Genomic DNA, 57,671 nt, shown 5'->3' with positions numbered 1-57,671 from the left:
ATTACACGCAGCATAAGCGGGGAATCCCCAAAACAAGCGAGCCGCATGCGGCCGCTCCATTTTCGCAAACACATTCGCTTTTAATGCAATCGTTTGTCTTTCATCAATACATGCCTCAATTACCCTGCGCAATCGTTTCCATAAACCACTTTTTTACCAAAAGGCTTCATTACTTTTACACGATCATTTTTAACATAATCAGCGATAATGAATCTGAAGTCTGGAATTACCTTTTTTAAAAAAGGATCCGTTACGATACTGCTTGCCACAGCAACCCTCTTAACGGTTAACGCACAGGTAAAAACTGCCTTGCCGGCTACTGCAAAACCCGCCGCCGATACGCTTACCCTAACCGGTGCAGAAAAGATCAATGCAACAACGGTGAAGATCCGGTTGAGTAACCGGCAGGAATTATTACTGGACTTTTATGGCGAGACGATTTTCCGCATGTTTGCAGATCCTTCGGGAGGACCGCTCCGTGCACCGGAGGCCACGCCTCCCGCATCCATTCTTACAGACAACCCGCGCAAAACGGTTTCAAAGCTGGATGTAAAAGACAATGCAGGACGTATTGTTATTTCCACGAATGCAGTGACCCTTGAGTTCACCAAAGCAACGGCACTGCTTAAAATAACCAATATCAAAAGTAAACAAACCGTACTGCAGACCTTAACGCCGGTATTATTTGATAAAAAAAGTACCAGTCTGAAGCTGAAAGAAAACCCGGCCGAATACTTCTATGGAGGCGGTGTACAAAATGGCCGCTTTTCCCATAAAGGAAAGATCATTGCCATCGAAAACCAGAATAGTTGGACGGATGGCGGTGTAGCCTCCCCCACGCCCTTTTACTGGTCTACCAGCGGATATGGCTTTATGTGGTATACTTTTAAGAAAGGGAAATACGATTTTGGCGCCAAAGAAAAAGGCCTGGTAACCCTTTCCCATGAAACCAATTACCTCGATGTGTTCTTTATGATCGATAAGGAACCCGTAACACTGCTGAATGATTTTTACCAGCTGACGGGCAACCCGGTACTCTTACCCAAGTTTGGTTTTTATGAAGGGCATTTGAATGCTTACAACCGCGACTACTGGAAAGCAGATACGGCCGGTGTGCTTTTTGAAGATGGCCAACGTTATAAAGAAAGCCAGAAAGACAACGGGGGTATTAAAGAATCACTGAACGGCGAAAAGAATAATTACCAGTTTTCAGCCAGGGGCGTCATCGACCGTTATAAGGCATATGATCTGCCGCTGGGCTGGATCCTTCCGAATGACGGATATGGAGCCGGTTACGGACAAACGGGCACACTCGACAGCAATATTCAGAACCTGAAAGCTTTTGGCGATTATGCAAGAAAGAACGGCGTACAGATCGGGCTCTGGACACAATCGGATTTGCATCCCAAAGACAGCATTCCCGCATTGCTGCAACGCGATATTATAAAAGAAGTGGGCATTGCCGGCGTGCGTGTATTAAAAACCGATGTGGCCTGGGTGGGCCCGGGATACTCATTCGGATTGAACGGCGTGTCGGATGTAGGTCATATCATGCCCAAATACGGCAACAATGCCCGGCCCTTTATCATTTCCCTGGATGGATGGGCCGGCACCCAGCGTTATGCCGGTATCTGGAGCGGGGATCAGACCGGTGGCGCGTGGGAATATATCCGCTTTCACATTCCTACCTACCTGGGATCCGGACTTTCCGGTCAGCCCAATATTACTTCAGATATGGATGGCATTTTTGGTGGCAAGAACACCAAAGTAAATACCCGCGACTTTCAATGGAAAACATTCACCCCCATGCAGCTGAATATGGACGGATGGGGCGCCAACGAAAAGTATCCTTATGCACTGGGAGAGCCGGTCACCTCCATAAACCGCACCTATCTCAAACTGAAATCAGAACTGCTCCCCTACACTTACAGTATCGCCAGGCAAGCCGTAAACGGAATGCCCATGATCCGGGCATTGTTCCTGGAGTATCCCAATACCTTTACATATGGGAAAGCTACGCAGTACCAGTATTTATATGGTCCCTGGTTCCTGGTTGCACCTATTTACCAGGAAACAAAGGCCGATGAAAAAGGTAATGATATCCGTAATAATATTTACCTGCCCGCTGGTAGCTGGATCGATTATTTTTCGGGAAATAAATATGAAGGCAACCGGGTGCTGAACAATTTTGAAGCCCCGCTCTGGAAACTGCCGGTATTTGTAAAAGCAGGGGCCATCATCCCCATGACCAACCCGAACAATAACATTACACAAATCGATAAGACCGCCCGGATTTACGAGTTGTATCCTGCCGGCAGTACTTCATTTACAGAGTACGATGACGACGGTTTTACAGAAGCCTACAAATCAGGCGCCGGTGCTACCACGCAGATCCGGTCGATGGTTCAAAACAATACGGCCACCATCACCGTGCTGCCCACCAAAGGCAGCTATGAAGGTTTTGTAAAAAACAAAACAACGGAGTTCCGGATCAATGTAACCCGGAAGCCGGCTAATATTACTGCAAAAACAGGAGCTGTTGCAGTGAAATTAAAAGCGGCCGCTTCCCTGGAAGACTTCCATAAACAGGTAAACGTTTATTACTATGATGCTGCGCCCAATCTGAACCGCTTCTCCACCGCAGGCAGTCCTTTCGCTCAAACGGCGATCACTAAAAATCCGCAGTTGCTGGTGAAGCTGGCTGCCACCGATATTACCACCCATGCCATTACGCTTACAGTAAATGGCTATTCCTTTGCCCCGGAAGAACATTTGCTGAAACTACATGGCCGGCTGACACCGCCTTCGAAAGCACAGGTAATCGATAGCAACCGCCAGGCCTATACCTTAGTGCCCAGCTGGAACAAACAGGCCAATGCCGATTACTATGAGATCGATTTTAATGGCCAGCAATACACCACCATCCGGGATACCAGCCTCCTGTTTGACGGGCTGGCTCCAGAAACCGATTACCAGTTCAGGCTCCGGGCCGTGAATAAAGACGGCCAATCGCCCTGGACCTCCCTTTCGGCAAAAACAAAAGTAAATCCGCTTGAATTTGCGATTAAAGATATCATTGCCACGGGATCGGCCGCCGACCAGGAAGGCAGCGAACTGGCGCAGTTATTTGACTTTGACGAAAGCAATACCTGGCATACCAAATGGGGCACCAAGGCCGTTCCCTTTAACCTGGTATTGGATCTGAGATCGGTAAATCAACTGGACAAGATCCAATACCTGCCACGCACAAGAGGTAACGGTATCTGGCTCAAAGGAAGCATTGCCTATAGTACCAACAAGTCTGACTGGACGGATGCCGGCAGTTTTGAATGGGCAAAGAACGGAGATACCAAAACATTTCCTTTCAGCAATCATCCCACCGCCCGGTATATAAAGATCTCCGTAACAGAAGCCGTGGGCGATTTTGGCTCCGGACGTGAGCTCTATGTATTTAAAGTACCCGGATCGGAAAGTTATATTCCCGGCGACATTAACAACGACCATATTATCGACAACAACGATTTAACCTCCTATATCAACTATACCGGGTTAAGATCCGGTGATGGTGACTTTGAAGGTTATATCAGCAACGGTGATATCAATAAAAACGGGTTGATCGATGCTTACGACATTTCCAACGTAGCCACCCGGCTTGAAGGCGGTGCAGATATGACCACAGCCGATACACTCCGGGGACATATCGAAATGACCACGGCAAAAAAAGCATACAACAAAGATGAAGTGATCGAGATCCTGGTAAAAGGTACCGGTCTGAAAGCGGTAAATGCCCTGAGCTTTGCCCTTCCTTACAATGCCCAGGATTATGAGTTTGCCGGCATTGCGGTGCTAAACATGAAAGCCCTGGAAAACATGACCAATGACCGGTTACACAGCAACGAAAAAAAGGTTTTGTATCCTACTTTCGTAAACATCGGAGACCAACCCACGCTGGAAGGCACACAGGATCTCTTCATCATAAAACTAAAAGCAAAACGCAATTTAAATTTTGATCTGAAGCCTGTTGACGGGATCCTGGTAGGTAAGCACCTGAATACAACAGGCTTTTAAATACGGGCGCCGCACAGCCGCACTTCACTTCTTTCCCGGGTCTTTTATAAGGGCCCGGGATTTTTTTCTTATTATGGAAACGACGCTGCTCTTTCTTTATTACAAAAATAAAGAGCAGCGTCACTCCGGCTATGGCGGAGGAGCCGCTGCAAGATCATGAAGGTTGAAAACATTTCAGCACCTGGCTATAGACCGCATCCCTACGTGTTCCCGGCATTGTGATAAAATAAATTGCAAATCTTCTTTCAGGACCGCGGCTCCTCTGCAACAACCGGCCCTCCCTCCGACAGTTCACTCCCCTGTTTTTTTGATTTAAATACCGGCCAGAGGAACTGTGCATACCACTCTTCCTCCTGGTAGGATTTGATCCCGTAAGTTGCGGGGTATTTTCGGGTAATGATGCCCGTGCCAAAGATCAGGTCCCAGATAAAGAACATATTTCCAAAATTGCCCTTGTAATGACCGATGCCATCGTCCGTGGTATCCGCATGATGCGCATGATGGGTTGCCGGTGTAGAGATCAGCCGCTCCATCACCCAGCCGATGGGATGCAGCCACCGGTTGGTGTAAAAGGGTTTGTCCCATTTAATGCTGCTATGCGCAGAAAGGGTGATCAGTGATTTTACGCCGCCAACAAATAACGCCGGCAACCCCAGCCCAAGATAGTTCAGGATGGCGATCAGGTAAATCTGCGAAAAAAATATGGTATAGATAATATTCTGCCGGCTGGCCATAGACATACCCATATAGGGAGCAGAATGGTGCGTACGGTGAAACCGCCAGAGAAAGGGCACCTGGTGGTGCAACCGGTGATACCAGTACTGGGTAAGATCATCGGCCACCGCAATGATGAGGGCACCCCACCAGAAGGGCACCCATATAAAAAGATCCTTCGCTGCCGGCAATACCAGGGGTAACAATTTCAGGCTAAAGAACGTGAGCACCGGGATAAACAGGAGCTTCGGAGCCACAAAACAAACCAGGTCCAGGATCTTCTCATTGCGCGTCCAGCGCCGGTGTTCATAAAGTCCGGCAATCACCTCGATGATCCCCACCACGATGGCCAGAACGATCAGTCCCCATTTGCGGAGATGGGTAAAGGCTAACTGCAGCCAGGCAGGAATATGTTCCCGCGCAATCTGAAGGTTTTCCGCAGTACTTTGCTGCCAGGGCTTTTCATCCAGTATGTAAAAGTAACCCAATAGCAGCGCCACGGGCAAGAGGTATAACCCAACGCTGACAAGAATATCCCGGATCAGCTTACGGGGGTTTTCAATTTCAGGATTCATATCATTTTGTTTAATGCCTCAGCAATAATTGCAGCAGGTACAAACCACCGGCTATAAAAGCCAGCGGTATAAGTACAATGCCGATACTGATGAGTATTTTCTTTACAAGTATATTCAGGTCATTCATCACCGGTGTGTGTTTATTTTCCGGCCGCCGGCGCTGTTGCTCCGTATACGGCGGGTTTATAATTTTTATGGATCCGTTTTTCATATACATCCTCCCAATCGATCAGGGGATACAGGTTATTTTTCTCCGCCTGCTGATCAAAGAGCTTTTTTAACGCTTCCAGTTTTTCCGGATACTTCTTTGCAAGGTTCACCCGCTCATTAAAATCTTCATCCAGGTTGTACAACTCCCATACATCTTTTTCCCAGCGGTCCGGATCGCCCTTCCAGCCCGAGCCACGCGTCTTTACATAGTCAATGGCATCCGGATGATGTGCGGTAGCCGCTTTCCAGCCATTCGCATAGATGGATCGTGCACCAAAAATGTAATAATGCTGTACCCGGTGCGTTGCTGTTGCACCTGCATCATTCAGGGTTTTAAATAACGAATACCCCTGGATCGTGTCCTGCGGCACATTACGGATCACTTCCGGTGCCTTTATGCCAACCAGGTCAAGGGTCGTAGGCAGGATATCGATCACATGACTATACTGCGTGCGGATACCACCTTGCTCCTTTATACCCCTGGGATAAAAAATGATCAGCGGGTTGTGGGTGCCCCCTTCTGCGTTGGCATCCTGCTTCCACTGCCGGAACGGCGTATTGGTTGCCTGGGCCCAGCCCAGGGGATAGTTGGTATTCTTTCCCTGGGGTAAACCGATATCATCGATGCGGGAAAGATTATACCGGAACTGTTCCTCCTCCGTTTGTTTACCGATCAGGTTGCGGGGTTGCAAGGTTCCCTGGAACGTACCTTCTTTACTGGCACCGTTATCCCCGATCATTACTACAACCACGGTATTATCCAGCAGGTTTGCCTGTTTCAGATAGCTGATCAGCCGGCCTACACAGGCATCCGTATAGGTAAGATAGCCGGCATAGGTTTCCATAAATCGGGCATATAGTTTTTTCTTTTCTGCCGGCAGTTGATCCCAGGCTGGTACATCCGAATTCCGTTCGGGCAGTTGGGCATTCTTTGGCACTACGCCCAGCCGGACCTGGTTGGCCAGTACTTTTTCACGATACCGGTCCCACCCTTCGTCAAATACGCCTTTATACCGGTTGCTGTACTCCGGCGCTACCTGGTGTGGGGCATGCACAGCGCCGGGCGCATAATACAGGAAGAACGGCTTTCCCGGAGCCGCCTGCTGTTGCTTTTGAATGTACCCGATGGCCTTGTCAGTGATCTGATCATTCAGGTGCCGGCCATCCGTTTTTATATGTGCATTGTTTTCTACCAGGTCTGGTTCATACTGATCGGTTTGCGATCCCAGGAAACCAAAGAACTGCTCAAATCCTTTTCCTCCGGGCCAGCGGTCGAAAGGGCCTGCATCGGTAGCTTCTTCATCGGGCGTCAGGCCATATTTTCCTACGGCAAAGGTATTGTAGCCGCCGGATTGCAGGATCTGGGCGATGGTGCCTTTGTCATTGGGGATACGGCCACTCCAGCCGGGGAAGCCTGCCGACATGGCCACATGCGAAAACCCGCCCACGCCTACGTAATGCGAATTGCGGCCCGTGAGCAATGCAGCGCGGGTAGGCGCACAGATGGCAGCCGTATGAAAATTGGTATACCGCAATCCATTGTTGGCCAGTGAATCGAAAGTAGGCGTCTGGATTAGTCCGCCAAAACTGCTGGAAGCGCCATAGCCCACATCATCCAATAAGATCCATACTACATTCGGCGCATGGGCCGGTGGTGTTACCGGATCGGGCCACCACTCTTCGGAACCGGCCAGTGTTTTACCGACCTTGCCCTGAAAGGGTGTTTTCTGCTGACCCGTTGCATAAAGGGTCGTCATGAGCAGCAGTGCAAAACCTGCAATAATTCTGATTTTCATAATTTCATTTTTTATAAACGGTTTATTATTGGGGAAAAATCCGCGGGCTATTTGTTATAGCCGGGGTTTTGAGTAAGCAGATTATTCAGATCAATTTCTATTTGCGGAATGGGGAACCGGTAATTCTTTTCCGATACATTGCCGGCTTTAGCGGAGATCTTTTTTAATTCCTCCACCAGGGTACCCTTCCGCACCAGGTCGAACCATCGGTTCCCTTCCTGTACCAGCTCCTTCCGGCGCTCCAGGAAAACGGCATCTCGGAAGCCTGCCTGATCCAGCCCCGAAAGATCGCGGCTATTATCCGTATAGTTCCCATTCCCTGTATACAAACCATAAGCCCGGGCCCTTACTATATTTAATGCTTTATAGGCTTCTGCCACGGGTCCCTGCAGTTCATTCAGTACTTCTGCATACAACAGCAGGACATCCGCATAGCGCAACACCGGGTAATTGATGCCGCTCTGCGCCTGGTTGGTAATGGGATTCAGGCTGAAGTCAATAAACTTCGCATACCGCGTTACGGGAGAAAAATCCACCTCCTGACCGGTAGCGGGGTTCAGCATCTTTGTAAAAAAGCTGGCGGCTTTACGGGTATCGGTGTCATCAAAGATTTTGGGAAGATTTTCATCCGGCACATCACCGGGAAAAGATTTGGCGTTAAAAGAGTTGAAGTTGGAACTGCTCAGGAAATTCTGCACATTGCGCGCCCCAAGGTTCGATTCATATTGCACAGAAAACAAATGTTCCTTACCATTCTTGGTGGGCTTCTGAAAGGCGTCTTTAAAAACGGGGAACAGATCGTAGCCATAAGTACCCGTTGCAGCGGTAAAAGTACCTGCTGTAAGCACCTTTTCCAACGTGGTTCGTGCCAGCCCCCAGGCCTTTCTTGTAACATAAACTTTTGCCAGTATGCCCCATGCAGCACCGGATGTAGCACGGCCCTTATCTGCCCCGGAATAGGAAGCCGGCAATGCCGTTGCAGCCGTCAGATCGGCAATCACCTGTGTATACACTTCTTCAGCTGCAGTCCGTTTTACTTTTACATCCTCGGTATTGGTAGATGATGGATTGTGCAGTATCAATGGCACATCTCCAAACAAACGTACCAGGTTAAAGTACAGCAGCCCTCTTATGAAACGCGCTTCATTGATAAGCCGGTTCTTTGTAGGTGCATCCATTTCAATACCCGGTATTTTATCAATAGCCACATTTGCCCGGTTGATACCATAGTAATGCTGCTGCCATATTTTCCGCACACGGTCATTTTCGGCAACATAGGTGATCGTTCCTATGGCCCGCACATCAGGATTGGTATTGGAGGGACTAAACACCTGCTCATCCGATCCGTTGCTGATCAGGATGTTCAGGTTACGCCCGTAAATGGGAAAATCGCCGGCGGGGTCTCCGTTAAGACTGCCATATGCGGCATTGACCGCACTTACAGCATCGGTGGTCGTTTTATAATACTGGTCTTCGGTAATCACCGACTCCGGAAGCTCTTTTAATTTATTGCAACTGAAAATAACGATTGCAAAAGTGAGGGAAATATAAAGTGGGATTGATTTCAATATCTTGTTCATAACAGACCGATTGTTTAAATGATTAAATGGTGATGTTTAGCCCAACAAGGATCGTTTTCGTAGAAGGATAGATCCCGTAATCAATGCCCTGTTTGGTATTGTCCACATCATACAGGTTGGCCTCGGGGTCAAGACCGCTGTAAGGCGTTACTGTGATCAGGTTTTGCCCCGTGATGTAGAACCGCAGTTTTGTTATTTTATATTTGGTAAGCAGACTTGCGGGCAGTGTATACCCCAGTGTAATGTTCTTTACCCGCAAAAAAGAGGCATCTTCTATATAACGGTCAATCACCTGTGGCACAGGAGAGTTGGTGGCGCGGGGTTCTTTGCCTTCGGGATGCTCCAGGCTCCACCGGTCCAGCAGCGATGCTGAGGCATTTAGTGATAAGGTGGGAAGCTCCAGCTTTTGCCGGATGAAATTAAATACCTTATTCCCATAATTGCCCTGAAGAAAAACCGAAAGATCAAAACCGTATGCAGTAATGTTATTCGTGAATCCAAACGTGAACTTCGGCTGTGCATTTCCGAGGTTTACTTTATCGGCCGTGGTAATCACACCATCCTGGTTGGCATCTACATATTTCCGGTCGCCCTCCAATTGCGATACACCGGCAAGCTTGGGCACATTCGCAGCAAGATCCGCAGCGGTCAATAACCCATCCGTCCGGTATCCCCAAAACGTAGAAACCGGGAGACCGACCTTTACAATTACCGGTGACACAAATCCTGTGGGTGCTATAGGGTAATAGTAATCGACCCCTTCGCCCAGGTTTAATACCTTGTTCCTGTTTGCCGCAAAAATGACCGAAGATTTCCAGTTAAACCGGCGGCCCCGGATATTATCCGTGTTCAGAGAGAACTCAACACCACTGTTGGAAACGCTTCCGGTATTTTTCAGCACCGTATTGTACCCGGTATATAAAGGGAAGGGAACAAACAGTAACAAGTCGCTGGTTTTTTTCCCATACACATCAGCGGTAATACGGATCCGGTTTTTAAAAAAGCCTGCATCAATACCAGCATTCCACTGGGTAGTAGTCTCCCACTTCAGGTTTTCATTCGCCAGCTGCGCGGGTGCTACTCCCGTCACCAGGGCTCCGTTAAAAAAATAATTGCTGGCAGCCAGTACCGAAAGCGAGCTATAGGGCGGCACCTCCGAATTTCCGGTTTGTCCGTACGACGCCCGCACTTTCAGATTGGATATCCCGCTGCTTTGTTCGAGGAATCGCTCCTTTACAGCATTCCAGGATACACCTACAGAAGGAAAGAAACCCCATTTATTATTTTTACCCAACCGGGAAGAACCGTCCGCACGTTGCGTAAAGGATATTGAATATTTATCATCAAAGGTATAATTGATCCGGCCCAGGAAAGAGTTGAGCGCCGCAGCATGCGCATCCGAAGCGGGCAGCACCGCGGTTCCCCCAAGAGACAGGTTGTTGTATTCGGTAAGATCAGAAGCAAACTTCTGCGCACCGGCCACCGTACTTTCATCCTCCGAATATTGAGTGGTATAACCCAGCAATACATTTAACGCATGCAGGTCGCGGATATTTTTTGAATAGGTTAGCGTGTTTTCATTCAGCCAGGAACTGCCCTGTATATTTCCCACGGCGGCAATACCACCAGCAGCATAACCTGCAGCGGTATAAGAGGGCGCATAATAATTTTGTTTGGTGGTTAACTGATCCATACCAAATGAAGACTTGAGGACCAGCCCTTCAATGATCCGGTATTCAACAAAAGCATTTGCCAGACTGCGACTGATCAGTGTTTCATTTTTGGTGGCCAGGATATCCCGGAGTGCATTCGTGGGAGTGGCGATATACGGGTTCTGATTATTGTAACTCCCATCCTCATTCCAGATCTTTACGATCGGCGGCGTAAGCACCAGAGTAGGAAAAGCCCCGTTAAAACCAATGCCGCCAAAATTGGCGCCTGTTAACTTATCCTGAGCGGCCCGGCTAAGATATATATTGGCGGCCACGGTAAATTTGCTGTTCAGCTCCCGTTCATAGTTCATGCGACCGGAATAGCGCCGGAAACCGGTATTCCGCACCACACCGTCCTGGTCCAGGTAATTTCCGGAGATAAGGAACCGCGATTTTTCATCTCCGCCGGATATAGAGAGCTCATGATTTTGCGTTGCCGCACGCTGTAAAGCGGCATCCTGCCAGTTGGCGCCTTCACCAAATGCCTCGATCTGCGCTGGTGTAAACGTTGCCGGCTGATTATCGCTCTTATTAATATCATTGATCAGGGCCGCCCATTGCGCACCATTCAGCAGCTGATGTGTTTTTGCCGCCTCCTGCTTGCCGAAATACCCGCTGTAATTGAATTCTGTTCGTCCCTTACGGCCCTTCTTGGTTGTAATGATCACCACCCCATTTGCACCCCGGGAACCATAGATTGCAGTAGCCGCGGCATCCTTTAAAATATCGATGGATTCAATATCGGAAGGATTGATCGTAGACAATGCATTAATGCCGCCCCCGCTGGAGGCCCCGGTATTGGTAAGATTGTTATTATTATAAATAATAAATCCATCGATCACGTAGAGCGGATCGTTCCCGAAATTAATCGAGTTGCCTCCCCTGATCCGTATGGTAGCGGTGCTCCCCGGCTGGCCGGATGACTGCGTAACCGCAACACCGGGAACCGATCCCTGAAGCAGGTTATCAAAGGCTATTGCGGGCTGCGATAAGCTGGTTTTAGACACCGAAGCCACAGATCCGGTTATACTACTTCGCTTCTGTGTACCATAGCCTACCACCACCACTTCTCCCAGGTCATTTTTCCGCCGCTCCAAAGGAACCGCAACCACCGGGGCTGTTACATAAATTTCCCGGGTTTCATATCCCACAAAAGATACGATGATGGTAAATGGTAGTGTTTGCCCGGTTCTTAAAATGAAATGCCCCTTCTCATCGGCCCGCGACTGGTTGGTAGTGCCCTTGATCAATACGGTAGCACCGTCAAGCGGGAGCTTCGACAATGAGTCGTATACATGACCCGTAAATTGGGTATTGATAATGGTATGCGGTTCCTGGGAATAAACAGACTTTAATGATAGTGTAAACAATGAGGTTAGCAATAAAAAAACAATAAACCTTTTTTTCATTACATTTGATTTGCATTAAACAATAAGATGGCCTGTATGCCATGGCATACGGGATCTTTTAACAGGGAAACATTTTATGATGCAGCCGGGTATCTGCGCCAACAGGCCCGGCATTTTTATGTTATATCTACGAGTCGTCCATCGCGAAAAAAATCGGTTAAGTAAAAGAAAAGATTAAAAAAGGAAGGGGGCCTTAAAAAAGGCATCGGGCTAATAGTTGCAACAACAGACAAAAAGATCAAACATGCTGCCTTTGTTCCATATCAATGGTTTTTGATTCATCATGTTACTGAAAGCCGGGGAGTTCATAATAAGTTGCAAGATTAACAGTATTTTTTTAGTCCACCAAATTTATAGACTAATTATTTACAACCGGATTCATCTTCTCCCATACTGCAGCTAAATATCAATTTTCTACTAATCTCCCGACCTTTTCATTTCATCCCTCTTTCCTCTTATCGGGCTTTTGTATGACGGTTTGGAGGTCGCATATAGGTCTTGTTTTTTACCCGCGCAGTTCCAATAACAGTAAATAACATTATTGAAGAACAATCGGCAAAACCCGCTATGGCACTCTATTACATGCGAAAACCCGCTGCCAGAGCGGGTTTCACTTTTTTAACCAGAGGTCTCGAGCGGATTCGAACCGCTGTACGAGCTTTTGCAGAGCTCTGCCTAGCCACTCGGCCACGAGACCATTTTTATGCTTCCGGATCACCGGCCTGTCTGGTAATACAACATTTTAGTAACTACCATCCGGCCATTTAATCTTTGAAGGCTGGCAAAAATAGGATATTTTTGGTAAATATTTGCAAAGATTAAAGACCTTTTTTTATGAGCAGGATCGCAGAATCGGAATTGATTATCAATAACAGGGGTGCGGTATACCATCTGGATCTTCGTCCGGAAGAACTTGCCGGTACCGTAGTTACAGTAGGCGACCCCGACCGGGTGGCTGAATTCAGCAAATATTTTGATGTGATAGAGGTCAAACGCCAGCATCGCGAGTTTGTGACCCATACCGGGCTGGTAGGTGGCAAACGGCTTACGGTATTATCTTCAGGGATCGGACCGGACAATATCGATATTGTGATGAATGAACTGGATGCCCTGGTCAACATCGACTTTGAAACCCGGGAGATCCGTCCCAGTCTGCAATCGTTGAACATTATCCGCGTGGGCACATCCGGATCCTTGCAGGCCGATATCCCGGTAGACAGCTTTGTAGCCTCTACACATGGATTGGGGCTGGACAACCTGCTGAACTTTTACCGGCCGGAAGAAACGGATGAAGAAACCCAGCTCATACATTCCTTTGTAACGCATGTACAAATGCAGGGCCTGGGCATGCCGTATATTACCGGCGCCTCCCCTACCCTGTTAAAACATTTTGTGACCGACTTTCACCAGGGCATTACCGTTACCTGTCCGGGGTTTTATGGCCCGCAGGGAAGAGTACTGCGCCTGGGTGTACGGAATCCGCAACTCATCGACCGGCTGACTGATTTCAGTTTCGGTCAGCACCGCATCACCAATTTTGAGATGGAGACCTCCGCTATTTTCGGACTGGGAAAATTGCTGGGGCACCACTGCCTGGCGGTAAATGCCATTGTGGCCAACCGGATCGTAAAGGAATTTACAAAGGATGGAAAGGCTGCGGTAGAACGGTTAATTATTAAATTTCTGGAAACGTTTAAAAATAGTTTTTAACCAGCTGCAGTACAAAGGGCGTCCATCTTGCTACGCTCAGTTTATCGTCCCGGTCATATGGCATCAGCATCTCAATACGCCGCATTCGACCCAAAACGCAGGATCAACAATAAACTATAAACAATGAACATGATATTCTATAAATACCAGGGCACCGGCAACGACTTTATATTGGTGGATAACCGGGAAGGTGCCTATTCCGGACTTACGGAAGAACAAATTAAAAATCTGTGCGACCGGCGTTTTGGCATTGGAGCCGACGGTTTTATGCTGCTCAATGAAAAAGAAGGCTATGATTTTCAAATGGTATATTTCAATGCGGATGGACGCGAAGGCTCGATGTGCGGAAATGGCGGCCGCTGCATTGTACAATTTGCCCATGACCGCGGCATCCGGAAAGCCACTTATCATTTTATTGCCACAGACGGGCCACATGATGCAACCATTGAGGATGGGGAAATTGCCTTAAAAATGAAGGACGTGGAAGGTATACAGGAATACAAAACCGATTCTGTTCTGAATACGGGATCCCCTCATTATGTGCAGCTGGAACCAGATGTAATGCAGCTCGATGTATTTAAAGAAGGTAAAAAAATAAGATACAGTAAGGATTTTGCAGAAGAAGGAATTAACGTAAACTTTGTTCAGGTAAAAGAACCGGATACCCTTATTGTACGTACTTATGAGCGCGGCGTAGAAAATGAAACCTACTCCTGCGGTACCGGCGTTACAGCAGCGGCCCTGGTTTTTCATCATAATGACAATGGATTCAACGTGGTTAATATTGAAACCCTCGGCGGAAAATTAACCGTCCGTTACCGGAGGGAGCCGGATGGAGCCTTTAACAACATCTGGCTGAAAGGCCCTGCCATAAAAGTTTTTGAAGGTAGCATAAGCACCGGAGCGCTATGATCAAATACTTTAAAAATATCGATCACCACACGGTTGAGATTTCCGATCCGGAAAACGACAGCTGGGTAAACGTAGTGCCTCCGCTGAAACAGGAAGAGTTTGATGAATTATCGGACCAGCTGGAGATCCCGCTCGACTTCCTGACGGACTCACTGGATATCGATGAGCGCAGCCGTTATGATGAAGACGACAATGTAAAACTCATTGTTATCAAAACGCCCACGGAAAATAACTCTTTCAATGAAAGTGATGCCTATTACATTACCATTCCCATCATCGTTATTCTTACCCACAACCATATTGTTACGGTAAACTCTTTTGAGAATCCGGCCATAAAAAAGTTTCTGAACACTTTTCAGAACCGCCAGCCGGATAAGAAGAATATGATGGTGATCAAGATCATCGAAAAGATCGTTCAGAACTTTATGGAGTACCTGAAAGAGATCAATCAAAAGCGGAATGTGATTGAGCAAAAGCTATACGATGCCAATAAAAACGAACACTTACTGGAACTGATGAAGATCCAGAAAAGCCTGGTATATTTTGTAACAGCTCTTCGTTCCAATGAATTACTGCTGGCAAAGATACAACGCACCAAATTCCTGCAATTCACCGAAAGCGAATCCGAACTGCTGGAAGATCTTATGGTAGACAATTCGCAGGCCCTGGAAATGGCCAATATCTATACCAATATCCTTAGCAGCACGATGGATACCTTTGCCAGTATCATTGCCAATAATCAGAACCAGGTATTAAAGCGGTTGGCCATCGCCACCATTGTACTCAGTTTTCCGGTATTGATCGCCAGCATCTTTGGCATGAATGTGCCCAGCGGGTTTGAACACTCGCCCTATGCCTTTTACATTGTAGCCGTACTTTCCCTGCTGCTGGCGGTGGTGTTGGGCGTACTGGCCTTCAGAAAAAAAATACTGGAATGACATTAAAATCGTTTAACATCCGTGTTTATGGTATCCTGGTAAACGATCAGCAACAGGTGCTGGTAAGTGATGAACGGATTTATTTTAATAACCGGGAGGTTACAAAATTTCCAGGTGGCGGACTGGAACTGGGAGAAGGCACGCGGGAATGCATCATCCGGGAATGCAAAGAAGAAATGAATGTGGATGTAGCCGTAGTAGATCATCTTTATACGACCGATTTTTTTCAGCAATCGGCGTTTAATGAGGAACACCAGCTTATCTCCATTTATTATATCGTGCGTCCACTGGAACCGCTGAACTTTCCCGTAAACAACGGCACTCCGGTTTACCCTGCCACCATCACGGAAAACTTCCGTTTTGTTGACTGGGAATATTTTTCGGCGGATGTCATGACCCTGCCAATTGATAAGATTGCAGCCGGTTTATTAAAGGAACGTGACCAAACGGCCACCGGCTAGCAATAGCAGGATGTCCGCCCTTTCCATAGTTCCCGCAAAATCCGTACTTTTAGCCTTAGTTTAATCCCCCGATATGAAACGAGTTATTATCGCAATTGCGCTGATCACGGTCGTGCTGATTACGCCAACCTGTTCCAAAAAAGATGCGCCGTTTATCAACAGTGCCGGTAAAGATGCCGCAGCTTATAACAAACCCGTTGGGGCTTCTTCCAGGGATTTTCTGACAGGCAGTCATTTTACATCGCTTACCGTAGAAATACAATATGTAACGGGCTATGCGCCGGATGCAGCGGCGTTGAATCAGTTACAACAATTTTTAACAAGCCGGCTGAATAAACCCGGAGGCATCACCATCACTACTAAAGCCATCTCCGACCCGGGCGAAACACTGCTTTCCCTGAGCCGGATCCGGGAAATTGAAAATAATAACCGCATGGTTTTTAATACGGGTAGCCAACTGAGTATGTACATTCTTTACAGTAACAGCGATTTTACGGATGCCAGCACTTTAGGTATCGCATACCGGAATACTTCGGCAGCCCTGATGGGCAAAAAGATCCATGAAAATTCCGGAGGCTTTGGCCAGGTAAGCCGCACAAAACTGGAGGCCACCGTTCTGGAACATGAAGTAGGCCATCTGCTGGGATTGGTTGACCTGGGCGCGCCCATGCAATCGGCACATAAAGATGCTACCCATGGCAATCATTGCAGCAATGACCAGTGTTTGATGTATTATGCCTCAGAAACCACAGATGTATTTGGCTTCCTCTCGCGCAACAGCGCACCCTCCCTGGATGCAGGATGCCTGGCAGATCTGAAAGCTAACGGAGGCAAGTAAGCCCCGTTGGTAGCAATCAGCCTTTAAGCCATCAATTATCAGCTGATCCCCTGTTATGTTTCAGGTTTTCTGATTTCACGTTTAAAATCCCAGGCTAAATCCATTTCATCCCTGATGATTGATCCATTTTCACATTCCCACATTTTCAAATTTTCAAATTCCAATCCCTACTCCCCGCTGATCCCCTGGTAATAATTATAAATCTTCACGCGGAGCAGGTACTCATATTTTCCCCCGATCAGATCGATGTTGGCGCGGTCGAGATTGTTTTTTACCGTAAGGTATTCCACCGAATTCCATTGTCCTACGTTAAAACGCGCTTCTGCCGCACGGTAGGATTGCTGCAGGGCATTTACGCGTTCCTGTAATTTTTTATAGCGGTCAAAAGCAGCATTCATATTCACCGCAGCACCCTCGATATTCTGTTGCAATTGCGTTTTCACCGCCTTGTTATTCTGCTCAGCATCTTTCAGGTTCAGTTGGGCCAGTTTTATATTATTGCGAGCCTGCAGGTTATTAAAAATAGGAACCGACAGGGTAAAGCCCAGATTTTTATTGTTATTATTCTTTAACTGATCGATGATGCTTGCGGCTGAGGATTGTGCATAACGGCTGTTCATTCCATATCCGAAATCCAGGGTCGGAAACAGTTTGGAACGGGCTGCTTTCAATCCGTAAGCAGCGCTTTTAACGGAAAAATCGGCCGCTTTAACCTGCGCAAAACGGTCTAAGGCGGTATGATACGCTTCGGTAGCATTGGTGGTGTTTTTTTCCAGGATCTCCGCAACGGCCATTCTTTCAAAAACAATGCTGCTGTCATAAGGTACATTCATTAAAGCGCAGATATTGATCTTCGCCGTTTCCACATCACGCTTCGCATTGATAATGGTGGCCTCATCGTTGGCATACTGCCCCTGCATATCAAAAAGATCCGATGGTGCTACCGCCCCCTTTGCGTCCATATCCTTCAGCCGCTTCACCTGCTTTTCAGAAAGCCCTGCCTGATCCTTTGTTTGCGAAAGGATATCCTGCGCGCTCATCATCTGCAGATAGGCCAGGATCACGTTGAGCGTAATATTATCTTTTTGTTGCTGCCAGTTCATACCGGAAGCTTCGGCGGTCATGGCCGCCTGCCGGGCCGTATTTTGCAGGTTCATTCCCCTGAAAAGCGTTACACCGCCGGAAATATTATAATCACCGGAATAAATATTGTTATCAACAAATGCATTGGTGGTATTGTCAATGCTCCGGCCGAAAGACCAGCCATGGCTGGCGGAGGCATTGAGGTTGGGCCACATATTTAACCGGGCCTGTTTGCGTGCGATGGCATCACGTCCGGCCTGGTTTCCCGCCTGCGTTACCAGCAGGTTACTCTTTAGCGCCGTATCAATACATTGCTCCAGGGTAAAATTTGCCTGCTGCGAAAAAACCGCCAACGGAACCATATAAAAAAAACATCCAATTAAAAAAAACTTCATGAATTGAGATTTGGGAATTTAGATATCAGCTGTCAGTCGTCAATTATCAGCTATCAGTTATCAGTTATCAGTCCTCAGTCGTCAGTTATCAGTTATCAGCTATTAGCTATCAGCAGTCATTACCTATAACCATTGCCTATTGACCATTGCCTATTAACTATTAACTATTCACCATTGCCTATTGCCTATTCCGCTCCACGTGCCCGTCCAGCAGGTGAATGATCCGCGAACCATATTCTGCATTCTTTTCGGAATGTGTTACCTGGATAATGGTTACGCCCTCCTGGTTCAGTTGCCTGAACAATTCCATGATCTCCTCCCCCTGTTTTGAGTTCAGATTACCGGTAGGCTCGTCTGCCAGCAACAGTTTGGGATTCCCGATCAATGCCCTTGCAATACCCACCAGCTGCTGCTGCCCTCCGGAAAGCTGGGTGGGGAACAGGTCTTTCTTTCCCACGATCTGGAAACGGTCCAGCATATCTGCCACCAGTGCCTTCCGTTCAGCGGTTTTGATCCCCTTATACAGGAGCGGTGTTTCTATGTTCTCATATACCGTAAGCTCATCAATCAGGTGATACGCCTGAAATACGAAGCCGATATACTGTTTGTACAAAGCCGTGCGTTGTTTCTCTTTCATCTGTTGTACTGCTTCTCCCATAAAGCGGTATTCGCCCTCATCAAAATCATCCAGCATACCAATTACATTCAGCAGGGTTGATTTTCCCGAACCGGAAGGTCCCATTACCGAAACAAATTCCCCCTCATCAATATCCAGGTTAATGTCCTTGAGCAGGAATGTGCGGTTAATGCCCGTGTTCACCCATTTGTAAATGCCTCTTAACGATAATAACATATGTATAGTTTATGATCTTTGATTATAATTTTATCTTCTATTGCCTATTGCCTATTGACCATTCACCGTCTGCATCCCTCGTCTCCGCTGCAAGCGCCCGCCAGGCAGCAATTGCCCGGCAGGTAAGCTGCGCGGTTCCTTGTTCAATATACATGTACAGTGGTGATGATTGTAGTTTTAATGATCTTTTATTTTAATTCCAAATTCCCGCTATTCATTTCGCAACGCTTTTACCGGATTGGCGATGGCAGCCTTTGCGGTTTGTGCCCCAATCAGCAAAAAGGTTACCACTGCGATGCAAACAACGGCGATCATAAAGATACTTACTGAAAGAGTTATATGATAGGCGTAGTTTTGCAACCAATTACTCATGAGCCAGTACCCCAAAGGTGCAGCCACTAACACGGCTATCAGCAGCACTGCCACAAATTCTTTTGCAAGCAAGGTTACGATATGAGCAGCCGAAGCGCCCAGTACCTTTCGCACGCCTATTTCCTTGATCCGTTTTTGTATGTTTAACGATACCAGGCTGAATATGCCTAATAATACAATAACAAGGGCTAATATACCCGAAACATAAGCCGCCTTCTTTAACTGCACTTCCTTTGCATATAACAACTGCAACTCCTCATCCATAAAACGGTATTCAAAGGCCGTTTCCGGTATCAACGCCGACCATTTTTGTTGTACGGCCTGTAAAGAAGCCTGCGTATTCCCCGGCTTTAACTTGAACGACAGAAAGCGGTAAGTTGGATTAAAATGAATATTGAACATCAGGATCGGCGGGATCTTTCCGGACATCGGCCCAAAATGAAAATCACCGGCAATACCTTTTACCGTAAATACGGTTGGATCTCCGGGTATTTGCAGCTGCCTGCCAATGGCTTCCGCCGCAGTGGTATATCCCAGGGCCCGGGCACCTGTTTCATTCAAAATAACCTGTCCGGAGTCCCTGCGGTACCCGTCAAAAAAGCGGCCGCCTTTTAAAGGAACCTGGTAGGTACTTAAGTATTTTTCGTCAATGGATAAAAGCTGAAAAGAAAGCGCCGAACGGGAATCGGCCCCTATTTTGTGTATGGGAACCTGTCCGCCATTGTTTCCATTCGGAATTTCATAGGACAATGATACATCCGCCACCTCCGGCAATGAAGCAAACTGGTCGCGGATGGCGATCATTTTATCTACTCCGGTGCTCGACCAATTACGGGGTACCTGTGCAGACACTATAAATGCTTTATTATATCCAAGACTTCTGCCAAAAAAATAAGAAACCTGCCGGGTGATCACCAGCGCTGCAATCAATACCAGCAACGCCACTGCAAACTGGAAGGTCACCAGGCTTCTTCGCAGTAATATATGTGCCGCTGCCGACTTCAGCGTTCCCTTGAGGGCATACACCATATTCAATGAAGAAAGCCGGAGTGCAGGGTACAGCCCGGATAAAATACCGGCAACCAATACGAACAACACCGGGATACCGGCAAAATACCCTGGGAAAGCCGACAATACCGGCAATGGCTTGCCAACAATGCCGGCAAAAATACCCCGGGCAAGCGGATAAACAACAATCGCCAGCAATACCGCGATGGCTACCAGGAGTGTAGATTCTGAAAGAAACTGAAACACCAGTTGCCGCTTTCGCCCCCCGATCACTTTGCGTACGCCAATCTCCCGCATACGGGCGCTGGCGCTGCTGATGCTAACATTGATAAAATTGATCAGTGCCATCAACAGGATAAACAATCCCACCAGTGATAAGGTATAAATGGTACGTTGTACCAGGCGGTTATCCCTGCTCAAATGATAATCTGTAAGGCGAACCGGAACAACGGCTAACTTTTGTTGCACGTCGGCCGTAGTATTTTGTTTAATAAGCTGCCGGATGGGGGCTTGCAGATCTGCCGGCCGCACACCGTCCTGCAATTCGATATAAGAAGCAATGTAAATATTTTGCCAGGCATCCGGATCGTTCCGTCCAAAATATTTATAGTTCACAACCGGCACAAAGAGCTGGCTCGGATCGCCTCCTGTTAACTGCATCACCGTATTCTCCGGAACATCGTTAAGTACACCGGTGATCCTAAAATCGTGAATATCGCCTGTAAAACTGCGGATAGCCAGTGTTTGTCCCACAACATCGGTACGATTAAAATAAGCAAGTGCGATCTTCCTGCTGATCACTACTGAAAATGGCTGCTCCAGTGCTGTAGCGGCATCCCCCTGCAACAACTGAAACCCGTACATATGCAGCAGTGTAGCATCGCCCAGCTGTACATCCTGTTTTAGTTTCTTATCTCCCTTTGCAACGACTGCCGTAATTCCATCGAACCGGTAATAATTCTTTACAAGATTCGGATAATCTTCTTTCAGCCGTTTTGCCAGTGGGCCCAATGTAGCCAGGTCCGTTCCCATATTCGGATCCCTCCATGCACTGGTAAGGATATACTGGTTGTGCGCATTTCGCAGGTTTCGGTTCACCCGGTATTCACTCCATACATAAGCGCCGATCAAAAAGAAAAACAGGATACCGGCAAACAGCCCAATGATATTTACGGTGCTGTACAATGCATGTTTCCGGATATTCCGCCACGCTATTTTTATATAGTTTCTGATCATGCCCGTGCTGTCTTTAAAGATCGGGAACTGTTTTTAAGCTTCCCATTACGACCTTTGGTTTCAACCTTGATGCCACGAACATAAACAATTGATAAAAAATACATTACACAGAAAGACAGGCAACAGGTTGTGCGTTTTTAAAACAGGAACTGTCCGGTTTCGATACAGTTTTTTTGTCCAGGGCGGATATTGATCCATTAAGAATCAGGACTTCCTGTATCCATCGGCGCTTACTCCGTCTGCAATTTTCTGGCTGTATTCGAAACAACAGTTCCAAAAACCCTTGCAACAATAAGCAGCCCCACAAGGATCACCACCAGCGCAGCCACTCCCAGGTAAATGCTGATGCTCTGCTGCGTACGGTATGCATACCCTTCCAGCCACAGGGTTATGAGATAATAAGCCAGCGGCCAGGAAACCAGGTTCGCAATTACCCAAAGCCATAGATACTCCCTCATAAAAAGCATAAAAATATTGCGCAGCTTCGCACCTAAAACCTTACGGATCGCAATTTCTTTTTCGCGCCGGATCAGCATTACGGACACGACGCTGAACATACCGGCGATAACGATAAAAAGACAAAATAGGGTTGCCGCAAATGTTGCTTTCTTCAACTGTAATTCCGATTGATACAGCGCGGAAAATTTGTCGTCCATAAATGTATAGTCGAAAGGCGCATTGGGCGATAACTGCTGCCAGCGGTCTTTAACCTGTCGTACTGATGCCTCGTTGGCATGATCCAGCTTAATAATCAGATAACGGTATCCCGGCATATCATTTACGTGCAATATTGCCAGCGGTCCAATAGCATCCCGCATGGTAGCTATATTATAGTTTTTCACAATCCCTGATACCGTAAGTGTTTCACCTGCGGAGCTTTTTAACAGTTTACCGGTTGCGCTATCCGCTTCAAGTCCCAATAACCGGGCGGCGGTTTCGTTTAAAACAATCTGTCCGGGGATAAAGTTCTTTTTATAGTTCAGGAAATTTCCGGCCTTCATATGTAGCTGAAAGGTTTCACCATAATCCTCATCACTTATGAATGAAGGAATGGAGACCGGCACCGGCTGCCCTTTTACCGGCAGCAGCTCAACGGGACTGTTCATCGGCACCCGATCGGGAAGATCGAAGCTTAAGGTTGCACTTTTTACCCGGGGCAGTTTCAATAGTTCCTGCTTAATATGTTCCATATGCTGAACACCCGTTTCATCCCAGCGTTTTGGGAACGCGGTAACAACCAGCAATTGATCTTTGTTATAGCCTGCATCCCGTTCAAAAATAAAATGCACCTGCTTGGCTACAATAACAGCACCTATAAAGACCAGGATGGCAATAGAAAATTGTATAACCAGGACTACCCTGCGTAACAACCGGCCCCGTTCCACCGTATCTGTTATTCCCTTTACCGATGTTACAATATGCGAACGGCTTAATAAAAGAGCGGGGTAAATTCCGGCAAGGAGCCCAACAACGATAACGAGTAACACAAAGCTTACAACTATTTTTCCGTCAAATGCTTTTAATAATAAAAGATCCATACCCAGTATCTGTGAAAACCAGGGACCTGCGATCTGATAAAAAATCAGCGCGATAAAGCCGCTAATTGCTGTCAGCATCCATGCTTCAATCAAAAACAGCAACAGCAGTTCCTTCTTTCCGCTTCCAAATACTTTTCTTAACCCAGCCTCTTTTATACGGGCCGTAGCTGCAGCAACGGAGCTGTTGATGAAACTGGATGTGGCCATTAACAATACAAATACGGCAATCATGCTAAAAACAGCAATCATCTTTTTCACAGCATTATTATTGTCTGTAAGATAAAAATCCTTTACCGGGGCGTACAGGACCGTAAGATGCTCCCTGAAAAACGAAGGTGCATGTTTTGCAAGCACTTGCCGGGAAGGTTGCACAAGATCCGCGGGTGTAACGCCATTCTTCAATTCGACCATGGAGATACAGGAATTATTATTCCAGTCAATCAATGGATCACCATCCGGATAGTACCGGCTGCCATTGCCAGGGATAAAAACATTATACCCATCCGGGTAGCCCTGCGTAAACACAGAATTGTAAGGAAGATCTTTCAAAACAGCCGAGATCCTGTAATCCTGCTTCAGGTTTTCCGTCACCGTTTGTATGGAAATAATTTTGCCAACTGCATTGCTGTAACCAAATAGTTTTTTTGCCATTGTTTCGGTAATAACTGCCGCGTTGTTATGCTCGAATGCCCTGCTGGCATCACCATACAGAACAGGCAACCCATACATGGAAACAAAGCTGGTGTCTCCAATCGCTATATTTTCTTTAAAAAATTTATCGCCCGCAGAAACCACATTGGAGACGGGGATAAACCGGTAATAGTTTTTCACAAGTCCCGGATAGGTTTCTTTTAACGTTTTGGCAAATGGTGCGCGGCCGGCAACCTCCGCTCCCCCCTCTTTTGTTTTCCACTTGTTTTTAATAATATACTGCTGGTCGATATTCCGGAACTGGTGATTAACCTGCTTCTGCTGAAAAATATAAACGCCGATCACCAGTGTAAAACAGAAACCCATGGCAAGGCTCAATATACCAACAGCAGAAAGAACACTGCGTTTGGCAATATTTCTCCATGCGATTTTTAAATAGCTCTTTATCATAATCGATGCGGTTTGAGCGTTCATACCATTGCTATTCACTATTGCCCATTGGCTACTCTGATCGTAACGAGCGAACCGGGTTGGCACGTATGGCCCTGATGATCTGAAAACTAATCGTACACACAGCAATCAACAGGGACGCAACTGCCGGGAATAAAAACAGCGGCCAGGAAACATCGATGCGATAATTATACCGGTGCAGCCAGCCCCCCATCGCATAATACCCGGCAGGTACGGCCACTGTAATGGCAATCACCACTAATAGGATAAGCTCTTTGGAAAGCAGGTTCCAGAGCCCTGTTACCGGCGCACCCAGCACTTTGCGGATGCCGATTTCTTTTGTACGTTGTTCGGTCATAAAGGAAGCAATGCCAAATAATCCCAGCAGGCTGATAAAAATAGCCAGCCCCGAAAATAAGGTGGCAAGCTTTCCGATCCGCTCCTCATTTACAAATTTTTTAGCATAATCCTCATCTACAAAGGAGTATTCAAAAGGAGCAAAGGGATTGTGTTTTTGAAAAATACCGGCAATGGTTTTCATCGATTCCGACAGAGGACGCGCGGGGTTCATCCGCAATACCATAAAATTACCGGGCTCGCGCAGCATTGGAAAAACGACCCGGCTGTCATCGCCAAATGGAGACGTCATCATTACATTTTTCACCACGCCCAATATCGTATAATTTTTTCCATGCCAGGTAATTACTGTTCCCGTCGGGTGTGGAATGCCCATATACCTGGCAGCATTTTCCGTTATCACAAGGCCATTGGAATCTGTTGGAAATGCTTTTGAAAAACCCCGTCCCTCTACAAATTGCCAGCCCGCCACTTTTCCAAATTCAATGGATGCCGCCACCACGGCAAACCTTCCGTCCACAGAAGGCGCTTTCCCCTTCCAATCGAATCCATCACTCCCCACCCATATTTCCGTAACCGGACATTGCGATAATGCCATTTCGAGCACAGCCCCCGAAGCCAGCAGTTCATTACGGATCTGCGGTGTACGGGCATAAATTTCGGGCGTAGTCATTTGTACCGACAATAGCCCTTCCCGGTTATATCCCACCGGCCGGTTTTTTGCATATTGTATTTGCCTGTAAATAATCGTTGTGCCGATGATCAAAAATATAGAAATGGAAAATTGTAACACTACCAGCACTTTTCGCGGAATATGAGCACCAGCACCACCCTTAAAAAGACCTTTTAATACTTTAACCGGTTTGAAGGATGACAAATAAAAAGCAGGATAACTCCCCGCCAGCAGACCGGTAATCATACAGATCAGCATCCCGGCCAGCCAGAACCAGCCACTGAACCAACGCACACGAATATCTTTATCGGTAAGCGCATTAAACCAGGGCAACGCAAGCTGAACAATAACAATCGCCAGCAGGAATGAAATCATAGTAGTCAGCACCGACTCTCCAAAGAATTGTACAATCAATTGTGTACGGCGGGAACCGATCGTTTTCCGGATACCAACTTCCCGGGCGCGTTTGATACTCCTTGCCGTACTAAGATTCATAAAATTGATACAGGCCAGCAGCAATACAAAAAAACCGATCGCCCCAAAAAGCCAGAGGTATTGCAGATTTCCAGGAACGCTGTGTCCCCTTTCATCAAAATCATAAAGATGCCAGCGGCTCATCGGATGCAGGATGAGGTTTGTAACTACCTGCTCACCCGGCGGCTGTGTTATATGGGCTGCAAGAACATTCCTGATCCTGGCAGACACATCCTCCATGCGAACATTGGGCGCCAGCTGAACAGCCAGCTTAAAGAGATTATAATTCCAGTTCCCCTTTTCTTTTCCGATCCAGTCCCAGTTGGATACCGCAAACTGCCAGGGAGCAATAAACTCCGCATCTCCGCTTAAGGATGTATTCTTTGGGAGATCTTTATAAACGCCCGCCACCTTTACGTTAAACTGGTTGGTGATGCGTATTACCTGGTTTAGCGGATCCTTGTTTCCAAAAAGCCTCCGGGCCATCGATTGCGATAACAACACAGAGGCCGGATCATTCAAGGCATTTTTATTCCCGCTCAGCAGTTCCAGGGAAAACATTGACGGCCCGTCGGGCTCCATAAACGTTCCCTTGGCAGACAATTTCTTTTCCGCATATGTAATATTATAAACACCACTGTACACCAGGGAGACACCCTCAAATGCTGCTCCATAATCCCTGCGCAGTGCTTCGGCCAGCGGCATTGGAAGCGCCCAATCCGTATAAGTAGTATGATCTTTGGTGTGTTGCTGTAATACCAGCGCCATACGCTTATGGTTTTTAAAAAAACGGTCAAACGATAGTTCATCCCAGATCCATAGCGCGATCAGTGATACAACTGCCAGGCCAATGGTAAGTCCAAAAATATTAATGAGCCCATAACTCCGGTTCTTAACCAGATTCCGCCAGGCCGTTGTAAAATAATTTTTAATCATTGTTCAAGATTTAAGTTTTGGGCAATACCAGTACTAGCTATTTCCTATTTCCTATTCCCTACTGACTACTCCCTATTCACTATTCACCATTCACTATTGCCTATTGCCCCCTACTCCGACCGCAACGCCTTCACCGGGTTCGCCATCGCCGCCCGTACCGTTCGGATACTGAGTGTTACCGCTGCCAGCATCAACATCAGCAACCCGCTCAACGCAAATACCCACCAGCTCATCGTTGTTTTGTACGCGTAGTTTTGCAGCCATTTGTAAGCCGCCCACCAGGCAACCGGCGCCGCAATTACAAAAGCCAGCACCACCAGTACTATAAACTCCTTCGACAAAAGCGTTACGATCTGTTTCACCGGTGCTCCCAGCACCTTACGCACCCCGATCTCTTTGGTACGGCTATTCGTAGTATAAATCACCAGTCCCAACAATCCCAGACAGCTGATTAAAATAGTGAGGGCCGTAGCCCATTTCAACAACCCTTCTGTAGCCTGTTCATTTTTATAAAAACCGGCAACCATCTCATCCACAAACGAATATTTAAACGGTTCTTCGGGGTATAGCTGCCTGTAGACACCCTGTATCTTCGAAACAGTCGTGGCCCACGACATTCCTGCATTTGCCGGCGCAAGCCGTATATGAAAAGTAGCGCCCGTTCCGTTTCTAAATACCATCGGACTGATCCGGGATTTCAACGACATATCATGAAAATCTTTTATCACACCTACAACCGGTACCAATGCTTTGTCATTCCATCTCAGGTAGGTGCCAAGCGCCTGTTCCGGATGCTGAAACCCCATTTCCCTGGTAAATGTTTCGTTAACCAGGAACTCATTTACAGAGTCATTTGCAGAAACATTTCTTCCTGCAGCCAGCTTCAGGTCATATACCTTCAAATACGCGGTGTCGCCCCACCGGATCTGGGCCTGAGGATTGACTGTTTCTTTACCGTTGCTATAGGACACATTTACAAAAGCTACACCCGCATCTGCAGGTGAAAAAAAGCCGGAACTTACCGACTGCACACCGGGAATCTCTTTTATACGATGGATCAATACAGCCCTGTGGGCATTCAGGCTATCCCGCGGAATATTAAACGTTACAACCGCATCCTTATTAAAGCCCATGTCTGCATGTGTCGAATACCGGATCTGCTTCCCCACCATCAGGGTTGCGATCACAAAAAACTGGGCAATTACAAACTGCCCCACGGTAAGCATTTTCCGTATCCAAACATGTCGCGACTGAGCGGCAACCGTAACCGAACGCTTTAAAACCAGTACCGGTTTATAGCTGCATAGGATCAGTGCGGGGTAAATCCCCGCAGCCAGGCTGATGAACAGGGTAAGTGCCAGCAAAAAAAGCACCACCTCCCGATGGTATAGAAAGTCTGCTGTTAATCCCTCAGGCGTGTACGCCGCAAACAGTTTCAGAATCCAGGGTGTTAAAAGCACTGATAATAGTGTAGCCATTAATGTTACCAAAAATATTTCGCTGAGCACCTGCAGGACCAGCTGCATCCTGGAACTACCGATTGTTTTACGGATTCCGATTTCCCGGGCACGTTGCGATGACTGGGCAGTAGAAAGATTTATAAAATTAATACATCCAAGCAATAACAGAAATCCGGCAACCGCCAACAGTCCGTAAAGCGTTGTTTTGCTTGCAAGCCGGGAATCAAAGCTTTGAAACTGGCTGTTGAAATGCATATCAGACAGTGGTTGCAGCATCAGCGTTATGGTATTCCCCGGTTTTTTCAGCGGGTCGTAGTGCCGCCTGAATAATGCATTCACAGCGGCGGCAGCCTGTTCCCTTGTGTATCCCTTTGACAGCTTTACATACAACTGCGAATAGGCCATCCAGTCATCCCAAACGTTCATCATAAAATTATCCCTGAGACTGGTAACCGCAATGGTGGGCAGGGATATAAATTCTTTAGCCTTGAAATCTGTAGGCTGATCCAGATCCTTTACAATACCGGTTACCGTTGCTGTGATCCCGTTGTATTGCAGCTGCCTTCCAACAAGCATATGTGCGGGTATCCCCGGAAAATACAGCAGGGCCCTGCTTTCCGTCAACACTACGGTATACGGATCTTTTAATGCTCCTTTAGCATTACCGGCCATCCACTGATAGCCCAGCAGGCTCATATAATCAGCATTCGTAAAAACAACATTCTTTTGCTTTTTAAAAACCTGGCGCTTTCCATCCTTTTCTTCACGGATCATTACATCTGCGGAAGCATCCCCCTGGAACTGAAACACCGGAACCGTCTGCTCCACCCCGGTGATTTCTCCTGCGATGGCACTGCCAAGCGGTGCCGGCACACCGGCACTGAAACCCTGTGCTTCACCTCCAAACGTTGCCCCCAACACAACCCTGTAAATGCGATCCCGGTCCTGTTGAAAACGATCGAATCCGAATTCATAAGAAACGATCATAAAGATCACCAGGGAGGCACTGATACCAATAGCCAGTCCCAGTACATTGATACCTGAAAAAGTCTTATGCTTCAGGATACTGCGCCACGCCGTTTTAAAATAACTTTTGATCATTGTTCAAAATTTAAGTTTTGCACATACCATTGAACCGGTAGATTTACAACCATAGCGCACCTACTCCCTACTCCCTATTAACTACTCCCTACTCCCTATTAACTATTCTCTATTAACTATTCACCATTGCCTATTGACGATCCCCTTATTCCGACCGCAACGCCTTTGCCGGGTTCATCAGCGCAGTTTTAATAGCCTGGAAACTCACGGTAAGAATGGTTAACAATAATGCCGCGGCGCCGGATAAAAGAAATACCCCAAAAGACAAATTGGTCCGGTAGGTATACTGCTGCAGCCACTGGTGCAGGTAATACCATGCAAAAGGGATGGCTATAAAACAGGCCAGCAGTACCAGCAGCAGAAACTCTACAGACAACAGACGCCAGAGCTGATACACATTTGCCCCCAAAACTTTACGTAAACTGATCTCTTTTCTCCGTTGTTCCGCTACAAAGGATGCCAGGCCAAATACCCCCAAACAGGAGATAAATACGGCCAGTATGGTAAACAAAACCGACAACCGGCCAATGCGCTGCTCATCGGCAAATTTATTGGCGTAAACCTCGTCGTTAAACGCATAATCAAACGGAGCATGGGGGTTGTATCTTTTAAATACCTGCTCAATTTTTCCTAATGCGGTATGAATGGGCGCGCCCTGTTTTATAGCAACGGTAACCACATTCGCCCAATCCGGATTGTTTATAAAAACAGTAGGCACTGGTGGTGCATAAGGCGATGTCATTACCATATCCTTTACTACCCCAATCACCGTATATACCTTATCATTATGACGAAGCTCCCGGCCAACAACCTGTTCTGCTCCGCCTACTTGTTTCACTGCGGCTTCATTAAGAATGACCGACAATGTATCGGCAGGAACACTGCTGTAAAAATCCCGTCCATCCTTAATACTCCAGCCGATGGTATTTCCAAAATCGGCAGTTATCCCAATCAAACCAAAGGTGGGTAAATGATCCGGTGCCTTCCCGCTCCATTCAAACCGGTTGCTGAAACTAAAAACGTCCATTGTAGGACTTGAGGACTCTGCCATATTTGCCACCACGCCTGTAGCCAGTAATTCATTCCGCAAGGCATCGTAATGTCCATAAAGATCTGGAGTATTCATCTGTACGGTTATCAATCCCTCCTTGCGGTAGTTGACCGGCCGGTCTTTTGAATACCGGATCTGCTTAAACACGATCACGCTGCCAATGATCAGCGCTATCGAGAAGGAGAACTGAAGCACCACGAGCACTTTGCGTGGCAACGAAGCAGCCTTTCCCTCCCTGATCCTGCCTTTTAACACCTTTACAGGTCTGAACTTTGAAAGATAAAACGCAGGGTACATTCCCGACACCAGCCCCGTAATGATCATAAAGCCCACTGCGGCCAACCAAAACCCAACAGAATACCATGGAAACAGGAGCTGCTTACCCGCCAGCGCATTAAACAAAGGCATGGTCAAAAGCACCAGCAAAACAGCCAGCAGGAAGGAAAAAAAAGTGGTCAGCACAGACTCTGCCAAAAACTGCCGGATCAGCTGGCGCCTGCCAGAGCCGATCGTTTTACGAACCCCTACTTCCTTTGCGCGCTGCTCACTACGCGCCGTGGAAAGATTCATAAAATTAATGCCGGCCAGCAATAAGACAAAGACGCCGATCACGGAAAAAAGGTATACAAAACGGATAGCGCCGCCAACCGATCTTCCATTTTCAAATTCGCTGTACAAATGCCAGCGATCCATCGGAAATAACCCGGCCTGTTCCTGCTCTTTCTTAATTGCCTTATGCGTCATCACCACATTTCCTATTTTGCGGGAAACGGCGTTCATATCAGCCCCTTCAACCAGTTCTGCAAACACCTGGAACGATTGTTCGTCCCAATCAGCAGCGGCTTTCCGGATCCATTCTGTTGTAGTGATGTATTTCTTCCAGGGCAGCAACAGTTTTGTTTCATAAAAAGAGCTGTTCCTTGGTAAATCTTCATAGACGCCCGCCACTGTGAAGTTATCTTTATTATCGAAGCGGATCGTTTTTCCTACCGCTGTTTCATTACCAAACAAGCTCTGAGCAACGGATGCACTCAGCAAAACAGCAGAAGGATCCTTCAGTGCCTGGATATTACCGCTAAGCATCCTAAACGAAAACATAACAGGAAAGGCGTCCTCCGTCCAGAGCCCTGAAGCGCCTATTTTTTTGTCACCTACGGCAAGTACATGGCCAAAATTCCAGGAGGCTGCGGCAACATTTTTAAAATCGCTGCCATATTTATTGCGCAGAGCGGCTGCAACCGGTATACAGGAAGCCTGCTCTGTTGACAGGGAACCGTCGTTACTGCGATAGGTACGCATCAACTGCACCAGCCTTGCATGGTTATGATGGTACGTATCAAAATGTAGTTCATCCCATACCCAGAAACTGATCAGCATGGCAACGGACATGCCCACAGCCAGACCGGATATATTCAGGATGGAGTACAGCTTATTTCTTGTCAGATTCCGCCAGGCGGTTGTAATAAAATTCCGGAACATTGTTTCTTATTTACAAGTCATCAGCCTTTGATTCCTACAATGACATGAGTCTTCCTCTTTAAATCGCTTTCGCTTCTGTCTGTTTCCTATCCAGCATTACCTTTTGACTATTCACCATTCACTATTCCCTACTCCGACCGTAGTGAACGCACGGGGTTGGTAACAGCCGCACGGAACGTATTCAAGCCTACCACAGCCAGCGCCAGTAATAAAACCAATCCTCCTACAGCAACGAACATCAACATACTGATATGAATATGATAGGTATATTTTTGAAGCCATTGATGCATCAGCCACCAGGTAAGGGGTACCGCAATTACAAATGCGATGAGTACAAGTTTCAGAAACTCGCGCCCGATCAGTAATAATACCTGGCTGATAGTAGCGCCCAGCACTTTCCGGATACCGATTTCCCGGAACCGCCGTTCCACAGTATGGGCCACCAATCCTCCCAGTCCTATACAGCAGATAAAAATAGCCAGCCCGGCAAAAATATTGGTGATCCGGCTGATCAGTTCCTCCCCCATAAATTTTTGCCCAAATTCATCGTCTGCAAACTGATATTCGAAGGGATAGGCCGGATTGTATTTTTTAAACACCGCCCCGATCGAAGCCAATGCTTTTTTTACCGGAATTTCATCAGCAATACGCAAACTGATCACCCCGGTGGCCTGGGGGTTGTAAAAGGTCAGCATGGGATCTACCGGTTGAAAAGGCGATTCCATTACTACGTTGCTGGTTACACCGATTACGTCGTATTTTTTCCCGCCGAACCGCATTTCCATTCCAACCGGATGTTCGAGCCCCATCGCCTCCACTGCCGCTTTGTTGAGCAGCACCGAAGATGAATCAGCAGGATTGCCGGTAAAATCATGTCCCTGCTGCAGCTGGATCCCCATCGTTTTTGTAAAATCCACATCCGTACGTATCCCCGAAATGACCAGGTTGAGATCTGCCGGCTTACCGTTCCAATCCGGAGCGCCGGATTTCCACCATACCTGCGTGATGGGAGAACTGGAACGTGTAACAGCAGTTACAACCCTGCTTTGCAGTAACTCCTGCTTGATCACATTAAAGTTCTTCTCCGTTTCTTCCGTTCCGGTAATCATGAGCAGGTTGTGCGCGTCATAACCGGTCTTCCGGTCTTTTATATGCTGTATCTGCTGGTATACAATAATCGTTGCCGAAATCAGCAGGATGGAGATCATAAACTGGAATACCACCAGTATATGACGGGGTAACGCCGTTTTACCGTTGGATACAAAAACACCTTTCAGCACTTTTACCGGGCGGAAGGACGAGAGATATAAAGCAGGGTAACTGCCTGCCAGGATACCGGTTATCAAAATAATAGCCAAACTCCCCAGCCAGAATACCGGCTGACCAAAATCCAGCGTTAGCTTCTTGTTCACCAATTGATTGAAATAGGGCAACAGCAGCAATACCATACCAATAGAAACAACAAATGCAATGAGCACCAGCAGCATGGACTCTGAAAAGAACTGTAATACCAGTTTTCGCTTTCCAGACCCAAGGGTTTTACGGATCCCCACCTCTTTCGACCGTTTTTCTGAGCGTGCCGTGGAAAGGTTCATAAAATTAACACAGGCTATGAGCAGGATAATGGCGGCAACAATAATAAACATCCGCACATATTCGATCATACCGCCCACGTTTTTCCCATCCTTAAAATCATCATAAAGATGCCAGCGTTTCATCGGAAATGTAAAATAAGTACTGATCCTGTCGCCGGGATCATGTTGTTTTTTTACCCGGTTGATGACGGCATCCACCCGCCTTGTATCCGCGCCGGGCACTGTTTGTACATATACGCGCCAGCTGGAGCCTTCCCAGTTATCCATCATTCTTTTAGTATCCGGATCATTATAATTAAACGGCCGCAGGAAATCGAACTGGAAGGCAGAATTGCCCGGCGGGTCTGCAACGATGGCTGTAACCTTCGCATCCCTCTTTTCTTCAATGATTTGGATGGTTTTATTTACCGGGTCTTCATTGCCAAATAATGCTTTGGCTGCAGAAGCCGTCAATACGATCGACGAAGGATCGTTAAGCGCATGTGCGGCAGTTCCCTTAACGAAAGTCCAGGAAAAAATATCAAAAAAATGATCCCCCACCGTCAGCCCGCCCTTTCGCAGTTTTGTTTCGTTTACATGAAGCAGCAGGTCATAACGCTGGGTAGTAACCGTAGCATTCTTTATCAGCGGGTCTGCCTGTTGCAGTTCCCTGGCCATCGGCAGCACCATATTATAATCGGTAAATACCCGGTTCTTGAAATCACGGTTCGCGATCACCGTATAAATATCATTATAATTTTTCTGGAACCGGTCATACGTAAGTTCATCCTTTACCCAAAGCAGGATGAGCAGGGTTGCAGAAATACCAATGGACAGTCCCAATAAGTTAACGAACATAAACCCTTTGTTCCGGGCTAAGTTGCGCCACGCTGTTTTGATGTAGTTTCTGATCATTATGTTGTTTTTTGAGCTATCAGGTGAGAAGTTATTAGTGAGATGTTATTAGTGAGATGTATTGTTTATGATCTCCTGTTTCACCATTCCCTATTCACCATTCCCTATTCACTATTGCCTATTCACTATTGCCTATTCGCTATTCCCTATTGCCTGCCATTGCCTATTCCGACCGGAGTGCCCGTACAGGATTTGCCAATGCCGCTTTCAGCGCCTGCACACTAATCGTAAGAAATGCAACCAGCACTGCCGCTAAGCCTGCCAGGGCAAACATCCACCAGGTTATACGGATATGATATGCAAACCCTTCCAGCCATTTATTCATCCCCACCCAGGCAACGGGCAATGCAATTACAAAGGCCACCAATACCAATTTTAAGAACCCAGAAGAGAGCAGCAGCACAATATTAGTAGCGCCCGCCCCTAAAACTTTCCGCACTCCTATTTCCTTTGTGCGCTGAAGGGTACTGTATAAAGAAAGTCCTAATAAACCCAGGCATGAAATAAAAATGGCCAGTATGGCAAAATTGAAAAACAGGTTACTGAACCGGTCTTCTGCATGATATTGTTCATCAAAGAACTGGTCCAGAAAGGCATATTCAAATGGCCGGTTGGGAATGATTTGCTGCCATTGCTTTTCGATATTCTTTACGGTGCCGGAGAGGTTCTTTGAAGAAAGTTTTACAGAAATCATGGCAAAGGCATCTTTATTGTAACGCATCGTTAAGGGTTTTACGGGCTGCAGCAATGATTGAAAATGGAAGTCTTTCACTACACCGATTATTTTCCCCTTACTGCCCCATTGATTATAATTTTTGCCAACTGCATCTTTGGGTGTAACGTAACCAAGAGCACGGGTGGCGGTTTCATTAATCACCATCGCCTGGGTACTATCTGTTTTAAAAGCCGGCGAAAACGCACGTCCCGCTACAAGATGCAGTTGATATTGACGCATATAATCAAAATCAACAAAATAGAGGTCCATATTGGTTTTTTGCATTTCGCCGTTCTTATTCTCCAGTTCAGAATACGCCGAAGTATTACCGCCTCCCGGGATAAATGCAGAATAACAGGAAGACAAAACACCGGGAATACCGGCGAGTGATTGTTTAAACCGGTCTTTGTTCTTATCAAAATTGGTATTGATAAACAGGGTATGCTCCTTGTTAAAACCCAGGTCCTGGCTGCGCATGTAGGCAAGCTGTGTCGCTACTACGATCGTACCTACGATCAGTATAATGGATATAGCAAACTGAAAAATCACCAGTCCTTTCCTTAACAACAGCCGCTGGGCGCCGGTTACCAGGTATCCCCTTAGCACATTTACCGGCTTAAAGGACGATAAAACGAAGGATGGATAAATTCCTGCAATAACGCCTATAGTAAGGGACAAGATGAATAGTTCCAGCACATGCAGCGGGTCATGGAAGATGCCGGGTGTGATGATTTTTCCGGCCAGCTGATTGAACAGGGGCATCAGCATTGACAATAAAATCAAAGCAAGTACAAAGGCCATCAAAGCGATCATAACCGATTCGCCAATAAACTGACCGGCCAGCTGAAGACGTGCTGCTCCTGCTACTTTGCGCACGCCTACCTCTTTTGCACGTTCTGCGCTGCGGGCTGTAGTAAGGTTGATAAAATTAATACAGGCGATCAGGAGGATAAAAACAGCGATAACCGAAAATATATATACATTATTGATACTCCCCGAAACAAACCCATCCCGCTTTGACCGGAGATAAACATCGCGCAGCGGTTCAAGGCTTAAGTAATCCTGCATCTGCAACTCCCTGGCCTGTTTCCCGTGATGATATTCCATAAAAGCGGGAAATTTCCCGGCAAGTTTCTTTGCATCCGCACCTGGTTTCAGCAGGATATATGTGTAAAAAGCATGATTGGTCCATTCACTGTCGGCCGTTGGAACACCATAGATCTGCCGGTAGGAAGACATCGACACAAACATATCCGCCTTTATCTGGGAGTTTTCAGGAATATCCTTCATCACCCCTGTAATTGTAGCATTAATAGCGGCGCCGGTCAGCAGTACCTGCTGCCCAAGAGGATCTGCATTCCCAAAATACTTTTTCGCCGTTGTTTGTGAAAGCACAATGCTCATCGGCTCTTTCAATGCTGTTTTTTTATTGCCAGCCACCAATGGAAAATCAAATACATCAAATAACGAAGAGTCTGCCAGCACCGACTTTTTTTCCTGGAAGAAAACATCCCCTTTGCGCAGCAGGTATCCATCGCCGGTAAACCGGACGGCTTCCTGTACTTCGGGAAAATCCCGTTTCAGGTTTATGGAAACGGGTGCCGATGTAACGCCCTGGGTGGTGATCGTTTCCGTCGGCGTTTTTACATCTGCAACCACCTTGTAAATACGATCTGCCTTTATATGAAAAGTATCATAGCTGCGTTCAAAACCCACATAGATATAAATGATAAAGCAGGCCGTCATACCAACCGCCAGACCCAGGATATTAATAAGCGAAAATGCCTTATTACGAATCAATCCCCTCCAGGCCGTCTTTATATAATTCTTAATCATTGTTTTGTTTTTGAGTGAGAAGTTTTTAGTGAGCAATATTATTACGGTTTCCCATTCCCTATTAACTATTGCCTATTCACTTTTCCCTATTGCCTGCCATTGCCTATTCACCACCCCCTATTCCCTACTCCGATCTCAGCGCCCGTACCGGGTTGGCCACTGCTGCTTTTATTGCCTGAAAACTTACGGTTATCAGCGCAATTAAAATGGATCCGGAGGCAGCTATTACAAAAACCTGCCAGGATATAGAAACCCGGTAACTATAGTGTTGCAGCCAGGTATGCATGCAATACCATCCGGCCGGTATCGCAATAAACAACGCCAGGAACACCAGGCGTATAAAATCCTGTGATAACAATCGCCACAGACCGGGCACCGAAGCGCCCAGCACTTTACGCACGCCAATTTCCTTTACCCGTTGTTCTGCCATAAACGAAGCCATCCCAAATAACCCCAGGCAGCTGATAAAGATGGCCAGCAGGGCAAAGCCCCCTCCAAGTGTACCCAACCGCTCCTCATCTCCAAATTTCCGGTTAAATGCGTCGTCCACAAATTGATACTGAAAGGACTGATCCGGAGCATAGGTTTTAAACATCGACTGCAATTGTCCGATAGCCGCCGAAGCACTTGCAGACGGATTGATCCTGACCATCAGGTAACCGCCGGCGTTTTTATCAAAATAAAAAAGAGCCGGCCGTTCCGATGCATAGGGCGATTCCATAATAATATTCTTTACCACTCCAACGATGGTTATAGGTGTTTTGTCCGCATAAATAACCGTGCCTATAGGTTGTTTTAGGCTCATATATTTTACAGCAGCCTCATTCAGGATCACCGCAGTTGAGTCGGATGGAAAATCCCTCGAAAAATCGCGGCCGGCCACTACCTTCCAGTCAATCGTTTTGCCAAAATCATAGCCAACACCCAGAAACGGAAATTCGGCGCTGGTTCCTTCTTCCTTTCCCGGCCAATCGATGCCCGTTGTTGTAGAAAAGTCGCCGCTAACTGATCCATTGGTTTCCGTCACCGACAAAATATTCCCCTGTTCCTGCAATTGTCTTTTGATAACGTCAAAATGGTCATGAATCCCCGAAGTATTTACCTCCATCATCACCAGTCCGTTCCGGTCATACCCGATCGGCCGGTTTTTTGTATACCGGATCTGTTTGAATACCACAACAGTGCCGATGATCAGCACAATCGAAATAGCAAATTGCACCACTACCAATGCCTGGCGTTGCATTCCGGAGAAACGGCCGGCCTTGAACGTGCCTTTCAGCACTTTAACCGGCCGGAAAGACGACAGGTATAAGGCCGGATAAATGCCTGCCAGCAATCCTGTAAACAGACAAAAAAGAATACTGCCTGTCCAGAACAACGGCTCCTTCCAAACCGAAGGCATTTCCTTTCCGGCAATGGCGCTAAACAGCGGCATGGCCAGGGCAACCAATACCAGGCTTACACCAAATGCCAGCACCGCATACAACAGGGATTCACAAAAAAACTGTATGATCAGTTGCTTACGAAGCGAACCGATCGTTTTGCGGATCCCCACTTCCCGTGCTCTTTTTATACTGCGCGCCGTACTCAGGTTCATAAAATTGATACAAGCCAGCAGTAATACAAAAATCCCGATGACGCCAAACATCCACACATATTGAATGCGACCACCTACGTTCACCCCGTTTTTAAAGTCATCGTAGAGATACCATTGATCCATGGGATGTAAAAACAGTTGTGGCTTCTGAAGCGCCAGCCGTTCATTGACATGCTTCAGTCGAACATCTTTTATCTGTTGGGATACCTGCCGAAAATCCTGTCCCTTATTCAGCTGCACATAGGTCACAAATGCATTAGGACGCCACGGGTCCTCTGCAGAGCGGATCCAATCGGTATGCTGCTGGAATAATTTCCAGGGTGCAATAAACAGCAGTTCTCCGAAATCAGAATTTTTTGAAAGGTCTTCATACACACCGGTAACTTTTACCACCAGGTCTTTGTCCAGCGTAATTGTTTTTCCAACAGCCGCAGTGGTTCCAAAAAAAGACCGGGCAGAGGAGGCAGCTAACATAATACTATTGATATCATCCAACCCATTTTGAACACCATCGACCATCTTCAGTCCCAGCAATGCCCCTAATCCCGGTTCAAAAAAGCCGCCACCCAGAGTGAGCTGTTTTTCTCCGGCTTTAACCGCATGCCCGAATATGGCCGTGCCTACCACCACCTGCTGAAACAGGCTGCCATACTCCTGCCGGAGCGCATCGCCCAAAGGAAATGGTGTTGTTATACCCGTTTGTACAACGCCTTTATTGGTTTTATTCTGCATAACCCGGGCGATGCTTTTGTAGCTGCGGACCTGCTTATTGTAAGACAGCTCGTTCCAGATCCAAACAGCGATTAGCATGGTTACGGCCATCCCTATTGAAAGCCCCATAATATTGGTAACGGCAAACACCTTGCTCTTCACCAGATTTCTCCAGGCGGTTCGTATGTAGTTTTTGATCATTATTTTATTTTGAGTGTTCCAGTAAGATGTTTGTAGTGAGATGTTTGTAGCAAGAAGTCTATAGTGAAAAGTTTTATTTACGATCCCTCACTACCTATTAATGAATCACCATTCACTATTGACCATGGCCTATTCTGACCGGGGCGCCTTCACCGGATTTGCCGCTGCCGCCTTCATTGCCTGAACACTGATCGTTATCAACGTTATCATCAACGCAAGCACCGCAGCCACAACGAATACCCATAGCCTGATATTGATCCGGTAGTTGTATTTCTCCGGCCACCCATCCAGGAAATAATAAGCAACGGGTGGAGCCAGCAAGCAGCTGATCAGTACCAACAACATAAAATCCCGCAACAGCTATACCCATAACTGCAATGCGCCACAATAAACAAGCAGCACCAACGATGATGCCGTAAATTTAAACACTTAATAACCAATAACTTAACAAAGACATCAGGCGTCAGATGTACGGTTTCAAAACAGAAAACTGTCCGGTTTTGGTACACATCTGAATAGTTCCGGCATTGCCCAAACAAAAACGTCATTCCCGTTGAGCAGAATGACGTTTGTATACGGCAACTATTCCGGCACCATCTTTCGTGGAGCGTTCAATACTTTACATATTTACTTTAACATCGCCGCTGGAAGCAGAAACCTCCACCAGTAATTTCCCGGAACCGATCACCCCTTTTACATGATCTTTTTCAATGGATCCATTAAAGTTGGCCAGGCTACTGATATTCACCCGGCTTCCTTTGAGATTCAACTTCGCATTATTGGTACGCGGCATATTTACATCCACGCCTCCCGCGGAAGTGCGCAGTTTTATAAAATCCTTTGTGCCTACCAATTCCGCGCGGATCCGGCCGCCGGAGGTACTCGCATCCAGGTTCCCATCGATGCCTTTCAACGCTACATTGCCACCGGAAGTGCTGGTAACCAGATCACCTTTGATATCCGACGCAGCGATCGATCCACCACTGGTGTGTGCTTCTATATTGCCCGAAAGATCGGACAAAGCCAGAGAGCCACCGGAGGTTTTCAACCGGATTCTACCTTTCATACGGTCCGCCTTAATAGAACCGCCACTGGTTACAAGATCAATGTCTTCCTGTGCATCTGATACTTCGATACTGCCCCCGGAAGTTTTTCCATTGATTTTTCCGGTAACAGCCCGTACAAACAGGCTTCCGCCGCTGGTTTTGAAAAATTGATCTCCCTTCACCTCCTGGAGATTTATACTACCACCGCTGGTCTTCAGGTCGGTATTAACATTGGTTCCGGCATAGATTTTAAAAGAAATGGACAGCCCTGTCTTTTGGCTCCAGCCACGGTCTTTCCGGAAAGCCTTCGCTGTGAGCACGCTGCCAGAAGTGCTTACGTCCAGGTTATAATATTGATCCAGCACCTCCTGGATATCTTTATCCGACATTTTTCTTCGCTGACCGCTATTGGCGGACTCCACATATACTTCCACCAGTCCGGAAGTCTTGCCCCCCTCAACAGAGATAGATCCACCCGAGGTTTCGGCCTTTATTTCTTTTATGGAAGCGGCACTGAAGGATTTGGTAAGGTACGGAGTGGCATTCCGCTGTGCATTGGCGCAAAAAGCCCCCAGCACCAGTAGTAGTAACAATAAGTTTCTTTTCATACTATCGTTTTTGTTGTTGAAAGAAGGATTGGTATATGCTTACACCCGGTGACCAGTATCTAATCATAAATCGCAGGATGTGGGAAAATGTTACATACGGGGCTATTTTTAGCATACAGCTTTCAGCTATCAGCCTTCAGCATTTAGTTATCAGTCATCAGTTATCAGTTTTAAGTTATCAGTCATTGCTGTCGCGTGATCGGTGATCCGGCATCAAACGGAGTTGACCGGGAACTTCAAACTTGAAAACTGAAACGGCCCTTAGCATTCCGCTATCCTTATCCCCTATTTCCACATTTTCACATTCTCAAATTTTCACATTCTCAAATTCATCACTCACTCCTTAACGCTTTAACCGGATTGGCCAGGGCCGCTCTTACAGCCTGAACACTTACGGTTACCAGCGCAATGAGCAGGGTTACCAATGCTGCCGCCGCAAACACCCACCATTCCATGGCAATGCGATATTCATAGTGTTGCAGCCAGTTGCGCATGAACCACCAGGCGAAAGGGAATGCGATCACCGAAGCAATGAGCGCCAGTTTTATAAAATCCCGCGATAAGAGCAATATAATACTGCCCGTTGCAGCGCCCAGTACTTTGCGTACGCCCACTTCTTTGATCCGCTGTTGTGCCGCGTAAACCGACAGGCCAAACAGTCCGGCACAGGCCAAAAGAATGGCGATAGCAGCAAAAACATTCATCAGTTTTCCAAATCGCAGCTCATTTTCGTAAAGTTCATTATAATCATCATCCAGGAAGCGGTATTCAAAAGGCCGGTCCGGCATCAGCTGTTTCCATTTCGCCTGTAAAAAGGAAAGGGTCTGCGCCATCTGCGTTCCGTTTACCTTTACCAATAAGGTTCCGCCATAAGCATCCGAAAAAAGCACTACGGGTTTAATGGGATTATGCAGGGATTGAAAATTAAAGTCTTTTACCACTCCCCGCACATAGCCCGGCCGGGACTCGTCTAAAAACATCTTTTTACCGATGGCCTCCTGCGGGCTCCATCCCAGTTGCCTTGCAGCCGATTCATTCAAAATAAAATGATATACATGTTCGACGCCTTCGTCATTCCCCTTCACGTCGCGGATATCCTGTTCTGTAAGGTTGGCTCCCGCCGCCAGCTGCAAACCGGTGGCAGGGATCATTTCATTATCGATCGGATTGGCCGTTACCGCAATCTGGGCATTCTGGGGCATATCCGGCGTGCGCATATTATATCCACCTACAATATTCACGGGTGTATTATTGGTACGGGCAACATGCAATACGGCTGCGTTCTGTTTAAATTCCGATTTGATCAGATCTGTATTTTCTGCGGCGAAAGGTACCGGAAGCATTAAGACATGTTCCCGGTCGAAACCAAGTTTTTTGTGACGGATATAATGTAGTTGCTGCTGGATCACAAAAGTGGAAACAATCAGGAAGACCGAAATGATGAACTGGAAAATGATCAATGATCTCCGGAGCCACTGTCCCTGTCCGGCGCTTTTAAAAGCTCCCTTTAAAACCTTTATCGGTTGAAATGCAGAAAGCACCAGGGCCGGATAGCAACCGGCTGTAAAGCTTACCAGAAGAATAATACCTGCGGCAACACCCAGTATGGACAGCGAAAACAAAGCTGTTGGAGCAATGGGTTGATTGATCAGGCGACTGAAAGCAGGCAGCAGCAACAGGCAGGCAACCATACCGATGAGTACCGCAATAAAACATAACAGCGCAGATTCGCCAATGAACTGCCAGAAGAGCTGGCTTTTATTGGCGCCTGCAACCTTCCGTATGCCTACTTCTTTTGCACGCTCAAGAGACCTTGCGGTACTTAAATTAATATAGGTGAAGCAGGCGATCACCAGGATCAATACCGCTACTCCCGCCAGTATATAAATATAGCTGATGGGCACATTTGGCACAAACGCATCATAGCCGGAATAGAGATGGATCTTATGGAACGGTTCCAGCTCAAAATTTACTGTTGCATGTGCGCCCGCCATTTCTTTTTTCATAAATGCAGGGAGTTTGGATTGCAGGCTCTTTAAGGCTTCCTTACTCCGTAACAGGATATAGGTTGTATAATTGGCATCCCAATAACTTTCTTCATGTTCTTTATCAATTCCCAGCGATGAAAATGAGGCCAGGAAATCAAACTGGATCTGCGAGGCGGCCGGACAATCAGCCACCACACCCGTAACCCGGTACAGATTACTATCACCAGTAAGCCGCAGCGTTTTCCCCATCGGATCTTCGCTACCAAAATACTTCTTCGCACTAGAGGCCGTCAATAATACCTGGAATGGAGCTGCCAGTGCCGTGCCGGCATTTCCTTTCAGTACTTTAAAGCTGAACAGCTTAAAAAATGAGGAGCCGGCATACATAAATCGGTTTTCCCTTACCGGCTCCTTATCTGTTTGAATGATGCGCCGGGTCTGCGCCAGGATCACGGCCTCCTCTACCTCGGAGAAATTATTTTTCAGCACTAACGGCACACGCACACTGGTATAGTTTCCCTTATTGGATACAGTGCTGCCTTCAAAGCTATACTCCATAAGCACCCGTGCGATCCGGTTACCCTTATCCTGGAACGCATCAAAATCCAACTGCTGTTTTATATACAGGGCAATGAGCAGACAACTGGTAAGCCCAACTGCCAGACCCACAATATTGATAAAGGAAAAAGTTTTATTTTTCCAAAGACTCCGGAACATTGTTTTGAGATACATTCGGATCATTGTGTTGAAATTTTTAGTTTCCAGCTCGTTCAGCTTTTAGCCTTCAGCTATCAGTCATCAGTTATCAGTTTTCAGTCATTGCTGTCGCGTGATCGGGGATACAGCATCAAACGGAGCTGACCGGGAACCTTAATACAAGCGTTCAGCCCTCAGCTATCAGCATTCAGCTATCCCCTATTTCCACATCTCCACATTCTCAAATTTTCAAATTCTCAAATTCCCAAATCTTCAAATTCATCACTCACTCCTTAACGCTTTAACCGGATTGGCCAGGGCCGCTCTCACCGACTGAAAGCTGATCGTAGCCAATGCAATAACCATAACCAGCAAGCCGGTTCCGGCAAATACCGGCCACCCGATCGAAATACGGTATTCATAATTTTTTAGCCACCGGCTCATCACAAACCAGGCAATGGGCGATGCCACTACACAGGAAATAATAACGAGCTTTAAGAAAGACCCGGACAATAATGAAGTGATATTAAAAACAGAGGCTCCCAGTACTTTACGCACGCCGATTTCCTTAATGCGCGTTTCGGCCATGTAGGTCGATAATGCAAATAAACCCAAACAGGAAATAAAGATCGTTAACCCCGCAAACAATGCCGCCATCGTTCCGGTTTTTTGTTCCTCTTTAAACTTACGGGCATATTCCGCATCCACAAATTTGTAATCAAAAGGATATTCCGGGTTAAACTGTTTGAAAATTCCTGCTGCAATATCCAGGTTTTGCTGGGTGGTATTTGCCGGGTTCAGTTTAAAATGAAGGGTATTGAACCAGGACTTGGGCCCGAAAACGATCAGCTGCTGTACCTTTTCGTAAGGCGACTGGTATATAAAGTCTTTTACAACGCCGACAACCCTCCAATCTATATCATCCGCCTTTACCGTCGCCGTCAGCGGATCTTTCAGGTGCATCACTTTTGCCGCGGTTTCATTGAGCAGGATGGCATTGGAATCTCCCGGGTATTTATAAATATCAATGTCCCGGCCCATAACGAGCCTTGTACCCAGGGTTTTTACAAAATCGGCATCGGAAGCCATTCTTACAAAGTCGACCTTTTTATCTTCCTCCGTACCACCCGTCCAGGAAAAGTTCCAGCTATCGCTGTAACGTTCTGTAATAGGGCTCATGGATTTGGTAACGGAAACGGCGGCCCCGCGACTGATCAATTCATTCCGGATCAGGGCAAAGTGTTTTTCAATGGTACCATTCATCTTTACAAAAACCAGGTTCCGTGCGTCATACCCGTTATCGCGGGTCTGCGCATGTTTGATCTGCTGCATCACGATAAAGGTGGAAATGATCAGCAGCACTGCAAAGGTAAACTGGACCACCACCAGGATCTTTCGCGGGTTTACTGCTGCTGTAGACGACTTAAAAAAGCCCTTCAGAACTTTTACCGGGTTAAAGGCCGACAAATAGAATGCCGGGTAACTACCCGCCAGTACACCACTAAACAGGATAAATCCAAGCGCAGACAGCCAAAACAAAGGGTTAGCAAACGGCAGGTGCAATTGCTGATCTACCAGTGTACTAAATCCCGGAAGACAGATGATAACAACCGTTAATGCCAGCAGAAATGCGATGCCCGATAGCAAGGTGCTTTCTCCGATAAACTGGGCGATCAATCCCTTTTTCTGAGCGCCTACTACCTTTCGGATGCCCACTTCCTTTGCACGTTTTTCGCTTCTGGCCGTACTCAGGTTCATAAAATTGATACAGGCAATGATCAATATCAGTACGGCTATTGCCGTAAACATCCGTACAACATCGATACGCCCCCCAACATACTGACCGTTTTCCTGTTTGGAGTATAACCATTGCTCCTTAAAAGGCTGCGTAAAAACCTCCCGGTTTTTATACAATGCATTACCCGATAAATGGTTGGTAGTAATTTTGTTTATTTTCTGATCAAAGGCGGCTTTTGAAGCACCCGGCTTTAACATTACATAGGTTTGTACTCCGTTATTACCCCAGGCGCTATCCGTCCATCCCAGCTTATCTTTATAGGTCCAGGGAAGCAGGTATCCAAAATCGAAGGCTGTATTATCCGGCAGGTTTTTTAAAACCCCGGTTACTTTAAAATGGTCCGTACTATCAAGCTTCACAATTTTTCCTATAGGATCTTCCGTTCCAAAGAGGCTTTTCGCCAATTTCTCTGTCAACACAATATTGTATACCTCGTTTAAAGCATTCGTTGCATGCCCCCTTAATAAGGGGTATGTAAATACCGAAAGAAAGGCTGGATCGGCAAACGCCCCCGAGGGCACCATTTTCTTTTCGCCCACCGTAAAAAGAAAATGATAGCCTTCTGAATACCGCACCGCTTCGGCTACTTCCGGATAATCTTTTTTTAATGTAGGCCCCATAATATTAGGCGTCCAGGACCAGGCAAACTTTACCCCATCCCCTATATCGCGGTTGTTCACCACCTGGATCCGGTCCAGGTTCTTATGAAACTGGTCATGGCTAACCTGGTTTTGAACCCATAACAGGATCAGCATACAGGCGGCCATGCCGATACTTAACCCCAGGATATTGATCAGGGAATACACTTTATTACGGACCAGGTTACGCCACGCGGTTTTGAAATAATTTCTGAACATTTTATGTTAGACTTTAAATGCTAAATATTAAACACCTTCTTTAAGCTCCGTCACCAGCGATCTGCAACGAAAACGGCTTTTAGTATTGAGCTTTCAGCTGTTAGCCATCAGCCGTCTGCGTCCCCCATTCCCACATTTTCACATTCTCACATTTTCACATTCTCACATTCTCAAATTTCCAAATTCATCACTCACTCCTTAACGCTTTAACCGGGTTGGCTGCGGCGGCCTTTACCGCCTGTATGCACATCGTTGCAAAAGCAATTAACAAAACAAAAACAGCAGCAAATACAAACAAAAACCAGGGAAGGCTTGCCTGGTAGGCAAAGTTCTGCAACCAACGATGGGTTCCGATGTATGCAACCGGTATCGCCAGCAGAATGGCAATCAATACCAGCTTCAAAAACCCGGTCGAAATCAGTCCCACAATACCGGGTATACTGGCCCCCAACACCTTCCGGATACCGATCTCTTTTACTTTCCGTTGTGCCGTATAGGTGGCCAGCCCAAACAGTCCCAAACATGAAATAAATATGGCGATGCCGGCAAACACATTAAACAAGGTACCGGTACGCTCTTCAGTCCGGTACTGTGCATCGAACTTTTTATCTAAAAATTCATAGCTGAACGGCAGGTCATCTGCATACTTCTTATATTCTTTTTCCACTGCACGGATAGCGGCCTGCGCTCCGTTACCGGTAGTGCGTATGTAAAACATATTCCCCCTCCAGAAGGTATGGAACAAAATAGGTCCGATCGCCCTGGTAAGCGGCTGAAAATTGAAATCCTTTAACACTCCTATGATAAATCCTTTACGCCCATGGGAGGTAATCGGCTGCCCTACATAGGGCGGGGTTAATCCCATTTGCTTTACGGCTGTTTCATTTACAATATACTTATTGCTATCGGCCGGCGTACCGGAGAAATCGCCCCCTTCCAGGAATTTCAGCTTCAGCGTGGGCAGAAAATTTTTCTCTGCCGCCACTTCACTGATCATCATCTGCATATCCGGCGTTTTTCCTTTCCATTCAAGATCTCCGGAGCTGCTGCCCACATTCATAATATCCGGCTCTGAAGAATTACCTACAGACAGGATCGCCGGTTCCTTGCTCAATTCTGTTTTAATAGCGTCCAGGTGCTTTCCATTATTGGTAGGGAAGCCCACCGTAAATACATAACTTTTATCAAAGCCCAGATTCTTGTCTTTTATATACTTCATTTGCCGGCCCATCGCCAATGTGCCGATCAGCAGCACGATGGAGACAAAGAACTGGAACACTACCAGCCCCTTCCTTAGCACCGATATCCCAACACCGGAAGACAGTGCTCCCTTTAACGAACGAACGGGTTTGAAAGAGGAAAGCAACAGCGCCGGGTAAATACTCGACAATAACAGCGTGATCAGCCCGGCAATACCAACGGCCTTCCACATACCGCCATCTGCCAGGCGAAAATGCAGTTCCTTGCCGGAAATTGTGTTATATAAAGGCATCAGCAATACGATCAGTCCAAAGGCCAGCAATAATGCCAGGCAGAAAAGCACAACGGTTTCTATTACAAATTGAAAAAAAAGCTGCATCCGTTCTGCACCTACAATTTTCCGTACGCTCACCTCCTTTACACGGGTAAGGGCGCGTGCGGTGGAAAGGTTTACATAATTGATGCTGGCGATTACCAGTAACAACAGGGCTACCCCAAAAATCACCTGTACAATCAGCAACGCCGACGTACTGCCATCATTTGCCACCAGGTGTATGTCTTTCAGGCGCTGCAGGTGAAACTGGTTTTTGCTATCCCCGTTTCTTGCCTCCCGGTACAGATCGGTAAATGCCTGTGCTACCCGCTGCGGACTTGCATTGGGATTCAGTAACACATAGCTTTCAAAGCTGTAGTTACCCATATCCTCATCAATCGTTTTCCAGCTGCCATTGCCACCGTTACGGGTAAAGTACTGCGCATAAAGCGCCATTGGGAACAGTGCGTCAAACCGAAACGAAGCGTTTTCCGGAAAGTCCTCCAGGATCGCCGAAACCGTAAAATCGCTTTCATTATACCGGACGGTTTTCCCCATCGCATCTGCGGTTCCAAACAATTTCTGCGCGGTTGTTTTTGTAAGGGCAACGGATTGCACACCGGGGAAAACGGACTTCAAATTTCCTTTTAATACCGGGAAGTCAAAGATGGTAAAGAAGCTGCTGTCTACATATGCAAGGGCATTGCCCGTTATTATTTTTTTCTTTGATGCATCGGACAACACCTGCCCGGCTCCCGATACCCGTACGATGGATTGTACTTCCGGTATCTTTTTGGCCATAACGGCAAGCGGAGCAGGCGTGATGGACCAAAACAAGGGCTTATCGGCCGAAGGGATCTCTACATTGATCCGGTAGATATTTTCGGACCGGCTATGAAAGTTATCATAACTGAATTCATGCTGTACCCATATCAGGAGCAGGATGCCCGCAGCCAGCCCCACCGTAAGGCCGCTTATATTTAACAAACTGTAGAATTTGTTTGTCCAAAGACTCCGCCATGCGGTTTTAAAATAGTTTCTGATCATGGATTCACGATTTACTCATTTCTAAATGAACACCATCCTGCCTGTTTTACAAAACATCTTCCGGATGACCGCTATTTTATCTTTTTCTGTAGATAGGCCAATGCCGCATCCTTTACCACATCCCTGCCCGACAGGTATTCACGTACGGTAGGAATGATGGTTATATGGGGCTGTATGCCATACCCTACAAACTCCCGGCCGTCGGGATAGGTATCTTTTTTTGTACAAACCCGTGCCGATCCTCCCCCGGGCATATCAAAAACCAGCGGCTGGCCGGTACTTCCGAAACTGGGCTCGCCCATACGTACCATATGCTTTTGGCCTTCCGCTGCAATCAGGAAATCTTCCGCTGCAGAAGCAGTGTTGTTGCCTGTAAGAACTACCGTAGGCACCACGATGCGGGGCTTGTTCAGCACGAAGCTGTCCGGTTCATACGGGAAATCATATACGTATACACCTTTATATACTTCCAGGCATTTCTTATTCCATGCATTGCCAATGGTATCTTTTTCTGTAACATAGGCACCCCAGGCTTTGAATGCCGGCAAGTGGTTCCGGGTTGTATATCTTGCACCCGCTAAAACTGAATCGCCGGTAAGATATTTCAGGATATAGGTTCCGATATTGGTGCTTCCCCCGCCATTAAAACGAAGATCTACAATTAATCCTTTTGCCTGGTAGAGCTGCGGCAATATCGCATCAAACAAGGTATCGATCTTCCGGTCCGAAAAAGAATTCAGTCCAAGATACGCCACTCCGTTCTGCAGCATTTTAAATTCCAGCAGCTCCCGTTTTTGCTCGTCATAATAGGCCCCTACTTCAGGAAAAAAAATGCTGTCGGTTACCTTTGCATGCACCAGGTTTACGATAGCCTGTTTTCCATCCGGCTTTTTTATTTTGATATCGAAGGCCGTTCCGGGCGCTCCTGCCAGCATCCAGTGCGTAGCCCCTTTCCATTTTACATATTCGGTAGAACTGGAAATATAGGGCAGCAAATGATCCCTTATATATTGTTCGGAGGAGCTTCCGTTTACTTCCAGGATCTCGCTTCCTACCGGTAACAACGATTGATCTTTTTTCCAGGAACGTACAATGATGGGCTTGCCCTCAACCTGTTTCACCACCACCAGGTGATCGCCAAAAGCATTCTGCATGATCTGCAATCCTTTTATTTGCGGGCGGAAAATATTGGTATGCCCATCATTGAGCAGGGCACAGAATTTTTCCAGCAACCGGTAATACTCATAATCATTTTTTGTTTCCTGAACCTGGGAAATCAGTGTTCTATAGGTGCTATCCCAGGCTTTACGATCGATCTTATCCAGGTAAACAAAATTATAATTCACCTCCTGCCAGAACTTCGACAGGCCATACACTTTATCGGCAGCGGAAATGGTATTTGCAATCTGCGCATTTCCCTGAAAGCAACCCACAAGGTTAACATATGCAAACATGCAACTCAGAAAGAATGTACGGGAACATTTTATCATGATATCATTTTTAAGACCAGGCTACTATTTAATAGTACCATAAAATTGAAAAATGTTACACCCATTGTTCCATTCCTGCATTATTTTATTTGTCTTTGACCGCAGCATTTCCCAGGTTCTATAGACCATTGACTATTGACCATTGACTATTGACTATTCAATACCTTTTCCTTAAGCATTTTTATGGTTGCCGCAGATACGCTGATTGCGCCTGCGGCGCTTTTCTGCGACATTGTTATAGTTAAAGCCGATACCAAATCTGCGCATCTGCGGCCCATTGCCCCTGCCCTCAACGCTATACCAAAATATTCTCTGTAACCGTATGCCCATCCAACATCCGGATGATGCGATGGCTGTAACGGGCATCGTGTTCGCTGTGCGTAACCATTACAATGGTGGTGCCGGCTTCGTTCAGATCCGTAAGCATCTGCATTACCTCATTTCCGTTACTACTGTCCAGGTTACCGGTGGGCTCATCGGCCAGGATCAATTTGGGTTTATTCACTACGGCTCTTGCAACGGCCACACGCTGCTGCTGTCCGCCCGAAAGCTGTTGCGGGAAGTGATTGCGCCGGTGCATGATCTGCACTTTTTCCAGCACCTCATCCACCCGCGCTTTCCGGTCCGATTTTTTTACACCTGCATACATCAGCGGCAGCTCCACGTTTTCAAAAACAGTCAGTTCATCAATCAGGTTAAAACTCTGGAATACAAACCCGATATTTTTTTTCCGCATATCAGCGCGCTTGCGCTCGTTGAACCGGGCTACTTCCACCCCATTAAACAAAAAGCTGCCCGCATCCGGGTCATCCAGCAAGCCAAGTATATTCAGCAATGTTGACTTCCCACAACCGGAAGGCCCCATTACAGCTACAAACTCGCCGTCCCTTACTTCAAATGAAAGATCATTCAGGGCTACGGTTTCTACTTCTTCCGTGCGGTAGATTTTTTCAAGACCAGATATTTTTATCATGTATCCAATTTTTATTAATGAGCTATAAGCCTTTAGCTTTCAGCCTTCAGCCGGCAACCATTCAGCTTTTAGTTTTTGTGCTTTTTTCGATTTACCTTCACATTAAATAACATACTTATGAGAGACTTTACCAAATTAACGATCTGGCAAAGAAGCCATTTATTAACACTGTCTATTTATCACCTCACAACAAATTTTCCAAAAGAAGAGCAATATGGATTGATCCTTCAAATCCGAAAATCCGCTTACTCTGTTCCCACAAATATTGCGGAAGGGTGCGGAAGAAGAACCATACCCCAGCTCCGAAATTTTCTTGACATTGCTGCCGGTTCGATCTCTGAGCTCCACTATCAACTGATTCTATCAAAAGATCTGTCTTATATTCCAGAGTCAACGTTCCAGGGCTTGTCAAATGAAGCGATCGAAATCAAAAAAATGATCTGTGCCTATATGGACAAGCTTTGAAGGCATCTCTGTTACTGTTCGCCGTCGGCTGATAGCTGATAGCTAATAGCTGACCGCTAAAAGTGCTCCCCTCACCGCTTCAACACCAGCTCCTGCATCTCCCCATAATTCTCATAACTGCTGGTAACCACCTTATCGCCGGGCTTCAGTCCCTTCAGCACTTCATAATAATCCGGGTTCTGGCGGCCCAGTTGCACCTCTGCCTTATAAGCCGTTTTTCCATCCTCACTCAGTTTAAACACCCAGTTACCTCCGGTTTGCTGATAAAAACCACCTTTGGCCAGTAAGATAGCCGTGGTTTCGTCGCTCAATGCCAGGCTGATGGACAGGGTCTGTCCCCGGCGAATGTCCTTGGGCACATCACCTACAAACTCCATATCTACCTGGAAACGGCCGTTGGTTACCTGGGTATATATTTTTTTAACCCGCAGCTGGTAGTTTTTTCCGGCTACGGTCACATCTCCCATAAGCCCGTTAAAAACCCGCGAGATATAGTGTTCATCGATATCCACCCGTACTTTATAACCGGTTAGTACATCGATCTGTCCCAGCCGTTCGCCTTTATTCTTCGATTGCCCGATCTCTGCATCCAGCGAGGTCAGCTGCCCGTCTACCGGGGCACGCAATACCAGGTCGCCCACTTTCCGGCTGTACAGGGTCAATGCTTTTTGAGAATTACTAAAGGACTGGCCGGCTTGTTTGGTTTGCAGCTGGTTGGATTCAGCATCTTGCTTGGTGATGCGCTCCGAAAGATCTCTTTTTTTGAGTTTGTAATTATAATCAATTTCGGATTTCCGGAATTCCTGTTCGCCGATCGCTTTGTTTTCATACAGATATTTATTCAGGGTATATAACCGTTCCGCCTCCTTTAACTGGCTTTCTGCATCCGTCATCTGGTTCAGATTGTTTACCGTATTTTGCTGTGCCGTTGATTTGGCCAGTTGTACCTGCGCCAGCGTTGTATATACGGAAGACTGCTGACCGATCAGGTTGAGCTCCAGGTCTGTATTGCTAAGCCGCAATATTGGCTCGCCTTTTTTCATCATCGCCCCATCCTCCACAAATTTTTCTTCCACCCTTCCCCCTTCCATCGCATCGAGGTAAATGGTGCTGATTGGTAAAACCACCCCGTTTACCGGAATATATTCTTTAAACGCAGCCTTCTTTACCTCGCTTACAGTAATGCGTTCCAGGTCTACATTCAGCTTGCTTTTTCCGCCGGCCATTACAATACTGAAAATAATCAGCAACGCCAGGGCAGCAATACCCGTGATTGTCCAGATCCGCTTTTTGTTCCAAAATTTTTTTTCAATTACTCTATCCACTGTTGCTTTTTTTGTTGTGAAGTTCGTTCACCTGTTCCTTTATTCTTCCGCACTGTACTCCTGTATAACAATGCACGCATTATCTGTCCTTTAACAATATGCCAATTTAACAAACTATTGATAGTAAATTAATTACCTGTCGAAACTTTATTTTTTTGTCCGCTATCGCACAAGCACTGTCCGTTTTTGATACAGTTCAGAACCGTACAATCAAGCTTTTAACAGCTACCTGCCCGTGAGCTGTTACGTACGCATTGGAGATCAATTATACGTTCGTCATCCCTTTTCATCGTTGCCATTCAAAAAAAATAAATACAGCAGTATAAAATTGGCGCTTTTAAGGCCGGTTTATTTCTTTGACCGCTAATGATTGCTGATGAACACTGACAACTGCTTTCTCTATCGCTTGTATCTCCTTTCCCGGTTGCTCCGGGAGGTCGCTGGTCTGAAAAAAAGGGAGCAGATAAGACTACCCACTCCGTATATACATGAGAAATGTGATCAAAGAAGTTTATCGGTCGGCCCTGGTATATTTCCTGGATTGGATCACCTGTCCGGCATCATCTACCACTATATTTACCAGGTATTTTTCATCCGTCAGGGTGATATAATACGTTATATGATCGTTATCGCTCAGTTCTGAAACGCTGCGGATTTCTTTGTTTTCAAATTTCTTTTTAAGCCGGTAACGGATTGCGGCCGGCAAATGTTCTTCCCGGTAATACCGGATGGTGCGGATCAGCTGTCCGTAGTTATCAATAACTGCCCGTACTTTTATATTATTCAGCTCAAAGCTTGCTTCGTTGCTCAGCTCTGTTGTTCTCCAGCTTACATTTTCCGCTTTTGCAAAAAGCATGTCAAAAGTTTTTAACACCTTTTCGTTTACAACCGGGTTTTCATTAATGGCGCCGGCGCTCAATACAATAAAAGCCGCTACCATACATACCATCTTTTTCATTTTTTATATTTTAAAAGTTTTTGAATCATCTGCTTTACCAGTACACGTTATTGAAACAGCGTGCCACAATGCCAACAATTTAACTATCAAACACTTACATTTAATCCCATTTAAAAAATCCTGCAAAACCGGACAACTACCGTCTGTTTTTGATACAGTCATTAAAATTTCGGCACAGAATATTTGTTATCCGGTTTACTATACTGATTTTTGTGATCTGTATGCTATTAAAAGACGCGTCTATATTAATTGTTGATGATGATCCGGATGTGCTTACTGCTGCACGTCTCCTGCTAAAATCGCAGGTGAAAGAAGTAACCACAGAAAAGAACCCGGAGCTATTGCGATCGATCTTTTCCAAAAAAGACTTCGACCTTATCCTGATGGATATGAACTTCAACAGCAGCATCAATACCGGCAATGAAGGCCTGTACTGGTTGCGAAAGATCCGCGAGTTGGGTTCCTGGGCATCCATCATTATGATTACGGCCTATGGCGATATTGACCTGGCCGTACGTTCATTGAAGGAGGGCGCGTCTGATTTTATGCTGAAGCCCTGGCAAAACGACCAGCTGATCCAGAATATAAAAGAGCTGCTTAAAAAAAGAACGGGCAAACCCGCAGTCATTGCCACGGATGCGGCCAGGGGCGTTAGCGGATTGCTGGGGCATTCGGAAGCCATGCAGGATGTGCTGAAAAAAATTGAAAAGATCGCACCTACCGACGCCAATATCCTGGTGCTGGGTGAGAACGGTACGGGTAAAGACCTGGTGGCGCATGCCATTCATCAGCAATCCCTGCGCGCACAGCGTCCGTTTATAAAAACGGATGTGGGCTCTTTAACCGAAAGTCTTTTTGAAAGTGAACTATTCGGTCATACAAAAGGCGCATTTACCGATGCAAGGGAAGAGCGCACCGGTCGCTTTGAAGCCGCCAACAGCGGCACTTTGTTCCTGGATGAGATCGGCAATATTACCCTGCACCAGCAGGCCCGCCTGCTGACGGTACTCCAAAACAGGCAGGTAACCAAACTGGGATCTCATCAGCCCGTTCCGGTTGATATCCGGCTGATCTGTGCTACCAATGTTCCGCTTGAAGAACTGGCCAATGAAAAGCGCTTTCGTAAAGACCTTATTTACCGGATCAATACGGTGGAAATCATGTTGCCCCCACTGCGAAAAAGGACCGGCGACATTGAAGTACTGGCGCGGCATTTTGTAAAACAATACAAGGAAAAATATTTTAAACCCAACCTGGAACTGGAGAAAAAAACGATCGATAAACTCAATCATTATCACTTCCCGGGCAATGTGCGGGAGCTGCAATATGCCATTGAGCGCGCGGTGATCATGAGCGATGGCGAAGAACTATTACCCGGTGATATTGTGTTTTCTCCTATCGAAAGCCGGGAGGTGGAACTCACAAAGGCCCCCGAATCCATCAACCTGAATGTACTGGAACGAAATGCCATCCTGCTTGCCATTGAAAAAAACAATGGCAACATTACAAAAGCTGCGAAAGAACTGGGGCTGACGAGGACCGCCCTTTACCGCAGGCTGAATAAATATGATATTGAATAAAAAAAGAACCGGATTGATCCTAACGATCCTGCTGCTGTTGCTGGTAACAGCAGTGATCGCCTGGTGCTGCATACAGCGGGAATGGTGGTGGGCGATCGCCTGCATTCCGTTCTGGATCTATACCCTGGCCCGCATCATCCAAACCGCTGAAAAAACCGATAAGATCATCCTCGAATTTGTAGAAGCCGTTAAGTATAATGATTTTGGTAAAAACTATAATACGGCATCGGCAGACGGAGATATGAAGAAACTGCTCACGGGTCTTAATTCGATCAACGACCGGTTTAAAGCAGTGAACAAAGAACGGAAAGCAGAAAACATCTACCTGCAAACCATCCTGGAGCTTACGGGAATCGGTATTCTTTCGTTTAACAACACAACCGGCATGATCAGCTGGATGAACGAGGCTTTTAAGAAGATGACCGATATTCCTTATTTTAAAAATATACATGCGCTCGAAAAACGAAATCCCGGGTTTCTGAAACTATTGCTCGAAATTGAAACCGGTCAAACCACCATCTTCACGTTTAAAAAAGGCATGCTGGATGAAAAGTTACTTGTGGGTGCCACGCTTTTTACAACCGATGGCCAAACGGATAAACTGATCTCCCTGCAAAGCATAAAAGGCACATTGGATGAAACAGAATCCGTGGCCTGGCAAAAATTATTAAACGTGATGACCCATGAGATCATGAACTCTGTGGCGCCCATTTCTTCCCTGGCCGATACCCTAAAGAACCAGCTGGAACCCAAGGATCCGGATGCAGGACCGGCCGTGATTGATCCGGATGACCTGCGGCTTGGCCTGGAAACCATTAAAAAAAGAAGTGAGGGCCTTCAGCGCTTTGCCATTACCTATCGCAACCTGAACAAGATCACCAAACCGGTGTTTAAAAAAGTACTGGTCAGCGATGTGTTTGAAAACCTGCAAAACCTGATGCAGCCTACACTGGATCAAAAAAACATCCAGCTGGATGTGATCTTAAAAGATCCTTTTTTAAGCATACAGGCCGACGTCAATCTGATTGACCAGGTGTTAATTAACCTGATGACCAATGCCATTGAAGCCGTAAAAATGAACCCGGCGCCTCAGATCGTTCTTTCTGCTTTCAGTAATGAAGACCGGCCCTATATTAAGATTGCCGATAACGGTGTGGGTATTTCCAATGAAATTGCTGAACAGATCTTTATCCCGTTCTTCAGCACCCGCAAAAACGGGAACGGGATCGGCCTCAGCCTTTGCAAACAGATCATGATCCTGCATAAAGGCAGCATCCAGATGAAGAGCAAGGAAGGGGAAGGAACAGCGTTTTTGCTTTATTTTTAGCGGTCAGCGGTCTTCAGCTATCAGTTTTCAGTTCTCAGTTTTCAGTCATTGTTGTCCCGTGATCGGTGATTTAACCTTCAACATCAAGTACCAAACAGAATTAACCTGGAACCAGGAACTGGCATTCAGCGTTCAGTCTCAGCGATCAGTTTTCAGTTCTCAGTTATCAGTTTTTCAGTTCACAGTTTTCAGTCATTGTTGTCCCGTGATCGGTGATTTAACCGTCAACATCAAGTACCAAACGGATCTAACCTGGAACTAGCATTCAGTCTTCAGCTATCAGATTCTGTGTTAATTACCAAATAGAAGTTTTAATTTTTTTAATACTTTTGTGTTTTAGGCGGCTTTATGCCAGCCTGTGTAAGAGAGCAATTATTTAATATTGCTCTCTACTTTTTTATTGCACTTCTG

General features: G+C 46.6%; 32 protein-coding genes and 1 tRNA gene. 9 read left to right on the top strand and 24 right to left on the bottom strand.

What is annotated here, in order from left to right:
• Window positions 1–207 precede the first annotated feature (207 nt).
• Window positions 208–4,068, top strand: a complete 3,861-nt coding sequence (locus Q1V85_RS22265; RefSeq protein ID WP_300603440.1) for a TIM-barrel domain-containing protein — start codon at window positions 208–210, stop codon at window positions 4,066–4,068.
• 245 nt (window positions 4,069–4,313) lie between these two features.
• On the opposite strand, the gene Q1V85_RS22260 is transcribed toward Q1V85_RS22265, so the two are convergent.
• The 5 genes from Q1V85_RS22260 to Q1V85_RS22240 form a co-directional block, all read right to left on the bottom strand.
• Entirely contained in the window at window positions 4,314–5,357 is a 1,044-nt protein-coding gene (locus Q1V85_RS22260) for a sterol desaturase family protein (RefSeq protein ID WP_300603437.1), read from the bottom strand.
• 140 nt (window positions 5,358–5,497) lie between these two features.
• Entirely contained in the window at window positions 5,498–7,363 is a 1,866-nt protein-coding gene (locus Q1V85_RS22255) for an arylsulfatase (protein WP_300603434.1), read from the bottom strand.
• 47 nt (window positions 7,364–7,410) lie between these two features.
• Window positions 7,411–8,943 carry a RagB/SusD family nutrient uptake outer membrane protein gene (locus Q1V85_RS22250; protein WP_300603431.1) on the bottom strand — a complete coding sequence of 511 codons (1,533 nt, stop codon included), beginning with the start codon at window positions 8,941–8,943 and terminating at the stop codon, window positions 7,411–7,413.
• Window positions 8,944–8,965: 22 nt separating this feature from the next.
• Entirely contained in the window at window positions 8,966–12,064 is a 3,099-nt protein-coding gene (locus Q1V85_RS22245) for a TonB-dependent receptor (protein ID WP_300603428.1), read from the bottom strand.
• 626 nt (window positions 12,065–12,690) lie between these two features.
• Window positions 12,691–12,761 (bottom strand) — tRNA-Cys (locus tag Q1V85_RS22240).
• Window positions 12,762–12,898: 137 nt separating this feature from the next.
• Between Q1V85_RS22240 and Q1V85_RS22235 the strand changes: the two genes are divergently transcribed.
• From Q1V85_RS22235 to Q1V85_RS22215, 5 genes are all read left to right on the top strand, one after another.
• Entirely contained in the window at window positions 12,899–13,774 is an 876-nt protein-coding gene (locus Q1V85_RS22235) for a nucleoside phosphorylase (RefSeq protein ID WP_300603425.1), read from the top strand.
• Between the two features lie 123 nt (window positions 13,775–13,897).
• Complete coding sequence (dapF, locus tag Q1V85_RS22230; RefSeq protein WP_300603422.1) at window positions 13,898–14,686, top strand: diaminopimelate epimerase; 789 nt, start codon at window positions 13,898–13,900, stop codon at window positions 14,684–14,686.
• Window positions 14,683–15,624 carry a magnesium transporter CorA family protein gene (locus tag Q1V85_RS22225; RefSeq protein ID WP_300603419.1) on the top strand — a complete coding sequence of 314 codons (942 nt, stop codon included), beginning with the start codon at window positions 14,683–14,685 and terminating at the stop codon, window positions 15,622–15,624. The genes dapF and Q1V85_RS22225 overlap by 4 nt, the downstream gene beginning before the upstream one ends.
• Window positions 15,621–16,085, top strand: a complete 465-nt coding sequence (locus Q1V85_RS22220) for an NUDIX domain-containing protein (RefSeq protein WP_300603416.1) — start codon at window positions 15,621–15,623, stop codon at window positions 16,083–16,085. The genes Q1V85_RS22225 and Q1V85_RS22220 overlap by 4 nt, the downstream gene beginning before the upstream one ends.
• Before the next feature lie 73 nt (window positions 16,086–16,158).
• Window positions 16,159–16,923 carry a M12 family metallo-peptidase gene (locus Q1V85_RS22215; RefSeq protein WP_300603413.1) on the top strand — a complete coding sequence of 255 codons (765 nt, stop codon included), beginning with the start codon at window positions 16,159–16,161 and terminating at the stop codon, window positions 16,921–16,923.
• A gap of 167 nt (window positions 16,924–17,090) precedes the next feature.
• Here the strand turns inward: Q1V85_RS22215 and Q1V85_RS22210 are convergent, their stop codons facing one another.
• From Q1V85_RS22210 to Q1V85_RS22130, 17 genes are all read right to left on the bottom strand, one after another.
• A complete protein-coding gene (locus Q1V85_RS22210) occupies window positions 17,091–18,401 on the bottom strand; it encodes a TolC family protein (RefSeq protein WP_300603411.1) in 1,311 nt (436 codons plus the stop codon).
• A gap of 178 nt (window positions 18,402–18,579) precedes the next feature.
• Window positions 18,580–19,254: an ABC transporter ATP-binding protein gene (locus tag Q1V85_RS22205; RefSeq protein WP_300603408.1), complete on the bottom strand. Its 675-nt coding sequence runs from the start codon at window positions 19,252–19,254 to the stop codon at window positions 18,580–18,582.
• Window positions 19,255–19,464: 210 nt separating this feature from the next.
• Window positions 19,465–21,870, bottom strand: a complete 2,406-nt coding sequence (locus tag Q1V85_RS22200) for an ABC transporter permease (protein WP_300603405.1) — start codon at window positions 21,868–21,870, stop codon at window positions 19,465–19,467.
• 230 nt (window positions 21,871–22,100) lie between these two features.
• On the bottom strand, window positions 22,101–24,533 hold the full coding sequence (locus Q1V85_RS22195; RefSeq protein ID WP_300603403.1) for an ABC transporter permease: 2,433 nt from the start codon (window positions 24,531–24,533) through the stop codon (window positions 22,101–22,103).
• Between the two features lie 28 nt (window positions 24,534–24,561).
• On the bottom strand, window positions 24,562–26,949 hold the full coding sequence (locus Q1V85_RS22190) for an ABC transporter permease (RefSeq protein WP_300603401.1): 2,388 nt from the start codon (window positions 26,947–26,949) through the stop codon (window positions 24,562–24,564).
• Window positions 26,950–27,059: 110 nt separating this feature from the next.
• A complete protein-coding gene (locus tag Q1V85_RS22185; RefSeq protein ID WP_300603398.1) occupies window positions 27,060–29,510 on the bottom strand; it encodes an ABC transporter permease in 2,451 nt (816 codons plus the stop codon).
• A 145-nt stretch (window positions 29,511–29,655) separates the two neighbouring features.
• Entirely contained in the window at window positions 29,656–32,040 is a 2,385-nt protein-coding gene (locus tag Q1V85_RS22180; RefSeq protein ID WP_300603395.1) for an ABC transporter permease, read from the bottom strand.
• Window positions 32,041–32,168: 128 nt separating this feature from the next.
• Window positions 32,169–34,529 carry an ABC transporter permease gene (locus Q1V85_RS22175; protein WP_300603392.1) on the bottom strand — a complete coding sequence of 787 codons (2,361 nt, stop codon included), beginning with the start codon at window positions 34,527–34,529 and terminating at the stop codon, window positions 32,169–32,171.
• Window positions 34,530–34,692: 163 nt separating this feature from the next.
• Window positions 34,693–37,080, bottom strand: a complete 2,388-nt coding sequence (locus tag Q1V85_RS22170) for an ABC transporter permease (RefSeq protein ID WP_300603389.1) — start codon at window positions 37,078–37,080, stop codon at window positions 34,693–34,695.
• A gap of 124 nt (window positions 37,081–37,204) precedes the next feature.
• On the bottom strand, window positions 37,205–39,589 hold the full coding sequence (locus Q1V85_RS22165) for an ABC transporter permease (RefSeq protein WP_300603387.1): 2,385 nt from the start codon (window positions 39,587–39,589) through the stop codon (window positions 37,205–37,207).
• A 129-nt stretch (window positions 39,590–39,718) separates the two neighbouring features.
• Window positions 39,719–39,934 (bottom strand): hypothetical protein, encoded by a 216-nt coding sequence (locus Q1V85_RS22160; RefSeq protein ID WP_300603384.1) that lies wholly within the window; start codon window positions 39,932–39,934, stop codon window positions 39,719–39,721.
• A gap of 274 nt (window positions 39,935–40,208) precedes the next feature.
• Complete coding sequence (locus tag Q1V85_RS22155) at window positions 40,209–41,243, bottom strand: DUF4097 family beta strand repeat-containing protein (protein WP_300603380.1); 1,035 nt, start codon at window positions 41,241–41,243, stop codon at window positions 40,209–40,211.
• A 332-nt stretch (window positions 41,244–41,575) separates the two neighbouring features.
• Window positions 41,576–43,972 carry an ABC transporter permease gene (locus Q1V85_RS22150; RefSeq protein WP_300603378.1) on the bottom strand — a complete coding sequence of 799 codons (2,397 nt, stop codon included), beginning with the start codon at window positions 43,970–43,972 and terminating at the stop codon, window positions 41,576–41,578.
• Between the two features lie 237 nt (window positions 43,973–44,209).
• Window positions 44,210–46,582: an ABC transporter permease gene (locus Q1V85_RS22145; RefSeq protein ID WP_300603376.1), complete on the bottom strand. Its 2,373-nt coding sequence runs from the start codon at window positions 46,580–46,582 to the stop codon at window positions 44,210–44,212.
• A 187-nt stretch (window positions 46,583–46,769) separates the two neighbouring features.
• The gene (locus Q1V85_RS22140) at window positions 46,770–49,142 is read right to left on the bottom strand and encodes an ABC transporter permease (protein ID WP_300603373.1); all 2,373 of its coding nucleotides are present in this window, start codon (window positions 49,140–49,142) and stop codon (window positions 46,770–46,772) included.
• A 71-nt stretch (window positions 49,143–49,213) separates the two neighbouring features.
• Window positions 49,214–50,632, bottom strand: coding sequence for a S41 family peptidase (locus Q1V85_RS22135; protein ID WP_300603370.1), 1,419 nt, complete (start codon window positions 50,630–50,632; stop codon window positions 49,214–49,216).
• 295 nt (window positions 50,633–50,927) lie between these two features.
• On the bottom strand, window positions 50,928–51,605 hold the full coding sequence (locus tag Q1V85_RS22130) for an ABC transporter ATP-binding protein (protein ID WP_300603367.1): 678 nt from the start codon (window positions 51,603–51,605) through the stop codon (window positions 50,928–50,930).
• A 117-nt stretch (window positions 51,606–51,722) separates the two neighbouring features.
• On the opposite strand from Q1V85_RS22130, the gene Q1V85_RS22125 reads away from it, so the two are divergent.
• On the top strand, window positions 51,723–52,070 hold the full coding sequence (locus Q1V85_RS22125) for a four helix bundle protein (protein ID WP_300603364.1): 348 nt from the start codon (window positions 51,723–51,725) through the stop codon (window positions 52,068–52,070).
• A gap of 71 nt (window positions 52,071–52,141) precedes the next feature.
• On the opposite strand, the gene Q1V85_RS22120 is transcribed toward Q1V85_RS22125, so the two are convergent.
• Together Q1V85_RS22120 and Q1V85_RS22115 are read right to left on the bottom strand one after the other, a co-directional pair.
• Complete coding sequence (locus Q1V85_RS22120) at window positions 52,142–53,395, bottom strand: HlyD family efflux transporter periplasmic adaptor subunit (RefSeq protein WP_300603361.1); 1,254 nt, start codon at window positions 53,393–53,395, stop codon at window positions 52,142–52,144.
• Window positions 53,396–53,906: 511 nt separating this feature from the next.
• Window positions 53,907–54,353 (bottom strand): hypothetical protein, encoded by a 447-nt coding sequence (locus tag Q1V85_RS22115; RefSeq protein WP_300603358.1) that lies wholly within the window; start codon window positions 54,351–54,353, stop codon window positions 53,907–53,909.
• A 221-nt stretch (window positions 54,354–54,574) separates the two neighbouring features.
• Here Q1V85_RS22115 and Q1V85_RS22110 point away from each other — a divergent pair, with 221 nt between their 5' ends.
• Complete coding sequence (locus Q1V85_RS22110; protein WP_300603752.1) at window positions 54,575–55,933, top strand: sigma-54 dependent transcriptional regulator; 1,359 nt, start codon at window positions 54,575–54,577, stop codon at window positions 55,931–55,933.
• A complete protein-coding gene (locus tag Q1V85_RS22105; protein ID WP_300603356.1) occupies window positions 55,920–57,260 on the top strand; it encodes a HAMP domain-containing sensor histidine kinase in 1,341 nt (446 codons plus the stop codon). The genes Q1V85_RS22110 and Q1V85_RS22105 overlap by 14 nt, the downstream gene beginning before the upstream one ends.
• The last annotated feature ends 411 nt before the right edge of the window (window positions 57,261–57,671 follow it).

It is taken from the genome of Niabella sp. (genome assembly GCF_030150205.1).
GTDB lineage: Bacteria > Bacteroidota > Bacteroidia > Chitinophagales > Chitinophagaceae > Niabella.
This window is presented reverse-complemented; position numbering and strand designations above follow the sequence as displayed.

What these genes read in the sequence shown, in the direction of transcription:
- Q1V85_RS22220 (WP_300603416.1), top strand. Translation starts at nt 15,621, where the DNA reads ATGACATTAAAATCGTTTAACATCCGTGTTTATGGTATCCTGGTAAAC.
- Q1V85_RS22235 (WP_300603425.1), top strand. Translation starts at nt 12,899, where the DNA reads ATGAGCAGGATCGCAGAATCGGAATTGATTATCAATAACAGGGGTGCG.
- Q1V85_RS22190 (WP_300603401.1), bottom strand. Translation starts at nt 26,949, where the DNA reads ATGATTAAAAATTATTTTACAACGGCCTGGCGGAATCTGGTTAAGAAC.
- Q1V85_RS22110 (WP_300603752.1), top strand. Translation starts at nt 54,575, where the DNA reads ATGCTATTAAAAGACGCGTCTATATTAATTGTTGATGATGATCCGGAT.
- Q1V85_RS22245 (WP_300603428.1), bottom strand. Translation starts at nt 12,064, where the DNA reads ATGAAAAAAAGGTTTATTGTTTTTTTATTGCTAACCTCATTGTTTACA.
- dapF (WP_300603422.1), top strand. Translation starts at nt 13,898, where the DNA reads ATGAACATGATATTCTATAAATACCAGGGCACCGGCAACGACTTTATA.
- Q1V85_RS22165 (WP_300603387.1), bottom strand. Translation starts at nt 39,589, where the DNA reads ATGATCAAAAACTACATACGAACCGCCTGGAGAAATCTGGTGAAGAGC.
- Q1V85_RS22265 (WP_300603440.1), top strand. Translation starts at nt 208, where the DNA reads ATGAATCTGAAGTCTGGAATTACCTTTTTTAAAAAAGGATCCGTTACG.
- Q1V85_RS22155 (WP_300603380.1), bottom strand. Translation starts at nt 41,243, where the DNA reads ATGAAAAGAAACTTATTGTTACTACTACTGGTGCTGGGGGCTTTTTGC.
- Q1V85_RS22185 (WP_300603398.1), bottom strand. Translation starts at nt 29,510, where the DNA reads ATGATCAAAAGTTATTTTAAAACGGCGTGGCGCAGTATCCTGAAGCAT.
- Q1V85_RS22225 (WP_300603419.1), top strand. Translation starts at nt 14,683, where the DNA reads ATGATCAAATACTTTAAAAATATCGATCACCACACGGTTGAGATTTCC.
- Q1V85_RS22130 (WP_300603367.1), bottom strand. Translation starts at nt 51,605, where the DNA reads ATGATAAAAATATCTGGTCTTGAAAAAATCTACCGCACGGAAGAAGTA.
- Q1V85_RS22170 (WP_300603389.1), bottom strand. Translation starts at nt 37,080, where the DNA reads ATGATTAAGAATTATATAAAGACGGCCTGGAGGGGATTGATTCGTAAT.
- Q1V85_RS22255 (WP_300603434.1), bottom strand. Translation starts at nt 7,363, where the DNA reads ATGAAAATCAGAATTATTGCAGGTTTTGCACTGCTGCTCATGACGACC.
- Q1V85_RS22250 (WP_300603431.1), bottom strand. Translation starts at nt 8,943, where the DNA reads ATGAACAAGATATTGAAATCAATCCCACTTTATATTTCCCTCACTTTT.
- Q1V85_RS22140 (WP_300603373.1), bottom strand. Translation starts at nt 49,142, where the DNA reads ATGATCAGAAACTATTTTAAAACCGCATGGCGGAGTCTTTGGACAAAC.
- Q1V85_RS22175 (WP_300603392.1), bottom strand. Translation starts at nt 34,529, where the DNA reads ATGATCAGAAACTACATCAAAACAGCGTGGCGCAACTTAGCCCGGAAC.
- Q1V85_RS22150 (WP_300603378.1), bottom strand. Translation starts at nt 43,972, where the DNA reads ATGATCCGAATGTATCTCAAAACAATGTTCCGGAGTCTTTGGAAAAAT.
- Q1V85_RS22195 (WP_300603403.1), bottom strand. Translation starts at nt 24,533, where the DNA reads ATGAACGCTCAAACCGCATCGATTATGATAAAGAGCTATTTAAAAATC.
- Q1V85_RS22105 (WP_300603356.1), top strand. Translation starts at nt 55,920, where the DNA reads ATGATATTGAATAAAAAAAGAACCGGATTGATCCTAACGATCCTGCTG.
- Q1V85_RS22145 (WP_300603376.1), bottom strand. Translation starts at nt 46,582, where the DNA reads ATGTTCAGAAATTATTTCAAAACCGCGTGGCGTAACCTGGTCCGTAAT.
- Q1V85_RS22135 (WP_300603370.1), bottom strand. Translation starts at nt 50,632, where the DNA reads ATGATAAAATGTTCCCGTACATTCTTTCTGAGTTGCATGTTTGCATAT.
- Q1V85_RS22125 (WP_300603364.1), top strand. Translation starts at nt 51,723, where the DNA reads ATGAGAGACTTTACCAAATTAACGATCTGGCAAAGAAGCCATTTATTA.
- Q1V85_RS22200 (WP_300603405.1), bottom strand. Translation starts at nt 21,870, where the DNA reads ATGATCAGAAACTATATAAAAATAGCGTGGCGGAATATCCGGAAACAT.
- Q1V85_RS22215 (WP_300603413.1), top strand. Translation starts at nt 16,159, where the DNA reads ATGAAACGAGTTATTATCGCAATTGCGCTGATCACGGTCGTGCTGATT.
- Q1V85_RS22205 (WP_300603408.1), bottom strand. Translation starts at nt 19,254, where the DNA reads ATGTTATTATCGTTAAGAGGCATTTACAAATGGGTGAACACGGGCATT.
- Q1V85_RS22210 (WP_300603411.1), bottom strand. Translation starts at nt 18,401, where the DNA reads ATGAAGTTTTTTTTAATTGGATGTTTTTTTTATATGGTTCCGTTGGCG.
- Q1V85_RS22160 (WP_300603384.1), bottom strand. Translation starts at nt 39,934, where the DNA reads ATGTTGTTGGTACTGATCAGCTGCTTGCTGGCTCCACCCGTTGCTTAT.
- Q1V85_RS22115 (WP_300603358.1), bottom strand. Translation starts at nt 54,353, where the DNA reads ATGAAAAAGATGGTATGTATGGTAGCGGCTTTTATTGTATTGAGCGCC.
- Q1V85_RS22260 (WP_300603437.1), bottom strand. Translation starts at nt 5,357, where the DNA reads ATGAATCCTGAAATTGAAAACCCCCGTAAGCTGATCCGGGATATTCTT.
- Q1V85_RS22180 (WP_300603395.1), bottom strand. Translation starts at nt 32,040, where the DNA reads ATGTTCCGGAATTTTATTACAACCGCCTGGCGGAATCTGACAAGAAAT.